Source organism: Coleofasciculus sp. FACHB-542 (genome assembly GCF_014695825.1).
Lineage (GTDB): Bacteria > Cyanobacteriota > Cyanobacteriia > Cyanobacteriales > FACHB-T130 > FACHB-T130.
The window spans coordinates 172463-230133 of record NZ_JACJPB010000036.1 but is presented as its reverse complement, the minus strand read 5'-3'; the positions used below and the strand labels follow the sequence as shown (position 1 = coordinate 230133).

Genomic DNA, 57671 nt, shown 5'->3' with positions numbered 1-57671 from the left:
ACAATTCGGATCAGCTTTGAGACTTTGGGGGGAAAGCCGATAGATATTTGGCAATACCACGCACCCGATACAGATTACACGATTGAAGAGTCGCTCAAACCAGCCAAAGAAGCTGTAGAACAAGGGATGATCCGGTTTGTCGGCGTCTCTAACTTTTCAGTAGAGCAAATTAAACGCGCCCGTGATGTGGTTGAGATTGTCTCTGTACAAAATCAGTACAATCCTTGGAATCGTCAGCCGGAAGAGGACGGAGTGCTGGAGTATTGCGAAAAGGAACAACTAACGTTTTTACCTTGGAGTCCGTTGGGTGGTAGCCGTCGCGTGGGCAAACTGGAAGATATTGATGCGATCGCGCAACTTGCCCAAGAAAAAAGCGTTTCTGTCTACAATATTGTCCTAGCATGGCTGCGGGCAAAATCTCCAGCCATTGTGCCTATTCCCGGCGCAAGTAAAGTTTCCAGCATTGAAGACTCTGTGCGTGCTGTCGATGTCAAGCTGTCAGATCGAGAAGTTGCCCAAATCGACCGCGCTACAGCATCCTGATGATTGTAGGGGCTTTCGCATTCCAGCGAAAAAACGCTTGCTGTAACAATAGTTGCTCTGAAGGCTTCGCCCTTCCCACGGCTAGATTGAGGGCGAAGCCTTCGGGTTCAAAATCAGGGTGTGTGACAGAAATGTTCGCCTAAATGCGAAAGCCCTATAGGAAATCAGCGAACGAGAAAATAGGTTAAGCTACCGCTAGTTCTGCTTCCTCAGACATTTCTGTGGGAACGCCATCCTGAACCAGAGAAGGCATCTGTCCGCTTTTCTGCATCAGATTTGTCACCATTGCCAACAAAGCATTCACCTTGCGAGTCCGCCACGCATCCACCATCTCTTCTACCGCTGCATCTGGGAGGCGACGCTTTAGCGCTTCTAAAAGATAAGCGGCGTGTCCGGTTTCGTCGTGGGCGATACTGAGGAGTCCCTTTTTCAAGCTAGCGCTGTTCGGTTCATCCTCTGGTAACACATTAGCCATGCGAACGAAGTCTTTGCTGGCATCCAGTTCTAGGATATACGTACTAGCCATGAACACCACCCAGTCAATATTCTGCGGTTTCAAGCTTTCTTGGGAGTATCCTTCAAAGTAAGCTTCAAAAAAGGGACTGCGGCGGCGTTCATCCGGCTTACCCTCTGGCTTGGCTTCAGCGGCTTTCTTGAAGTCAATGACTTCCTTATTCAGCCGCTTCAGCGCTTGGGCAAAAATTTGACCGTGACGCTTTTCATCAGAGGCGTGGCGGGCAAGTTTTTCAGCTAGCCACGTATCGCCTTCAGCAGCGGCGCGATCGCTCAAGGCTTGCAGAAATGGAACTGAACCAGATTCTGCCAGTTGGAACCCGGCGAGGACGTTTGGGCGCGTTAAAGGATCGCGGATTTGGCGGGCACCAATGTAAGCCCCAGCACCCGATCCGGCTAAGTGCAACAGGTAGGTAAAAAAGTTCATGCTGAAATTTTCTTGAGTGTTTAGAGCTAACGGATGATATTCTATCGCTGTTTTTTTAAATAGGGGGTTAGAGAGGATGCTTTTGTTGTTGCCAATGTGGGGTTTGCTTGCTGACTCTAAACTCCTAGCTTTATTAAGCAAAAATACTAAAAAGCATCCCTCCCAGGAAATATCTATTACAGTTGACTCTAAGGAATTTTAGGGTGCAGAAGCTTCTAGGCTGAGCGGGTAACAGTTTAGCAGGAACTGAGTGTTTCGCTAATTTAAAAGAAATTGTCAATCCTCAAGTAAAAATTTAAAATCAAATAATCTCTGCATTCAAAAGAATAAGATTGCCATGAAAAGTTTACCCGTAATTTCACTGAGTTTTGTTGCGCTTGCGACGATTTTCATATCTTCAGACGCACTCGCAGAAATTTTCAAAACCAGTCGTAGACTATCGGGTTTCTCAACCGATAGCCGTCACTATATTTATCTAGAAAGTTATCGAAACCCCATTACGGAAACGCCTAAAGCACAATTGCAAATCGTAAATTCACCTACAAATTCTTGCGTTGAATATGGCTGTATAGAAACAGAAAATACTCAGGAATCTTCAAACCCAACGACTCAAGCCGCTGAAACAGAATTACTCAAAAAAACTGCGGTAATTCGGTACAAACTAAAATTAAATCGTCCAGCGGCAGGAAGAAGACTGCCTGCTCTTTCTCGCGTCACCAACCCAGATGGAAGTGAAGTTTATACCTTTTTAGTGAAGAATAAGAAAGACCCTCTACAGGTATTAATGCGGCAAAAATATATCCCATCAGTTGCGTATGGAGGAAATGCGGATACAGATCGTGCTGCCCTCCAACTTGAGATTATTTACAACAATCGGAGACGTACCTTGAGCAGCCTGAATACATACCGCGATAATACGATGAAATATGCGCTCAGAGAAGTGCGCTTAGCCCCAAATGGACGCAGTGCGGTTATTCTAATGAATACGATCGAACCGGCTGAACAGGGGGCAGTACAGACGACTTTGGTACAGAGTTTCCCGCTTTAATCCAGCTATAAATTGCCCGGTTTAAAAATACAATGCCGCCAGAAAATTTAACCGATTATCCCTACTTTAGTGCCCGACGAGTGGTGATGGGGCAACGAGGTGCTGTGGCAACTAGCCAACCTCTGGCGGCTTTGGCTGGGATGGAAATGCTGATGGCTGGGGGAAATGCGGTGGATGCCGCGATCGCGATGGCGATCGCGCTGACTGTCGTAGAACCCACCTCCAACGGCATCGGTGCAGACGCTTTCGCTTTAGTTTGGGATGGGCAATTGCACGGATTGAATGCTTCGGGGAAAAGTCCCTACCATCTCAATCTAGACGCTTTTGCTGGGATGCAGCAATTTCCCGATTTGGGTTGGCTGACTGTCACCGTACCGGGTGCGGTGTCGGGATGGCAAAAATTATGGAAGCGTTGGGGAAAGCTACCGTTTGAGCAGCTATTTGTCCCGGCGATTCGATACGCTGAAGAAGGTTTTCCCGTGTCACCGGAGACGGCACGGGCGTGGAAGCGAGCCGAGGCAATCTATTTGCCGCTGATTGCACCAGAGTTTCAGCCATTTAAAGAAGTATTTTTTCCAGAAAATCGGGCACCCGCCGCCGGGGAAATTTGGCGGAGTCCGCTTCATGCCAAAACCCTAAGAGCGATCGCTCAAACTGAAGGGGAAAGCTTTTATCGAGGGGAAATTGCTGAAAAAATCGCTAACTTTGCCGCTAAAACCGGCGGTATTTTGACAGCATCTGACTTGGCAACCCACTCCTGCGACTGGGTGCAGCCGATTTTCACTAACTACCGGGACATTACCGTCTGGGAAATTCCTCCCAATACTCAAGGCATCGCAACGCTAATGGCTTTGAATATTCTCGAAGGTTATCCCCTACCCGATTACCCCCGCGAATCCGTTTCTAGCTACCATCTGCAAATTGAGGCGATGAAGCTGGCTTTTGCAGATTTACATCAATATATTGGCGATCCTCGGTTTATGGAGGTGCCCCTAGAACACCTGCTAAACAAAGCTTATGCTGACGAACGACGCTGTTTGATTGGAAAAGAAGCTGCGATCGCTCAGCCTGGGTTGCCCAAGGGAGGCACCGTCTATCTCGCAGCGGCTGACAGCGAACTGATGGTATCTTTCATCCAATCTAACTACAGTGGTTTTGGCAGCGGCATTCTGGTTCCCGATACGGGCATCGCTCTGCAAAACCGGGCATCGGGATTCACCCTAACTCCGGGACACCCAAATCAAGTGGGAGCCGCGAAACGCCCTTTTCACACGATTATTCCCGGCTTTCTGACGCAAGACAATCAACCCTTGGGGCCATTTGGCGTCATGGGGGCACCCATGCAACCCCAGGGACATCTGCAAGTCGTTGTCAACCTCCTAGACTATGGGATGAATCCCCAAACAGCGCTGGATGCACCGAGGTGGCGGTTTGTTGCTGGTAAGACAGTGCTTTTAGAACAGATGGTACCCCGGAATATCGCTTTAGCGCTCGCTGAACGGGGTCATGATATCCAAATCAGCGCAGAGCCGGGAATGTTTGGCAAAGGTCAGATCATCTTGCGGCAAGGCGGGGTACTGGTTGCCGCTTCCGAACCCCGCGCCGATGGGCTGGCATTAGCTTGGTAACACCTTTCCTTAGAGAGACGCGATCGCATCTCTAAATACCTCCATAGGCTGAGAAGCTCTTGACCAATTTATTATTAACTTTTGTGAATAGCTCTGTAATTTATCTTTACCAAAAGGCCATTCATGAAAAGTTTAGGAAAACTGTTGTTCAGCGTCATCGGTGTTGGTAGCCTGGTCGTTCTCTCTGCTTGCGGCGGTCAGCCTGGTGCAAACACAGCGAACCAAGCTCCGGCGAGCGATTCGACCGCAACAACCGAATCACCAGTTGCTGAAGCTCCTGCAACTACTACCTCACCCAGTGCTGAAGTTTCTCCTACTGCCTCCCCTGGTGCTGAAGCCAATGGTGCGGCAACCGAAGACAAAAACCTGGGAGAACTGGCACAAACAGCAGCCAGCAATGGTTCCTTCACCACTCTCACCAAAGCAGTGCAAGCAGCAGGCTTGACTGACCAATTAACTGGAGACAAGCCATACACGGTATTTGCACCGACTGATGCCGCTTTTGCCGCCTTACCAGCCGGTACTGTGGACAAACTCCTGCAACCAGCAAACAAACAAACTCTAGTCAAGCTTCTGAGCTACCATGTGGTGCCAGGTAAAATTTCTTCCACCGAACTAAAATCCGGCGAAGTGAAAACCGTTGAAGGTACCCCCGTTACCGTTAAGGTTGATAGTGCCAGCAGCGAAATCACCATAAACAACGCCAAGGTGATCCAGCCGAATATTCCAGCCAGCAACGGCGTCATCCACGTTGTTGACAAAGTAATTCTGCCTCCGGATATTCAAGCAAGTCTTGGTTCTAGTCAGACAGCACAGTAGGACTTGACACTCCCCTAACTGAAGCGGATTTTTCTAGATATCTATCAAAGCCTTGTTTCAATACAGATGTATCTACCTTAATTCCATCGTTTCAAGCTTTGGCATTCAAGCTTTTAAATGTGGGTGACGATGAGGCATCGATTAGCCTTTCAGGGCGGGGAAACCCGCCCTTTTTAGTGGGTTGATTTCCCTAATCTCCAGAAAATGAGAAATTATAAAATGTTTACGGAGAGCCTAGCGGCTGCTTTGTAGCGACGTTTTAGCCCGATCTAGAATTCCAAATCGTCGCTGCCTTGCTTCCCCGCGACTTAGCCTCAAGAGCTGCCGATGTTCAAAATTCTTAATGAAAATTCTCAGCAAATCAGTCTAATCTAACGTTTTAGCGGTTTTCAAGCCGTGGAAAAGATCGGTACGCTCCTCCGTAGACTTTAGGGATAAGAAATTTAGCATGAGCAGCAATTTAGCAACCAAATTGCGTGAGGGAACCAAAAAATCCCACACAATGGCGGAAAACGTTGGTTTTGTCAAGTGCTTTTTAAAAGGCGTTGTTGAGAAGAACTCTTACCGGAATTTGGTAAAGAACCTCTACTTCGTCTATTCCGCAATGGAAGAAGAGATGGAAGGGCACCGGCAACACCCCATTCTGTCTAAGATTTATTTTCCCCAGCTAAACCGGAAAAAGAGCCTAGAACAAGACCTCGCTTACTACTACGGCACCAACTGGCGCGAACAAATCTCTGCCTCGCCTGCTGCTGAAGAATACATCCAGCGCATCCGCGAAGTCTCGACTTCAGCCCCAGAAATGTTAGTTGCCCATTCCTATACCCGCTACCTTGGCGACTTGTCCGGCGGTCAAATCCTCAAGGGCATTGCTCAACGGGCGATGAACCTCACGGATGGGCAAGGGACAGCTTTCTACGAATTTCAAGAAATTGACGATGAAAAGGCGTTCAAGGCAACCTATCGCCAAGCCATGAACGATCTGCCCATTGATGATGCCACAGCAGACAAGATTGTGGATGAAGCCAATGATGCTTTTGCCATGAATATGAAGCTGTTCCAAGAATTAAATGGCAACTTGATCAAGGCAATTGGTCAGATGCTGTTCAACACGCTGACACGCAAACGCACTCGCGGCAGCACGGATCTCGCAACTGCCGAATAATAAGTTGACGCTCCCTCAAGACTCTTAGACTACAACACACGATTTTCTACAATCCTGGAGGCTAGGTGATGGTGAAGCCATTATCATCAAGCTTTCAGGATTGTCAGCTTTTATCGGGCATCGCGGTAAAAGGAAATGTCTCTTAGACGCGACTGCAAGAAGGCGATCGCGTAGCTGCACGCGCTTGGTCGATCCATTGTGCGATTTCTCCCCGCGTGGGACAGAGATCCCGGCGTTGTAGAGTGGCGACTTGGAGCCGCAAAATTTGTTGATGTATCCTTTCAACGGGCGTTTGCGCGAGTTGGGCGCAAGAAGCAATTCCGGCATGAAGCAACAGCCCACAATATTCGCAACCCACACCCGGAAGGCGAGACAAGTCCGCCAAAGCCACCCATTTATTGATGTGTTGAATATGAATCTGTAACTGGGTAGCTAAGGCTTGTCTTTGCACTGGGCTACTGGCTTGCTGGAGTAGTTGCAAAGTGGTTCTTATGCCACAGTCTATTAGTCCAGCTTGATTTTCAGCACTTAATCCAGGCAGTTGCTCGATTCGCCAATTGCTAGAAATGAAGCGATTTGGACGCGAGGGATGAACAGGTTTCATTTTCCGAATTACAAAGTGCATGGACTTTTAAGAAATCTACAAGATTGCAGCGGTTGTATCAGCGCTTCCACACACCGAGAAAGTCACATCCCGCTTGGGAGGTAATATTTTTTACTCTATCAAATGGCTAATAATACAGCAACTAACGATTTAATTGGCTGAAAATTCAGATAAAAGTTACGTAAAATCATTTACTTCTTCAGAGAGACGTAAGAACTAAATTCCTTTTATAAATTAACTAGAGTTTGAGTGTTCCCATTTTGAGAGCGCTTATTTAACCAAGTTTGATAATTTTAGGGTTTGCAGAGAATTATGGCATCACATCACGCATTTTTAGAGAAAGTCAAGGCAAAGGGGAACTTAAACGATCTGGATGAGGCAAAAAATGCGACTGAGGTAGTCTTCCGCACCATGCGCGACGTAATGACGAATGAAGCGGTGGAGCGAGTCGAAGAAGAACTGGACAAGTCAGCAACTGATGAAGTGGAAGATTTGTGGGAAGACACAAATCCAATTGTCAGTTTCTTAAGCAAGATAAGACCCCAGCTAAAAATCAAGCCGGAGAACTTTTTAGTTCGACTGAGGCAAGAGGGCAACTTACCCGGAAGAGACGCAGAAACAATTATTAAAGCCGTATTTTCTGCAACCAAAGAGGAGCTGTCTTCGGAACGAATTCAGGAAGTTGCTAGCTATCTCCCAGGTGAAATTCAAGAGATGTGGCAACAAGCTTAATCAAGTAGGATGGCACAAATCAACCTGATTTAATAAGACGGTTCATAGTTCATTGAGGGATAGAAAATTATTTGCGAACTATGAACCACGAAGCGCAAGCGTGAGTCATCTTTATCTTTAGCCAGTAGCTTATAACTCATCCAAAAAGTCCTTGGCTTAAGTGAATATCTGCGTTCATCTGTGGTTTATAGCGGTTCTCACTACTGGCATCCAATACAACTTAGAGTAGGCGCATAGCTTCACAACGCGCCTACGAGTGTATTTCGCTCAAATTGAGAACCGCTATAAACACTTTTTATCTTATTTTGCTTTTGCGGATAGGCTCTAATAACCGATCGCCTAGGGTGCGTTAGAATTACGTTGCGCCAAATTGCTACCGCTTGCGGGTGGTTTTTGGCTTTTTGGACAGTTGTAGCTTGTTGAATTAGCTGTTCAATAAGAGAAGCATTTGTGATTTGGGGAACTGTAAGCAAAGATAAACGGAGCAGCAGAGTCAAGAACTGGAGCCATCGCATCCTCTGCTGATTCCTCAACAAAGTAAACGCGATCGCATTTCGTAGGGTACATTGAGACGCACCCTACAAAATCAGCGATCGCACTATGCTATTGCTTAAATTGTTGTTCTGTGGAGGTGAGCGCTCGCAATATTTTCTGGAATTAAGTTGGGATGACGATAAAGACTTACCGGATGATGTGGAGTGAAGGCGATTAATCTTTTTTGGAGGAGTAGAGGAGTTGAGGCAAGGTCTTTTCTTGTCAAGAACACGGTTCATATTCTCAGAGTACCCAACTCCCTGGAGTTTAGACTAATGCCACAGTAGTGCTTTTTCAGGAAAATTGTCGCCTAAATTCCCTACATATAGCGTGGTTTTTGATTGAGTCTAAAATTCAGAACTCCGCTCAGCTACTTTTTTATATGACTCAATGACATTTTTCAAATTAGCAATACCCTCCTCGAAAACATTAGTTTTTCCAAAAACTTTGGCGTATTCTTTATGTTCCAGTACATTATTCACTATCTTTTCTATCTGCTCTATTAACTTATTCAAGGCATATATATCAGCTTCTAATTTTGCCGTTACTTCTAAGAGAATCTTACCAAAAGCTTTCAGTTTTTCAAGAGGAACTGAATCTATAGCATCAATACTGTTTACGATTGTGTCGAGGTATTTGTTGAGGAAATTGGTTCTCCTTTCGAGAGTAAATTCATTATTTATAATAAGTTGCTTAAAGCGGGCTACCTGCACGGGATACATCGCCTTACTTCTAATCCTTTCATGATTAATGACTGAAATTTCCTTTTCTGCCTCATTTAACAACTTGTCTGATACATTAGAGCCGTTAGTTGCCATAGGTGTAGCGATTTGTTCCCGAACCTTGCCTTTAATGCGTCTTGCTTTCCAGTTCTTGAGCTGACTAAATCTATGATTGCTACCTTCGATTTGCTCTGTATCTTTAATTTCTTGCGCTGATTTCAAAAGCTCATCTACCTCAATCTTTTCTAACGATTCAAATTTACTAGGTAGTTCATTAATTAGCTTTTGTAGAACCTTCAAATTTTTAGCTTGTTGCTGTTCTCGAACAATTTGTTGCCGTTCTTGAACAATTTTTTGGCGCTCTGGTCGAAGTTGGGTCGAGCGTTTCTTGATAGCTTCTATAAACTCTGGATTGTCCATGATACTTGGAGCATCGCCCTGTTTTTCACGTTCCTTCTTTAGCTCCTCCTGACGCTCTTTGTCACGTTCTCCCAAAATTTCGTGGACATTAATATAGTTTGTAAAAAGATCTGGTCGGTTTGTAGGGGAGTCAACACCTAAAATATTGTATAGCTGACTAGGTGCAACTTTTTCGTCTGAATCCTGTCTTGTTTGTTGCCTTATTTTTGACTTATATTTATCTTTTGTTGCTTGGCTGCTTTCAGGATCGAGAACCTCATCTTTATCTCTAGCATTGTATAAGTCAAATACTTCTCGGAGGGAGATTCCACCATATTGCTCTGCTTCCCTAATTAGAAACTGAATATCTTCTAAGTTACGTAAAGCTTTTGCTTCATCAAATACCTGTTGCTTTTGCTTATCTTTTGGTTTATTGTCAGATTTATCTTTGTACGTAGCTGCCTTAAGTACTTTTTTTAAGTGTTCCCCATCCATTTCCAAAATGCGTTTTTTAGTATCCTCAGTAAGAAGTTTATTGGCGTTAGGTAATCCAACGGGAAATGAGCTTGAATATACTCCAGTATTATTCCTATCTACTTTTCCTATCCCATAATCATCATTATCAATTTTTTGTAAATTACCCTGATTAAACATATATTGAGTATAAGAACCATCTTGATACTGAAACAGCATATCGAGGATGACTACATCCTGAATTTGCTGCTCATCTACATCCAGCTCCTGAGTTTTCTCGCTTGTAAATTTTTCATAAGCTTCAGATGCTTTTTGATTAAATCCAAATTCTTTTTTGAGTTGATTTTGTTTTTCCTCTGAAATATTGGCTATAGATTTCCCTGTCTTCTCTTTTACAAAATTTTCAAAAGCTGTATTTATTTCTTGAAAATCGGGAAAGCTTTCTGCTATTTCACGCATCTTTTTGCTGCCATCTTTTCCTGGTGCTAGATTAGAAAGGACATTATTCTGTTTGTTCTGTCTATTATTATCTATCTGGCTCTCTTGCGGCATTGATGTAGAAAGCGGCATATGCGTAAATCCCAACTCATGAGCAACTAAAGGGATATATATAGCTCGCTTACGTTCGGCTTTTCGTTCATCATAATCTCTTTCACCAAGGTTTTCTTTCTTAATTACATGAGTGGCAGGATCGCTATCTGAACTTCCTGATTTTTTATAGGGAACCACTGTCCCAAAAGTCCCTTTACCTACGGGCCAAATACTTGCTTGTTTGAGGATATCTTTCCCAGTTAATTGTTCAAGTTCTTGATATGCTTTAAGCGTTTCTGGATTTTGTAGAGTTTTTAGAAACTCATTCGTTCCTTCTGTTCGTCCCAGATTAGTCAAGGTTATGTCTTGTTCGGAATCGCTAGGTTGTTTTGCTCTTTTCTGCTTCCTGTTATAAGGCGTTAAACCTTCTGGTCTCGGATTTTTCTTCACCCATTCTGCTGCTTCTTCCTTCCCCTTTCCTTGCTCCACACGCTGAATTTTGGCATTTTGCGTATTCTGCTGCACCACATGAGTCAACTCATGAGCAAGCAACTCCTGCCCTCCCCGACTCCCCGGATCGTATGCCCCCTGGCGAAAGAAGACATCCTGCCCCGTTGTAAATGCCTTCGCCTGAATGGATTGATTCATCTGGTCAGACTGAGCATCTGTATGAACCTTGACGCCACTGAAGTCAGCCCCAAATGCCTGTTCCATCGGTTCTCGGATATTGTCCGAGAGTGATTGTCCCCCACCTTTAGCCTGTTGAATAGATGATTCTAAGTCAGGCGTAGCCGCCATTGGTTCACTATCTGATTTACGCTGCATCTGAAGTTCTTCATCTTCGGGCATTTCCTCGCGCTGGAGAGTGCTAGATGCGGGTTTCATCTGAAGTTCTTCATCTTCATTTTCAGGCATCTCCTCACGCTGGAGAGTACCGGATGCGGGTTTCATCTGAAGTTCTTCCTCTTCGGGCATCTCCTCGCGCTGGAGAGTACCGGATGCGGGTTTCATCTGAAGTTCTTCCTCTTCAGGCATCTCCTCGCGCTGGAGAGTTTCACCTTGAGATGATTGCTTGGAAACTGGTGCGTTAATCTGATTTACGACTCGCTGTGCCGTTTGGTCAGCTTCCTGCTCATATTGATCTCCGGGCTGACCAATGGTAAGCTTCGCTTGAATCGGTTCTAGCTCCTCTTTGCCCGACTCTTCCTGACGCTGGACTACTCCTGCCCCTGACAGACTCCGCATCAAGTTATTATTAGTCGCCCAATTAGCGGGTAGTGGAGTGTAACTTGGTAGTTCCTGCTCTTGTGGCGACGCAGAAACTGGTTTAGCTTGCACTGGCATCGCAGGGGTAGTCCAGCGAGAATCTTTTTTATGGATGTGAGAATTCCCAGAGGAGCGTTTGGAGACTCGTTCGTAAGCCATAAATTATTGACCTCTACGTGCCAGTGTCAGGAATTTTTTCAATAATATCTTTAGATAAATGGATTGAGTATTCATGTGCATGAATATTAATATTTTCTCATCAAAACAAGTAAAAATAATGACCTCAATATCTTTCTTTGAACTAAAAAAATAAGTAGCTATGTATACAAATTTTCAATATTTTTTCGTGTAAACAAGTAAAAATCATTGGCTTGAATGACGCTTCTGTACCAGCGGTGCAGGAGAAGTGGTGATGATGAAACATAGGCGGCAAGCGGCTAAAAGCGAGTATTTGGAATTGGAGCGATCGCTTACTGATGCTGAGGGAAAAAGCTGGAGCTAATATAGAGCCACCTGTATTCACCATCAACTATCTTTAAGCTTGTGAAGGGCTATCCATTCACATTGCACCGGCTGATGGCGATAACTGTATCTTATTTGTTGTTAATAGACTCGCATCGCCAAAAGAGCCAGCCGATTGCCTGTCAAGGTAGTACGGAAAACATCTCTTATTTTTGAAATAGCTGCTACACAAGGGGTTAAAGCATTTAGTTTTTATATTTATCTAATAATGAGATTCTTACAGGGAAAGACATCCAGAATTTAGATGCGATCGCTCTAGAGCGATCGCGCCATCCACCTAAATTTCAGCTTTCAGCCTAGAATAGTCAATCGTGTATACAAGGCACTTGTAAAGAAACAGAGATACACCCTAGCTGCCTTGGTACTGAATGATTAATTCAAAACTCAAAACTCAACACTTTTCAAACAATGGCTACCAAAATTCCCGTCACTGTTATCACCGGATTTTTAGGGAGTGGTAAAACAACTCTGATTCGCCACCTACTACAGAACAATCAAGGACGCCGCATCGCCGTTTTAGTCAACGAATTTGGCGAATTGGGGATTGATGGCGAATTGCTGCGTTCTTGTGGCTACTGTCCAGAAGAAGCCGACAGCACCAGCAACATTGTTGAATTAACCAATGGTTGCTTGTGCTGTACGGTTCAGGAAGAATTTTTGCCGACGATGCTAGAACTGCTGAAGCGCAGAGATAGCCTGGACTGCATTTTAGTGGAGACATCGGGATTGGCGTTACCGAAGCCGCTGGTGAAGGCGTTTCGCTGGCCCGAAATTCGCAACGCAGCAACGGTAGATGCTGTGATTACCGTCGTGGATTGCGAAGCAGTGGCAGCGGGAACGTTTGCCAGCGATCCCGAAGCAGTGGATGCCCAGCGCCAGGAAGATCCCAATCTGGAACACGAAACCCCATTGCAAGAACTTTTTGAAGATCAGCTGGCGTGTGCCGATTTGGTGGTGTTGAATAAAACTGATCTGGTGAATGCTACGCAGCAAGCTGAGGTCGTGAAGTTGGTTGAACGAGAACTGTCTCGTGCTGTCAAGATGGTACCGAGCGATCGCGGAAAATTAGATCCGGAGGTTCTCTTGGGCTTCCAGAGTGCCGTTGAAGACAACTTAGATAATCGTCCCAGTCATCACGACACTGAAGAAGACCACGATCACGACGAAGAAATTACCTCAACTCAGGTGATTTTAAACCGTACTTTCGATCCCCAGAAGCTGCAAGAACAGTTGGAAGCGTTGGTGCAACAACAGGAAATTTATCGAATCAAGGGATTTGTGGCAGTTCCCAACAAAGCGATGCGGCTGGTATTACAAGGAGTGGGAACGCGATTCGATCAATTTTATGACCGTCCTTGGCAACCACAGGAAACCCGGCAAACTCAGTTAGTCTTTATTGGTCAGAAGCTCAATCCCGATGAAATTGAGTCGCAGTTGGCAGCGTTACCTGGCTAAAATCTTTCATCTTGCAAGTGCAAGGCATCCTGGCGGGAGTTACTCAAGTCGCCTTTGGCCTTTTGCACTAGCCTTCCATCTTCCGGCGTTACAGTGACATCCTCTTCTAAAAACTAGCAAGTTTCCGGATCGTCGTAGGTTTAGGAAAATTCGGAAACTTCTTTCATCCAAATGGGTCTAGCGGAGACGCCCAACTGGGTGAGGTGCGATTGACTGAGTTGATGAACCTTTACTGTCATCTGGCGATCGCCAGAAAGCGTATGCTTGCCTTAGCACAATTTGCTCTAGCTTTTTCTAGATGTAGGACTGGATATCCACACCACATTGATCGACTAGATAACAAAGCGCCCGAAAACGCAATCCTACCAGTTGGTCATAAAACGGATTCAGTTTGCACAACGGAGGAATGTGTCCTACTTTGTGACCAAATAGCTTGATATCACGCTCAAAGGGGCACTGTGCCGGAATCGCCTTTGCGAGAAGCTCAGCCATCTGACGGTCAGAAATCGCAATTCCGTCCAGCCATTGACGGAGTGGGCGCAGGATATCGAATTGCTGCTTTTTAGGCGAGCGAACGACTTTAGCTGCTTGTACGCTTTCTGCTGAAGCGAGTGCAATACTTTCTAGGGTATTCGGCTGTTTGTCTGTGCAGATCATACTCATTAGGTTCACCCTTGTGTTTTCCAATTGCTTGAGTATTTGCTCATCCCTATTTCCAAGATACAAACCCTAAAGAAATGTTTCATAAAACTACGAACAAATTCTATCAGGATTTTTAAAGATTTGATGAAATAATCACCAATTAAACAAATGCCACGTCGAAATACCTAAGCTGGGATTGCTTAGAGACTGAATTTAGTTTATTTCTCGACTGGTTAAAATCATGAAATGCCAGCCCAAGCTAATTTTAGAAGAACAGAATTAGATAAGTTAAACAAATGTCCCGATAATTCTGATATAGGAGAATTACAGAGTTAGCTTGGCTGTACTGCATTCATTAATTACATTAAAACTAAGTATTCAGTCAAAGCGGAAGTACCCAACGAGGTAATTTTTTTGAGTGCAATTTGTTCATTATCTTTCCTGAGATTGATAGAGGATTGGTAGCAAAAATAACAAAAAATTTGCAGAGAGACAGGAAGAGGTTTTGACACTACCGATTTGCCCGATCTAATAGCAGACAAACTTAAAGACAAATTTCAACTCTTCGACCCTGCAAACCGAGCTGTCAGTACTGATATGTAAATTAGACGAGTGCCGGTTCTGGGAGTGCCCCTTGCATCTTACCCAACCAAGTAATCAGATGTTCCGTCTGCTGCTCGGCAGGCAAGACGCCCAAACCGCGAACGGTGACTTTACCGGAGGTGTAGACAAAGCGAGTTTTCAGGTGTTCTGGCAGATTATCTTTGAGCAGGTTCCAGGCGGGTTCCTCCATCGGTGTCTCTAGGATAACGTGTTGTTTGCTTTCTGGTTTAATCCGGCTGAAGCCGAGTTTTTTCGCCAGTTGTTTCAGTTCCATTACCCGCAGCAACTGAGTTGCTGATTTAGGGATACTCCCGTAGCGATCGCTCCATTCTGCGGCAATACTCACTAATTCTTCCTTAGAATTCGCCGCAGCCACTGCACGGTAAGCGCTCATCTTTTGATCCAAATCGGTGATGTAGTCTGCGGGGATAAACGCCGTCAGCTGCAAGTCAATCTGCGTATCGTCAACTTGGGGAATTTCCTGTCCGCGAATTTCGCGAATCGCTTCCTCCAACATTTCCATATAAAGGTCGAAACCAATGGCATCCATCTGTCCCGATTGTTCCGCACCCAATAAATTACCGACGCCCCGAATTTCCATATCGCGCGTGGCAAGTTGATAGCCAGAACCCAATTGGGTGAATTCCTGAATGGCTCGTAAGCGTTGCCGTGCGGCATCTGAGAGCGCCTTGTGCTTGGGATAAAATAGCCATGCGTGAGCTTGGATGCCAGCACGTCCGACCCGTCCGCGCAATTGGTATAGCTGGGATAGACCAAATTTATGGGCATCTTCAATCAGGATCGTGTTGACTCTGGGGATATCTAAGCCGGATTCAATAATCGTGGTACAGACGAGGATATCCGCTTCGCCAGCGCTGAAGGCAAGCATCGTCGCTTCTAACTCAGATTCGTCTAATTGACCGTGAGCGATCGCTAGCCTGGTTCCTGGCACCATTTCCCGCAACTTCGTGGCAGTTTCTTCAATTCCCTCGACTCGCGGGACGACATAAAACACCTGTCCCCCCCGGTCGAGTTCTTGACGAATCGCCGTGCGGATCGCTTCGGGATCGTAGGATGCCAGGTGAGTTTTAATCGGACGCCGAGAGGGTGGCGGCGTAGTAATCAAACTCATTTCCCGGATTCCCGACAGTGACATATAAAGGGTTCGGGGAATTGGGGTGGCGGAAAGAGTTAGCACATCCAACTGCGTTCTCAGAGATTTGATTTTTTCCTTCTGGTTAACGCCAAATCGCTGTTCTTCATCCACCACCAACAACCCTAAATCTCGGAAACGAATTTCCTTACTTAAGAGTTGGTGAGTGCCAACGACGACATCTAATTCTCCAGTCGCCAGCCGTTTGATAATATTGCGGCGTTCCTCAGCACTGCGGAAGCGGTTGAGTAAACCCACCTCAATTGGGTAGGGGGCGAAACGCTCTTTTAGGGTGTGGTAGTGCTGCTGAGTCAGAATCGTCGTTGGGGCGAGGAACGCAACTTGCTTCCCGGCGGTAATCGCTTTAAATATGGCGCGGATGGCGACTTCCGTCTTGCCGAAACCGACATCACCGCACACCAACCGATCCATCGGGCGATCGCTTTCCATTTCCCGCTTCACATCCTGCACCGCCTTCAACTGATCCGGCGTCGGTTGATAGGGGAAAGAATCTTCTAATTCTTCTTGCCACGGCGAATCCGGTGGATAAACGAAACCTTGTTGTTGCGATCGCTGAGCATACAACTTCAGCAAGTCCACCGCCAATTTCTTAATCGCCTTGCGGACTTTATTCTTCGTAGATTCCCACGCCTTCCCGGACATTCTATTGAGTTCCGGCGGTTTCCCCTCCGTGGCGCGAAACCGAGACATTGCACCGACCTGATCTGCCACTACTCGCAGCAAACCATCCGCGTACTGCACTACCAAATACTCGCGGGTTTCGTTATTAACAGTCAGACTTTCCAGCCTGAGAAACTTACCAACCCCGTGATTTCTGTGAACCACATAATCACCGGGGCGCAACTTGTTGGGATCGACTTGCTTAGACGCCGCCCGACGACGCTTGCGGATATAGCTGGGACTTGTCAGAGAATGCTGTCCGAAAAACTCCCTGTCTGTCACCACCACCAACCGGAAGGTGGGCAGGATAAATCCTTCCAGTTCCGCGATCCCCGAATATTTTACCGCCACCGGCGTCTTCTGGATTTGCAACTTGTCAATCGCCGGATAATCGTGGGGATTGGGGACAAATTGCGCCGGACAATCGTGTTCTTGGAGCAACGATACAGAACGGGAAGGTTGTGCAGAAACGATCCAGATCGAGAAACTGCGATCGCGCTCGTTCCGCAAAGTTTCCGCAATTTTAGCAAACTGATGCGGCGTTACCGGAACCGGACGACTAGCCAGATTGAGTGCGGAGGACTGAGGATTGAGGACTGAGGATTCAACCAATTCAGATAAATACAGCCGCTTAAAGCGTTCCACCGCCGCTAAAGATTCATCAAAATTGCGGTGAATTTTGGGTAATTCCTCCTTCCTATTCGCAATTGCCCATTGTTCTTCAGCGTGTTCCACCCAGCGATCGCTATGGGCGCGACATTGCTCCGGCTCATCAATCGCAATCAGCGTATTTTCCGGCAAATAATCCAACAAAGAAGCCGGTTTCTCAAAAGCCACCCCCAACAACCGCCGCGTACTCTTCTCTGGTTCTTCTTCCCTCTCTTCCCTCTCTTCCTTCGCGACCTTGGCGTTTTGGCGGTTCGTATCTTCTAACGCCGCCCGAACAATCGGACTAAAATCAGTCGGAGTCAACACCAGCCGCTCAATCTTATCAAGCGATCGCTGCGTCGCCGGATCGAACTCCCGCATCTGATCCAGTTCATCCCCGAACCATTCCAAACGCACCGGCAACTCAGCCGACACCGGGAACACATCGATAATATCCCCGCGCCGACTCCATTGCCCCTCCATTTCCACCAGAGGCACCCGTTCGTATCCCAGAGTCGCCACCTTCTTGCTAAAGGCATCTAAATCCCAACTCTGTCCGCGTTCCAGGGTGATGCAGAAAGGCTTAAAAGCTTCAGGAGGCGGCAAATGAAGTTGTAGCGCCCGTTCCGTCGCCACAACCGCCATCTTTGTGGAAGACTGAGGATTTCCTTTTACCTCAGTCCTGACTAAATCTGCCAAGACCTGCATCTGTCCCCAAGTCATCTCCGATTCCGGATCGAATGGCTCGTAGGGCGATGCTTCAGAAGTCGGATAAAAATGTACCGTCTGCCAACCCATTGCTTCCAGTTGAGCGCAACAGCGGCTGACTTCCTCCAGGGTGGCACACACCACGAACAAATTCTGTCCTTGGGCTTGCGCGAGGGCAGAAGCCACCAATCCCTTTGGCAAACGGGGAATACCGTTGAGCTGTAGATACCGTTGTTGGTCGAGCTTAGAAAGGAGTTCTGTCGTGAGAGGCGATCGCCCTAGGGCACGAATAATAGAAGAAAATGCCATCAGTTGGAGGAAATGCTTAATTCGTTCTGACAAAAAGGCAGGAGTATACCTCCCTACTTCCATCATTTTAGAAGGCAGTTCAAATCGAGACTGCTCTACCGATAGATTTCTGCTTTACACAAAATGCTACTTTCTCTATAGCTACTGCTTTTTTGGGGAACCCCAGCTTTTGATATCGGGGTGGGCACATTGGTTCTCTGGTTTTCTAACCATCCAACTTCGGGTATCGCCCCTACTTCCATCTAAGGCACCGTTCGCCGATATTACTGACACATTGACAAATGACCCCTACTACCGAATTTCTGATTGTTTTGCTACTGATCGTTGCCAATGGCATCTTTGTGATGTCAGAGTTAGCTATCGTCTCGGCTAGGAAGGTGAGGCTGCAACAGCTGGCTAACCAAGGGGATGTCAAAGCACGCGCTGCCTTGGAACTGGCGAATTCCCCGAATCAGTTTTTGGCGATTGTTCAGGTGGGGATAACCCTCCTAGCAATTATCTCCGGTGCTTTCGGCGAAAGAACTATCGCCAAAAGCCTTACCCCTCTATTAGGGTTGATTGCCTGGATCGCTCCGTATAAAAACGCGATCGCATCAGCGATCGCCATCCTGATCATCACCTATCTGACACTGATTATTGGCGAACTGGTGCCCAAGCGCCTGGCTTTAAACTATCCAGAACGGATTGCTTCATCTGTTGCTATCCCGATGCGGATGTTGGCTACTATTGCCGCCCCGGTTGTTTATCTATTGAGTACCTCCACCGATATGATGGTGCGGCTGTTGGGCATCAGACCGTCTACCGATGGTGAAATCACCGAACACGATATTACAGCCTTAATCGAGCAAGCCACGGAGGCGGGAACCTTTGAGGAAGCAGAACAAGACATGGTGGAACGAGTGTTTCGCCTGGGAGACCGACCCGTGAGTGCGTTAATGACACCCCGACCGGATATTGTCTGGCTTGACCTAGAAGACTCCCAGGAAGAAAATCAACGCAAGATTATAAACAGCGCCTATTCCCGATTTCCCGTTTGTCAGGGGGCACTGGATAATGTTTTGGGCATCATTCCCGTGACTGACCTATTAGGGCGCTGTCTGTCCGGACAACAGCTTGACCTGACGCTCTCGTTGAAACAGCCGGTATTTGTGCCTGAAAGTACCGGAGGGCTGAAAGTTCTAGAATTATTCAAGCAAACCGGCACTCACATGGCGCTGGTTGTAGATGAATACGGCGTCACTCAGGGAGTAGTTACGCTCAACGACATCTTAGTAGAAATCGTTGGTGATGTAGAAATCGATAGTACAACATCTCCTCCAGCCGTACAACGCGAAGATGGTTCCTGGTTGATTGATGGAATGTTGTCGGTGGAAGAGTTTTTTGAAATATTAGATATTGAGGAATTGCCGGGAACGCAAAAAGGAAACTATCACACAATGGGCGGTTTTATGATTACCCATTTAGGGAAAATTCCTACGGCTGCCGACCATTTTCATCTGGGTAGTTGGCGTTTTGAAGTGATGGATATGGATGGCAATCGCGTTGATAAGGTGCTGGTGATGCCCGTCTCTAGAGACGCCGCTGATTCCGAGTCTGGCGATTGAGATGCTGAAATTGCTGGGTTGAGCGTGTTTTAACGCTTTGCGTGTTATCGGCATTGCCTGCATCGTGCGTTGATGTTGACACAGAAAGCGATCGCTTCTCAATCCGATTGGCTTAGAGCTAAAAACACTAATTCCACCGAATTTCTATCCTGTCCACACCTATTTTAGGAGCCAAAAATGCAGCCAGAAGAAGCAATCCGAGAGCAATTTGACCGTGCAGCAAATGCATACAGTACATCACCCATTTTCGCACAAGGGCACGATCTGGAGCTGATGGTGCAGGCAGGTGAACCAACATCAAAGATGAGTGTACTTGATGTAGGGTGTGCGGCAGGACATACGGGGTTTGCTTTTGCCCCTCATGTCCGCGAAGTGATTGGCATCGACTTAAGCCAGAAAATGTTAGCGGAGGCATCGCGGCAAGCAGCGGCACGAAGCTTAAATAACGTGCATTTTCAGGAAGCCAATGCTACAGCACTCCCCTTTTCAAATGAGCAGTTTGATATTGTGACTTGCCGCTATGTCGCTCATCACTTCCCCAGCTTGGCACCCGCGCTGAGTGAGGTTTTTCGAGTGCTAAAACCGGGTGGAAAGTTTCTGGTTGTGGACATTATTTCGCCGGAAGATATTGCACTGGCAGAGTTTATCAATCAGGTGGAGAAACTACGCGATCCTTCTCATAGTTGGGATTGGATGATATCGGAGTGGCAAGCGGCTGGCGAAAGTATTGGGATGCCCTTCACCGCGATGCAACAGTGGCACCTACCGATTGATTTTGCAGATTGGACAGCACGACAGCAGACACCACCAGAAGCAGTTCAAGAACTGGAAATATTACTGGATAATGCTTCTTCACAAGCAAAATCGGTATTCTCCATTGTGGGTGCGCCGCAGCGTTCATTTTGCGAATACTCGGCTCTCCTGCGGGGCACAAAATCATAAACTAGGGAAAGAAATTTTGCCCTTCCCTACTGAAAATTGAAGGTGGAAACTAGAGGTGAAGAAACCACGTTGCAGTGTGCCCGTGCCGCCTCGATAAAGGCAGTAACATCCTCTTCTTTAGTGTTAAAAGCTGTTACTAATCGGACGGTTGATGAATATTCCCCCTCCCAGGGATAAAATTGGAAACCATCGGCAAGAAGCCCTTGGATAACTTCCTCCGGCATCTGAATAAAGATTTCATTTACTGCAACCAGATAGCACAGGTTCATTCCTGGTAGCGCTGTTAGCCCATGCGCTAATTTCTTAGCCATCTGATTAGCATGGGCAGCATTTTTCAGCCACAAATCATCTTTAATGTAAGCTTCCAACTGGGCAGATAAAAACCGCATCTTTGAAAAGAGATGCCCGCTGCGCTTGCGACGATAGGCGAAAGTTTTTGCCAAATCTTGATTAAAAAAGATGACGGCTTCTGCTGCCATTGCACCATTTTTAGTCGCTCCAAACGATAGTACATCAACCCCAGCCCGCCAAGTGATATCCGCTGGAGAACAACCCAAATTAACCACTGCATTCGCAAAACGGGCACCATCCATATGTAAACCCAAATTGTAGGAATGGGCAATTTCGGCAATCTGGGAAATTTCCTCTGGCTGATAGATAGTTCCAGCTTCCGTTGCCTGAGTCAAGCTTACAGCCGCAGGCTGTACGTGATGGACGACGCCAGCGCCCGATTTTGCCAGTACAGCAGCCAAGTCAGCGGCGCGAATCTTGCTATCTGCGCCATCCAGGGTTACTAGCTTTGCGCCGCCGGTATAGAATTCGGGTGCCCCGCATTCATCCAGATTGATATGAGATTGGCGATGGCAGTAAATCGCCCCAAAAGGGGGCGTAATAACAGACAGGGCGAGAGCATTGGCAGCAGAACCCGTGGCGACGGGGAAAACGGTCACATCTGTCTCAAACAATTCCTTGAACCGGGCTGACAATCGCTGGGTATATTCATCATCACCATAAGGCATGGTGGTACCCTGATTAGCGGCAGCGATCGCTGCCATAATTTCCGGCGAAATCCCGGTGACATTGTCGCTACAAAAGTTCATCTGTTCGTCTCGCGTTTCTCAATACTCAACTCTATGCTAATCGCCTCTGCCGACATAGATCCTCGACTTCTGGAATCATTTAGAGTTGCGATATCTTGTTCTGCGAAATCGGAATCTTAATGACGAACTCTGCCCCCTCTCCGGGTGCAGAAATACACTCCATACTGCCACTATGTTTTTCTACTACAATCTGATAACTAATCGATAGCCCTAAGCCGGTACCTTTCCCGACTGGTTTCGTTGTGAAAAAGGCATCGAATAGATGAGAACGGACTTCTTCTGTCATGCCTGGGCCGTTGTCGGCAATGCGAATCACCGCTAGCTTTTCGTCTTCAACAGCGGTGCTAATTTTAATACTGGGTAAAAGACAAAATATTTCCTCCTTAGCGACTGACTCTTCTAGTGCATCAATCGCGTTACTCAGCAGATTCATAAACACCTGATTCAACTGTCCCGCGTAACATTCAACTAATGGCAAATCGCTATATTCTTTGGTCACGGTGATCGTGGGACCGCCAGCGATCGCTTTCAGTCGATACTGCAAAATTAGCAAGGTGCTGTCAATGCCTTCTTGGATATCAACCGGCTTCATTTCCGCTTGATCGACGCGAGAAAACGAACGTAAGGACTGAACAATTTCTCGAATTCGCTCAATTCCTAAGTGCATTGATTTTAGTAACTTTGGCAAATCTTCAATAATAAAATCAAGGTCGCTTGCTTCAATTTCTTGGTCAATTTCAGGTGTAGGGGGGTATTGCTGTTGGTAAAGGTGTAACAAATAGAGCAAACTATTCGCATAGTCACAGGCATAATTGATATTGCCGTGAATAAAGTTAATTGGATTATTTATTTCGTGAGCAACTCCAGCCACTAATTGACCGAGGCTGGAGATTTTTTCAGTTTGAATCAATTGAGCTTGAGTTTTCTGGAGGTTAAGTAGAGTAATTTTTAGCTCTTGAGATTTTTCTCGATAGCGATTTTCACTTTGCTTGCGCTCAGAAACTTCAAGCAATAACAGATCGTTTGTCTGTCTAATTTCTGCTGTTCGCTCCTCAACTCTCCTTTCAAGCTCGACGTTGGAGCGGTGCAACGCCTCTTCTACTTGCTGACGCTCAGCGATTTGTTTTTGCAACTCAAGATTAATGAGTTCTAACTGCTTGGTTTTATCTAATAATATTTTTTGTGTGGCTTCTAATTTGTCAACGGTTAAAGCTTCTTCGCGAAGAGTATGAATATACTCCGAACTTAAGCCAATAAATGGGACGAGGTAAGCAATAATTTTAAGGAAATGGGCAATATTGAAATGGTTGTCGAATAATGCAGTTGAGCCAAAAGCCATGTGGAGTTGACTGGCAATTTGGGGAATCACGCTAATCGCTAGCGTTAAAGAAAAATGGCTGGGATAAGCATCATAAAAGCGAGGAAAAACAAAAATACCTGCAAAGATAAACAATAAGAGGGGCGGGACATCCCAAGGACGAGTAACAAGCGCGTTCGGGAAAATAGTTGCCGGTATGGCACTATGGGTACAGAAATAGACAATTGTATAAGAAGCAACAGCAAAAGATACACTAGCGAGCGCAACAAAACCCGCGCCTCCCTTCCACTTTCCTGGTTTCGTCGCCAGAAAAATTCCCGCGCCTCCTAGCAGAATCAAAGCATTAAAAAGTCGGCAGACTGCCCAAGTCAAAGGAATTAGGTTTTGGCTATCTGCTATCCCCTGGCTCAATCGGTCGGCGGCTAAAGCATGAAAGGTGTCCATGCACCCCGCACAAAACATTGCCACGCCAATTATGAGCGTGACAGCATCGCGCTTCAGGCTGAAGTGAATCAAAGACAAAATAACAATGGACAGGGCAATACAGAACGCACTCCACTCCAGAATGGTGTGCAGAAAGCTTCCGGAAAGCGTGTACTGCATCGCTTCGACAAATGCGCGGGGAGACATTCCCACAGCAGCTGGCACCTCGAAGGGATGCTTCGGTGAGGCAAAATCCACTCCCAACAAATTCAGCAAGCTAGGCAGCACACAGATCGCTACCACTACCCAAATCAATTGAAAAGGAATCCTCATTGTTTCCATAGCATTTTTCCCAATCCCCCTATTTCAAGATGCCACTAAAGCTTAGCCACAAGTACAGAGGCAGTCATTTCTGACTCTACTAGCGTGGCTTTTAGCCTTCTGCCATTGCCAGAGGTCAGTAAGCTGATATGCGCGATCGCTAATTGAGTAAATAAAAATACACCTTATGGCAGTTCTACGTAACTAAACGTAACTATATTCTGGGATACGTTAACGCGACTTCGCCATCAGGCGAAAAATACTCTTAACAGCGAGGCTAATTAAAGGTGAGAATTGGCGCTTGTTACTTGGGCAACGGAAATTGTGAATTTACCGTTTGGGCACCCACTCTTCATACAGTAGCCGTACAAATTGTTTCTCCTGAAGAACGCCTTCTCACAATGCAACAGGATGAAGAAGGTTACTGGAAAGTTAAAACTTCAGGCATTGAACCAGGAACGCTTTACTACTACAAACTCGAAGGAACAACTGATAGACCAGACCCAGCTTCAAAATACCAACCGAAGGGGGTACACGCCCCTTCTCAAGTCATCGATCCTAGCACTTTTGCCTGGAATGATACTAATTGGTCTGGCATTCCCTTAGATGAAACTATTATCTATGAATTACACGTTGGCACCTTCACTCCAGAAGGCACCTTTGAGGCAATAATTCCCCGACTTGCTGAATTAAGCGAGTTAGGGATTAATGCCATTGAAATTATGCCAGTTGCTCAATTTCCCGGTGAGAGAAACTGGGGATATGATGGGGTGTTTCCCTTTGCCGTGCAGAATTCCTATGGTGGCCCCGAAGGATTAAAAAAACTCGTTGATGCTTGTCACCAACACGGTATCTCAGTCATTCTCGATGTCGTCTACAATCACCTAGGTCCTGAAGGAAATTACTTCCGAGATTTTGCTCCCTACTTCACTACCAAATATCGCGGTGATTGGGGAGAGGCGATGAATTTTGATGACAAATACAGCGATGGCGTCCGTAATTTTTGTTTAGAAAACGCTCTTTACTGGCTCCAAGAATATCACATAGACGGTCTAAGATTAGATGCCATTCAGGGCATTTTTGAGATGGGTGCTAGACCCTTATTACAGGAAATGGCAGACCAAGTTGCTAATTTTTCCCAGCAACAAGGTAGAAAATTTTATCTGATAGCCGAAAGCGACTTGAACGATGTCCGAGTCATTCGACCCAAAGAAGTGGGCGGCTATGGAATAGATGCACAGTGGAATGACGATTTTCACCACGCATTGCATACCTTACTCACCGGAGAGAACGATAGGTATTACGAGGATTTTGGAAAGGTTGAACAACTCGAAAAATCTTTCAAAGAAGGCTTTATTTACTCCGGACAATACGCTTCTCATAGAAAGCGCCGTCATGGTAGTTCTTCCAAAGACGAACCAGGATATCGGTTCATTGTCTTTACCCAGACTCACGACCAAATTGGTAATCGCGTCCTGGCAGAAAGGTTATCTCAGCTTGTTTCCTTAGAAGGGTTGAAACTAGCTGCGGCTGCTATTTTTCTATCTCCTTTTGTCCCCTTCCTTTTCATGGGGGAAGAATATGGTGAGGAAGCGCCTTTCTTTTACTTTATCAGTCATTCAGATAAGGATTTGATTGAAGCAATTCGCAAGAGTAAACAAGAAGAATTCAAAGTATTTGTGGGGCGAGGCGAAATGCAAGATCCCCAAAGTCCTGAAACCTTCCAGAAGTGTCAGATTAACTGGGAAAAACGAAAAGAAGGAAAACACAAAGCTCTTTGGGAATTTTATCAGCAACTTATACATCTACGCCGAACAATTCCTGCTTTGAAGAAACCAGACAAAAACACTCTAGAAGCATCCAGCATTGAAGCCGATAAAATCTTATTCCTTCGGCGTTGGAGTGAAACTAGTCAGATATACTCCATTATGAACTTCAATCAAAAAGAGGTCACTTTTACAGCTAATCTACCAAGTGGCAACTGGCAAAAGATTTTAGACTCTTCCGATACTCAGTGGATGGGTTCTGGTTCCACTTTACCGGAAAAACTCACGCCAAACCAAGAATTGACCATCAAACCACAGAGTATTGTTCTCTACGAGATAGCAGGATAATAGACGAGGCAGAGCCTTCCAATCCTAATTATCAAACTGATGATAACGAGACGATTGAGGCTTTGCTTCGCCAGTCGTCACTGTAGAGCAAGCACTGTTCACCTGACAAAATTAGAAAAATCATTGAGGAATTAAAATTACATCATGCGGATTCCAGCAGCTACTTACCGAATTCAATTTAATGCAGATTTTCCCTTTGATTCAGCCAAGAAAATTATTGCTTATCTCGCTGAATTAGGAATTTCCGATCTTTACGCTTCGCCCATTTTTAAAGCAAGAGAAGGTAGCACTCATGGCTACGATGTTGTTGATCCCACACAACTGAATCCCGAACTAGGAACACCGGAAAATTTTGAAGCATTGGTGAATGAAATCAAGAATTACGATATGGGATGGGTACAGGATATTGTTCCCAACCACATGGCTTATGATAGCCAAAATCAGTTCTTGATGGACATCCTCGAAAACGGACCAAATTCCGAGTATTTCGATTACTTCGATATTGACTGGAATCATCCTTATGAAAACCTGAGAGAGCGCGTTCTTGCCCCAATGTTGGGTAATTTTTATGGAGATTGTTTGGAAAATGCCGAAATTCAACTCCAGTACGATCAAAGCGGGCTGAGTGTTAACTACTTTAGCTTAAAACTTCCTGTAAAAATAGAATCTTATGCCCCGTTTATTACTCATAACTTAGGAAAACTAGCTAAATCTCTGGGAAGAAATCATCCAGATTTTGTTAAATTACTAGGGATTCTTTACCTGCTCAAAAACACGCTAGTAGAACCAAAAGGTAAAGAACGATATGACCAGATAGCCTTTGTAAAAGGACTTTTGGGGGAACTTTATACCCAAAATCCAGAGGTTCAGGAGTTTATCGATAGCAACATAGAGTTTTTTAATGGGGAGAAGGGCAATCCAGAAAGTTTTAATTCTCTTGATAGGTTGCTTTCAGAACAGTTCTATCGCCTTTCGTTTTGGAAAGTGGGTGCTGAAGAACTGAATTATAGAAGATTTTTCACCGTCAACGAATTAATTTCTGTCAAAGTCGAAGAAATCAAGGTTTTTCATAAAACTCATAATTTTATAAGTCAGTTGGTTGAGTCTGGAACAATCACAGGACTCCGAATCGACCATATTGACGGACTCTACGATCCAAGTGAATATTTGCAACGGCTGAGAAACAAAGCTGGAGATGTCTATATTACGGTTGAAAAAATTCTGGAACATAAAGAAGATTTACCTGCTTACTGGCCTATAGAGGGAACCAGCGGCTATGACTTCTTAAACTATGTTAACGGTATTTTCTGCCGAACTGAGAGCGAGGAACGGTTTACTGAGATTTACTCTAGACTGACAGGTTTAAATACCCCCTACGAGCAGCTTTTTATGGATAAAAAAAGGCTGATTGTAGAGAAAAATATGGCGGGAGATGTAGATAATTTAGCCCATCTTTTGAAACGAGTATCGGGGCATTCTAGAGTAGGAATCGATTTTACTCAGCATGGTCTGCAAAGAGCATTGGCTGAGATTCTGATACTGTTTCCCGTTTATCGAACTTATATCAATCAAGAGGGATTAAGAGAATCGGATCGCTTCTATGTGAAGGAAGTCATTGAAAAAGCTAGAGAGCAAGTGCCGTTGCTTTTGAAGGAACTGAACTATATTGAAAAACTCTTGTTGCTAGAAGAGGAGGACTCTTTAAAGGCAGAACAAAGAGAAGTACAGCGTCACTTCGTGATGAGACTTCAGCAGTTGACGGGCCCATTGATGGCGAAAGGAATTGAGGATACGCTTTTATATGTTTACAACCGACTTTTATCCCTGAATGAAGTGGGTGGAAATCCGAGCCAATTTGGGGTTAGCGTTGCAGATTTTCACGAGTTCAACCAAAAGCAGCATGAGCGTTGGCCTCATAAAATGAATGCCACGGCAACCCATGATACCAAGCGTGGGGAAGATGTCAGAGCTAGAATAAATGTGCTTTCAGAAATTCCCGATGAGTGGGAAGAACAGGTAAAAACTTGGAGTAAAATTAACGACTCTAAAAAACGCCGCATGAAGGGTCGGGTTTTTCCTCAAAAGAATGATGAATATTTCTTTTACCAAACGCTGGTTGGTGCTTTTCCGTTTGCTGAAAGCGAGCGATCGCACTTTGTAGAACGCGTGAAAGAATATGTAGTGAAAGCGGTTCGAGAGGCTAAGGTTCACACCGCTTGGCTCAGACCGGATACTGATTATGAAGATGGCTTTGTTGCTTTTATCGAAGAAGTCCTGAAGCCTTCCACAGATAATCAATTTCTCCAGGAGTTTCTGCCCTTCCAACAATCGATAGCTTACTACGGAATTTTCAATTCTCTCTCTCAAACTTTGCTAAAAATTACCGCTTCTGGTGTACCTGATTTTTATCAAGGAACGGAGTTATGGGAGCTGAGTTTAGTAGACCCAGATAATCGGCGTCCAGTGGACTTTGAGCAGCGGCTAGCATTCCTTAAAAAGATTAAAGAGAAAGCTAAGGCAGATGTTCTGAAGCTGATCGATGAGCTATTTACGAGTAAGGAGGATGGAAGAATTAAGCTTTTCTTGATAGCTAGGGTTCTGGAGGCAAGAAAACAAAATTTGGCAGTTTTCCAAAAAGGAGATTACGTACCGCTAGAAGTGAATGGAAAGTTTCAGGATCGGATTGTTGCTTTTGCCAGAAGTTATGAAAATCGGGTGGCAATTACGATTGTCCCGCGATTGCTGACGAACGTTGTCCAAGAAGGAGAATATCCTTTGGGCGAAGTATGGGGTGACACCCGGTTGAAGCTACCGCAGAGAATGCCATCTGCAATGAAAGATGCAATTACTTCTCAGTCCCTGAGCGCGAATGGCACGGTGTTGATTGCGGACGCCTTAAAACACTTTCCGGTCGCTTTATTAATTAGCGAAAGCGATCGCTAATATCGATTCCCCTTTGTCATACTGGACATCAGATACTGTTGCCCCCCATCGATCGGGGGGCAACAGACAGATTTATTACAAATACTAAGGAAAAATCGTGATTAATCAATCCTTACCTCAAACCGAATTGTTTCCCTCCCTAGAACAAATTCAGGCAGTAAAAGCCTACATTAAAAAAACTTGGAAAACCCTCTATCGCTCTCACGAGCATATTTTGGATGCTGCCCGCGACCCAAAAATTGGTCATATTCCCGGTAAAGGTTGGCCTATCTATGTCTCGCAATCAGAAGATCGAGCGCTCATTGAGGCATCTTTGCGGGAAGTTTTGAGCAACGAAGAATTTAATCAAATTGAAATTCGCACGTTACCGGCAGAAGTTGATCAAATTGAAGATCACGGGTTGCTCTATTTACCTCATGCCTATGTGGTTCCGGGCGGTCGTTTTAATGAGATGTACGGCTGGGATAGCTATTTTATCCAGTTAGGATTGTTGCGAGATGGAGAAATAGAATTAGCCAAAAGCTTGGTGGAACAGCTAATTTATGAAATTGAGCATTACGGCACGATTTTGAATGCCAATCGTACCTATATGCTGACGCGATCGCAACCTCCCGTCCTTACGCCGATGATTTTGGCTCTCTTCCAGCACACGCAGGATCGGGACTGGCTGCAATCAGTACTGCCAACCGTTGAACGTTTTTACTACTATTGGACATTACCCCCCCACCTGAATCAAGCAACCGGACTTTCGCGCTATTTTGCATTAGGTGAAGGTCCAGCGCCGGAAGTGTTAATTTCCGAGCGGGATGAAGAAGGGAGAACTCATTATGATCGGGTACGGGAATATTATCGGACGTTTGCAGTTGAAGCTTACGATGTCAACTTGTATTATGACCGCCAGAGCGATCGCTTAACTGATTTATTTTACAAAGGCGATCGTTCCATGCGAGAATCTGGGTTTGACATCAGCAACCGTTTTGGCCCATTTAGTGTAGATATTATTCACTATGCGCCTGTTTGCTTGAATGTTTTGCTTTATAAAACAGAGCAAGATACCGCCCAGATAAACGATATTTTGGGATATGAAGAAATTGCTCATCAGTGGCGCGATCGCGCTCGCAACCGCCACAAATTAATTGACCGATTTCTTTGGGATGAAGAAGCTGGACTTTACTTTGATTACAACTTCCATACTGGCAAGCGTCGCCCCTACGAATTTGCCACCACATTCTATCCTTTGTGGGCTGGAATTGCATCTGAAGAACAAGCCAAAAGAGTGGTTGAAAATTTACCCGAATTTGAGGCACCGGGAGGATTACTCACTAGCACTCATGTAACCGGAAATCAATGGGATGCTCCCTTTGGTTGGGCACCTTTACAGTTAATTGCAGTTCAAGGACTTCATCGCTATGGTTATCACCAAGACGCCGATCGTTTAGCGAAAAAGTTTATATCTCTGCTAGTGCAAGAGTTTGAAAGATACGGAACGCTGGTAGAAAAATATGACGTTTGTAATTGCTCCGCCAATGTTTCCCATGAAATTCTCTTTGGCTACAGTTCCAACGAAATCGGCTTTGGTTGGACAAACGGAGTCTTCCTCGAACTGTTATCAACCTTAGAATAACTGAAAATTTATAACGCAGAGTTAGTAAAAGGAAATCACCAAGGTACACAAAGTTAAATATTCCTTTGCGTACCTTTGAGATTTCCTTAGCGTACCTTTGCGTTTAAATGCTTAAGATTCCCGTCCTGTTGCCCATCTATCGCGCCATTTTACTGTCCCTTCCGTGGCAATAACCCAGCGGCGACCGACAGTATTTTCGCGCAAGGGTGCCTGACCTTCACGCCACAGTGCATACTTGTAAGTAATTAACTTTCCAGCACTTTCATCAAAGGGAATTTCCCCAAACCAAGTATTAGTATTGATGAATTCTAGGGGATACGCCTTAGAGATATCCCAATTGCCTAACTCCGGACAATCTCCGATTACCACAACAGTTTCACCCGGCTGTGTCTGCACTCCATTAAGTTGCACCCGCACAATCGTTTGCCCCTTGATGCGTTCCCCAACATGACTGATGACAATTACATCCCGCGCGTCTAGTTCCAAGTCTTGCAACTTTCCGTCTGTAACTTCAAACTTGCGCCGCATTAAAATATCGGTATGTTCGCCGTCTGGTAACTCCGTATCAATTGCTTCCAACTTGACAGCTTCCCCTCGATTCATCGCTACAAACAAAACAGAATCGCGGTAACGACGTACATAACAATAAACATCAGGCGTTAGATATTTTTGCCACTGACTCCCCATCGATACGGCTGGATTTAATCGCCGCAAACCTGATAGCAACCGGATATCTCGATAGAGGCGTGACTCGGTATCCCAATTTTCCATCATCGGACGGTTGTAAGGATCGTTACCGTCGTTGGTATCGTCGTGGAGATACTGTTCTGTACCGTAGTAGATACAGGGAATCCCACGGGAGGTCATAATCACAGCGATCGCTACCCGCAGCATCTCTGGATCGGGATTCAATGACTGGAAGCGGGGCATATCGTGATTATCAATAAATGTAATCAACTCCGTCGCCCCGCAGTAACGATGATCCAGATCCAGAACATCTTGAATCAGGTGAAATCCTCCTTCAGCACCCTGCGCCAAAGCCGCTCGGATTGCCAAACAAAAACCAAAATCTAGCATTGTCATGCCAGATTCATTGGCGAATTCTACCGAAAGGTCGCTTCGAGGGTCGCTAAAAATCCACTCGCCAAAGATAAAAACATCTGGTTTGTGAGTGGTAATATCCGCGTTAAATTCTTGCCAAAACCAGATCGGCATATGCTTTACAGTATCAACCCGTAAAGCATCAACTCCCCGGTCTAGCCATTGTTTAATGGCTGATTTAATGTAGTTTCGGTACTCGACGTTATTTTCGTTAAAAGTTGCTAAACCAGACAATTCACAATTTTGCACCTGCCACTCATCTTCCCAATTGGTAACTTCACCATAGTGGTGATACCAGTTATCTTTATCGTCATTAAAATCAGCAATTTTTACTCCATCGTCGTAGAGTTCTCCCTTCTTCCCGCTGAAATCTGGATTGCTGTGATTACACACAATATCCAACACCAGTTTCATCTTGCGTTTGTGTAACTCAGCAACTAATCTGTCAAAAACTGTATCTTTTGTATCTTGAGTTTTATTGAGCGAAGGTTCTTCATCCTTGCCAATAAAGCGAGGATTAATCCGTTTAAAATCCTTCGTCCAATAGCCATGAATCGCAGCTTGCTCAACAAATAATGCTTCCACTTGCTCAAACAGGGGGGTAAGCCAAACTGCGGTAACTCCTAAGTCCTTTAAGTAATCTAATTTTTCAATAATTCCCTGTAAATCTCCACCCCAATATTTACCCCAATCTTTTCGCTCTGGATCGTAAAGTTCTGGGTTTGGCCCTTCGCTGTTGTCAGGATCGCCGTCATAGAAACGATCTACAACAATGAAGTAAATGGTTTCCTGGCGAAATTCAATATCTCTGGTGTATAGAAACTCTAAATCAATATCACTTTCTGGTTTAGCTTCGATAACCAAAGACTCGATTTCTGCTTCTGAATTAGTAACTTCGTATTGAGATGACGAAGCTTGAGATGGAGGAGTTGATACCATAAAGTTTAGTGCGGCTAGTGTTGATAGAGGTGCGCTTTTGGAAAGGTCTGTGCTGTCCGGCTAAAGAGTTTAAGCCTTCAGACTAACTTTTTATAAATCTAACGAATTGTTTCCTTTTTTGTATATATATCCGGAGATAGTAGACTAATGGGACAAAGCCGTGATAAATGGAATAATTTTGTGGAAATTTTTAAAGCAACGAAATCTGCGGTTGGTTTGAAGGATTAGGTCTTACCCAACCGAACAGAGTGTTGGCTTGAAGGAAGAAAGCCAACCTACAAAATACTTTACCCTCTTTTAAAGGCTACCGTGGACACACAAGTCTTCTTGAACTTGCAAGCGTCGTTTTATTCTCATAACCTCCCTTAAACAAGGGGAAAATCAAGTTAAAATCTCCCAATTTATTGGGGAGATGCCAGGGAAATCAACGTTTTGCAACTTAACTAAAGACGTGCGAACACCGTATCTTTTAGCCGAAAGAGAAATACAAGCAGATGTACACTCCCCCGATTAAATTTATTTTGTATGCTCCGCAGATTAAATTTAATTTTTAAAATAAAAAGAAATTTTCCTAGATAATTAGTTACCACTGAGGATCTGCTTCAATTAGTTCTGAAGCTAATTTACTTTCTACAGGTTTGGAAAACAAATATCCTTGACCAAAATCACAATTGAGCGCTCTTAGTTGGGCTAATTGACCGGAAGTTTCTATTCCTTCAGCAATCACACTTATCCCCATCGTATGAGCCATTCTCATAATTGCGGGAACCAGCCCTATATTTTCTTGACTACTTTCCATACGGTTAACGAAAGATTTGTCAATCTTCAGGGTATTAATTGGAAAGCAGTGCAAGTAACTTAAGGAAGAATAACCTGTTCCGAAGTCATCAAGGCTTAACTGAATTTGACGCTTCTTGAGTTCCTGAATAATTGCCATTGCTGATTGGCTATTATTTATAAGGACACTTTCTGTGATTTCTAGTTTTAAGCTTTGTGGACTTAGTTGAGTTTTTTTAAAAATTTCGTCTATTTGCTCAATTAAGTTTGATTGGGAAAACTGCCGACCTGAAAGATTCACGCTAATTGTTAGAGGTTCTTGCGTTAGTTTTTGTTGTTGCCAAATCTTTAATTGCTGGCAAGCTTCCCGCATCACCCAAGTATCAATCTGAGTAATCAAACCTGTTTCTTCTGCAATTGGAATGAAGTCCAATGGAGAAATAAATCCCCGATGGGGATGATTCCAGCGCACTAACGCTTCAAATCCAGCAAGTTTGCCCGTATTCAGTGCAACAATCGGCTGATAATAAACTTGAAATTCTTGTTGATTTATAGCCTTTCGCAGGTCGGTTTCTAGCTGTAAAAGCTGGATAGCTTCCTGGTGCATAGCTGGATCGAAAACATGATACCGAGCTTTGCCACATGTCTTTGCATGGTACATAGCAGTATCTGCATCCCGCAACAAATATTCAGGTTGTTCATAGTTACTATTCCCCAGAGCGATGCCAATACTGGCGCTCATGAATACTTCATGCCTGGATAGTTGAAAAGGATGCATGAGTTCTTGAAGAATCCGATCGGCAACTACGGTAGCAGTGCAGGCATCATTAATTTGTTCAACGATGATTGCAAACTCATCACCTCCTAATCGCGTTAGCGTATTGACGATGTTCAAACAGGGTTCAAGTCGTCTGGAAAGAGCCTTTTGGACACGCTTGGCAAATGCAATCAGCAGTTCGTCTCCCACCAGATGACCGAGAGAATCGTTGACGACTTTAAAGCGATCGCAATCGAGAAATAACACCGCAAACTGATAATCTGCCTCTTGCTTAGTCCGGCTGAGTGCGTTTTCGAGACGCTCCATGAAGACAGCCCGGTTGGGCAAGCCAGTTAACGGATCGTGCAACGCCATATCTAGCAGTTGGCTCTGGATTCGCTTGCGCTCAAGAATTTCTTCATTGAGTTCTTGATTCGTCCTTTCTAACTGACTGGTACGCTCCTTGACCCGATTTTCAAGCTCTGCGTTCAGTTCCAGAACTTTTACTTGTGCTTCTCTCAGAGCCAGTTGATTCTTGACGCGGACTAACACTTCTTCTACCTGAAACGGCTTGCTGATGTAATCGATTCCGCCAACCGTAAAAGCTTTTACCTTGTCAATCGCCTCATCGAGAGCGCTTAAAAAAATTACAGGAATCTCGCGGGTTTGCTCGTTCGCTTTCAGTTTTTCGCAGACCTCATAGCCATTCATTTGAGGCATATTGATGTCGAGCAAAATCAAATCGGGCGGTTTTGCCTGACACGCTTTTAGAGCAGTTTGTCCGTTCGTTACGCTGCGAACTTTATAGCCCTGATGACTTAACAAATCGGATAACAGCCGCAGATTGTTTGGCGTATCGTCAACAAGTAGAATATTTCCGTTTAGTGGAAATACGCGATCGCTATTCATTAGATAATTTGTTCGATTAAATCAGTGATCTGTTCAAACTGAAAGTTGTTGACACAATCCACCAGAGCATTGAATATTGGAGCCTTTGACTCCGCGATTTGCTCGGCGAGGCTCAAAATCAACTCCGCATCTGCCTCAATAGCGGCTTGATAGAGAGCTGCAATCCACTCAACAGGCATCTCTTGAAAGAACGAAGGACTTAGGAGAAACGATGAATTGGGTGCTGAAGTTTCCGTAGTCCCCCTAGGTCGAGGGAGGAAGCAACTTTCGCCTTCTAATGACTCTTCATAAAGATAACGTACCCCTAAATGTTGAGCCATTTTTTCAAAGATAATTTCATTCCGGAAAGGTTTGCCGATGAAATCATCGCAGCCTGTTGACAAAATCAGGTTTCGCTGATCTTCAAAGGCACTAGCCGTTATCGCAATAATGACTACCGCCTGACCATTCACATCCGCTTTAATGCGTCGGGTAGCTTCATACCCGTCCATCACTGGCATCCGCATATCCATCCAGATCAGGTGCGGCTGCCAAGTCTTCCACAGGGCAAATGCTTCTAGACCATTTTCGGCTTCGCGCACTTCAAATCCAACATCTGTTAAGAGTTTGACTAGCAGGATGCGATTTTCCAAGCGATCTTCCACAACCAGGATGCGATATTGAAGTTGGTTCGGGACTAAACCAATCACCCTGGGTTGCGGCTGTGTCGTTTGAATATCAGTCGCTTCAGCTTGACGAATCTGGATATCAAATGAAAATCGCGTTCCCCGATCTACTTGGCTGCTGACTGCAATATCTCCTCCCAGAAGTTGCACAAATTTGCGGCTAATTGGTAGGCCTAATCCAGTTCCTTGCTGAGATTGCCGACCTGTTTCTGTTTGGGAAAAAGCTTCAAATAGTTTGTCTACTTCTTGTGGGGAAATACCAGGGCCGGTATCTTCGACTTCAAACACCAAACGGTGATTGGGAATGGATAATGGGGAATGAGATTTCTGCGGATTATCGATTTGATGTCTAACTCGCAAGGTGACACCGCCGGATGAAGTAAATTTGATGGCATTTCCGAGGAGATTCATCAAGATTTGCCGCAATTTACTTTCATCTGTTTGCACGTATTGAGGAATATCTGGGGCATAGTCTAAGATAATCTGTAATCCCTTGGATTTCGCTTTTAATCGAAACATCTCTTCTAGGTTGTCCAAGAGGCGAATTAAGTCAAAGCAATTTTCATGAATAGTCGTTCTGCCTGCCTCAATCTTGGACATTTCTAGAATGTCGTTGATTAATTCCAAGAGATGTTCGCCACTTCGATTAATGATTCCCAGATATTCCTGATGAGCTTTGGATAGAGATGAGTCAAGGTTCATCACTTGGGTAAAGCCGAGGATGGCATTGAGTGGCGTTCTCAGTTCGTGGCTCATGTTGGCGAGAAATTGGCTCTTGGCGTGGTTGGCAACCTCGGCAGCTTCTTTCGCTCTGCGTAATTCTGCCTCAGCCTGAAAGCGATCGCTAATATCGATCATCAAACCATCCCAGAGAATATTCCCATCCGCTTGCTTTTCCGGTCGAGAATCCCCTTGAATCCATTTGATGTTCCCTTGCACAATAATTCGCCAGATGCCATGCCAATGTTTTAGCGTATTCGCTGAGACAGCGATCGATTCAATGACATTGGGTAAGTCATCTGGATGAACTACATCAAATATTAAAGATATATTCTGCTGAACCGCTTCTGGAGAAAGACCAAAGATTTCTTGGCAAACGGGACTGATATACGGAAAACTCATCATCCCATCCGGGCGCATCATAAATTGATAAATCATGCCCGGTATGTTTGTTGCCAAATTTTGATACCGACTGTTGCTCCGTTGCAATGCCTCCTCGACCCGTTTGCGCTCGATAATTTCAGTGGTGGCTTTTTCAAAGAGCGTGCATTGCTGGATAGCGATCGCCAATTGCACAGATAACTGTCTGAGACATTCGATTTCGGAGGAGTGCCACTCCCTTGCGCCTTCACAGTGCTGGGCAATCAGCAATCCCCACAAATTTTCTCCTTGCAAAATCGGAACCACCAAGTTCGCTTTCACCTCAAACTGGCTGAGTAAATCAATATGGCACTCATTTAGACCCGCGTTGTAAATATCCGCCATCGCTCGAATGCGACCTTGCTGGTAAAGGGGGACATAGGTTTCCACAAAGCAGCCATCTTGAATATTGCTTCCGACAATTGGCGTCCAATCCTCGCCCACGGACTCGACAGCCACAACCCCGCTCCAGTCTAGATTAAAGTGGTAAATAATTGTCCGATCGGTTGCCAAAAATTGTCGGACTTCATCCACGGCTGTTTTCAAGACTGCCTCTAGGTTAAGAGAGGAGCGAATGCGTTCTTGGATAGTCCCCACCAACCGTTCCCGCAAAAATTGCTGTTGCAAGGCAATTTCCGCTTGTTTGCGATCGCTAATGTCCCGGCAGATGCAAACCCGAAATCCTTCTTCGGTATAAGTCAGAGAAATTTCTAGGAAAAAGGTGCTTCCATCCTGCTTTTTACCGATTGCTTCTCCACACCATTCTCCCTCTCGTAACAGAATGGGAACAACTTCTTGAGCCAAGCGATTAATTTCATCTGGGTAAAAAAGTTTGTGCCAAGTCTTACCCAAAAGGTCATTGATGTTGTCGTATCCAAAAATCTTGATATGAGCATCGTTCAGATAGATGTACTCATCCTCGGCATTGAGAATCGCCATACCATCCAATGCCGACTCTACCGCGACTAACTGCCGCCGCAGTTCGCTTTGAGCATTGACAAGCTCTTCTTGTGCCTGTTGACGAACTCTAATTTCTTGCTGTAGCTGTTGATTTTGGCAGTCGAGATAGGCACGGTGTTGTTTTTCCTGCTCTAAGAGGGAAGCTTGAGCGATCGCAATCCCGACTTGAGCCGCAACAGACTCTAATAGTTCAATCTCGTCTGCTGTCCACTGACGGATGCGATCGCACTGATGCAAGCCAATTGCTCCGTTCGGTTCTCCCTGGTAAGAAGTCCGCACTGCTAGCATCGACTTTAGACCGATCTGGCGGCAAAATGGCTCAACCGCTTCTAAAAGAGGCTCAGCATAAACATCCGGTGAGGAAATGGCAGCATCTTGTGCGAGCATTAGCTGGACATGGGGATTGCCAACGACAGGGATATCCAAAGACAGTAGCGATTGATAACCAGGAGCCACAAACTCAGCGACTATCGGAATTCTGAGTTCCGGTTCCACCACGTAGGTATGAATGAGGCAGCGATCGATCCTGAGTAGCTGAGAAATTTGTTCGGCGGCGGTGGCAAAGATGTGCTGAGGTTCTAAACTAGAGCGGATTTCTTCGGCAATCTGCTTGAGCAGGACAGTCCGGCTAAATTGATTGGTCAGCGCTTCTACTGCGATTCGCTCCTCGGTGATATCCGCTTGAATCCCCACATAGTGAGTCAAGCACCCTAAAGCATCTCGCACCGGAGCAATAGAAAATTCATTCCAAAATAAGCTGCCGTCTTGGCGATAGTTCCGCAGCACAACGCGACACTCTCTTGCTTCGCGCAGTGCCAGCCGCAGCTCCTCAAGAGCGGGTTGGGTGGTGTCGGGTCCCTGTAAAAAGCGGCAATTTTTGCCCAGAGTTTCTGCTGCCGAGTAACCCGTGATGGACTCAAAAGCTGGATTGACGTAAATCACTGGCGTGTCGGGCAGTTGGGCATCGCTAATGACAATACCATTGCTAGAAGCGGCGATCGCTCGCTCCAGCAGTCGCAGCCGCTCTTCTGAGTGCTTGCGATCGCTGATGTTTAAGGAATACCCAACGCACTCGATGGGATTACCCGCTTCGTCTTTGACCAATTTCATCTGATCGTAGAGCCAGCGATAAGTTCCGTCCTTGTGCAAAAAGCGGTATTCGTAGGCGTAATCTCCTGTAACAAACAGTCGCGGTAATTCAGCAAAGACGCGACTAACATCTTCTGGATGGATGTGGCTTGCCCAAAAAGTTCCATCTTCGAGAAATTCTTGGGCTTCATAGCCTAAAACTGTCTTGATATTCTCACTGACAAAGGTGATGTCATAATTCCCCGATGCCTTGCAGCTATAAATAATTCCCGGACTAGAGGTGAGCAGATGTTGCAGGCGTTCGGTCGCCGAGCGCAGTGCCACCTCCGCTTGTTTACGAGCAGTGATTTCCATCACCACTCCCCCAACGCCAGAAAGCCGATTATCCTCGTCTGGTATGGGAAAGAAAGAAACCATCCAGTCTCGAACAATACCCGGTTGGCTCGGTACTTCACCGCTGATTTCTTGGTTGAGAATAGATTCACCTGTTGCGAACATTCGCCGATAGAGAGGTTCCAGCTTAGGGGCGATATCGGGGATGACTTCACAGAGGCTCTTGCCAATCATGTCACCCGCGGGGAAACCATTCACCTCTGCCAGGAGTTCGTTGATTTGCACAAATCGCAGTTGCTCGTCCATGATGCTCAATCCGACAGGAGCCGAGCTGAAAAAGGCATTCAGGCGAGCTTCCCGCAAGGCGAGTTCTCGTTCTAAGGCAATGCGAACGACTTCGTCGCGCTTCGCTCCGCTAACGTCTTTATGCGTCCCCGTCATCCGCAGCGCCACACCAGAGCGATCGCGCTCCATTACCTTACCATGACACAAAATCCACTTCCATTCGCCTGATTTTGAGCGCATCCGCAATTCAATTTCGGAAACGGGTGTTTTACCTTCCCGATGCAAGGTTAAAGAGTCTATCGCCCGAGAGGTATCCTCTGGATGTACTAGCCGCTCCCAGGACTGGTAACTGTTCTCAATCTCCTCTGGCTCATACCCCAGCATCTTCTTCCATTGCCGGTCGAAATACATCTCTCCGGTCGTTAAATTCCAATCCCATATCCCTAAAGCACTCCCATCTAACGCCATTTGCAGCCGTTCTTCGCTGCTTCTGAGAGCGGCTTCGGCAAGTTTGCGCTCAATCAGCCAACCTAACTGAGCCGCAACTGCACTTACTAGCTCAAACAAATGTCGATCTTCTGCACTTTTGCCACGCTTAAAGAAAACTAAAACTGCCAACACTCGCTGATTGGCGAGAATTGGCACGCCCAAACCCGTCTTTAATCCAACTTTTGCGGCGATTTGCGCTCGCACAAAGGTTTCCTGGGTGGCTTCGGAAACATCTTCGACCCATTCTGGTTGCTGCGATGACCAAACGCGCCCTGGCAGACCCACGTTGGCTCTAAATGTGACTGTTTCGCTATGGCGTCGGAATTCTTCAACCGAGCTATGTCGCAAGGCGACGACCGCTTCGCGATCGCACCCGTACCAACCCGGACTATTTTTTAAAACTGTACCATCATCAGACGGAACCCAAGTTTCTCCCAAATCCCAGCCGATTGTCGTACAAATTAACCGCAAAATAATTGCTAAAGCAGTATCAACGTCAACAGAACGATTGATGGCTTGGGTTGCTTCCAGCAACAGACGAATTTCAACTTCTGCTTGCTTTCTTTCAGTAATATCGCTTGTCGTGCCGAGAATCTGCTTTACCTTGCCCTCAGCGGTTCTCGCAAACAGAGTATCCCGATTGAGCAGAGTCCGCCATTCTCCATTTCGATGCCTCATCCGGTACTCATTCTCAAAGATTTCGCTGTCAGCGGCGTCCTCGAATTGTTGGAAATATTCCGGCAGTCTGGCGAAATCGTCAGGGTGCATCAGGTTTTGGAAACCTAACCCCATTTCTTGAATTTCTTGGGGCGTATACCCTAAAGTCGCGCCGATTTCACGATTAATATAAACATTGCGCTGCTCGCTCAGATCGTAGAGAAACAAAACATTGGGGCTTGCTTCGGCAATCCGCTCAATGAAATGCTGACTCTGGAGTAACTCCTGCTGTGTCTGTTTATGTTCGGCGATTTCAGATTCTAGATTATGCAGCGTTTTTAATAACTCGGCGGTGCGATCGCTAACCCGAATTTCTAACTCATCGTTGACGCGGCGTAATGCTTCTTCTGCCTGCACCCGGATTGCAATCTCGCTCTGGAGTTCCTGGTTGAGAATCTCTAGCTGTTCGGGCGTTTCCAAAGCCAGGAATTGCGGCAGCAGCGTTACCATTTGTAGAGCCGTGTAGCAGGAAACCAAGGCAGTCATCGCTTGCTCAATTCCTGTCAGCCAGTAAACTGGATGCCAAAGCGTCCAGATTTCCATCAGGTGCCCGGTACCGCAGAGAATAGTAAAGGCTCCAAATAAGGCAAATATCCCTTGAAAGGGAATATCTTTCCGCTTGTGGATGAAGTAGATGAGCATCGCCGGAATTGAGAAATAGGCGATCGCAATCAACAAGTCAGAAACCAGGTGAAGCCATACCAGTTTCGTTTGCCAAAGGTAGCAGTGACCGTGAGGGATAAATTGTCCTGAAGAAAACAATTCTTTTAAAAGCTTCCACATATTACGATCTTTGGCTATAATTCGGAGTTATTCCCGATGCATAAAGATACGGTTAGATAAGCTTCCTAGCTTTAGCTTTTGCCGCGACCCCTCAAGCGCATTCGACTCAGAGTTGAAGCTCAAACTGATGGATAGCTGAGTCTTGGGTTTCCATAACAGCGAGTAATATGCAGAAGAATCTGCTAGAGATTGAGCAAGTTGAGTCAGTACAACACTTGATTCAAGATTGATTCCCCATCTTTAGATAGATATTCTTCATTATTAAACATGACAATTCTATTTGGGTAAGTCAAGGGAAGAATTTAGTTTTATCTGTCTGTCTCGAACCCCTCTTCCCCCCAGATCAGCTAAATTTGCTTGTCCATACTTGGTGGGAGAGGCAGTTTAAGGTTTATGAATTTTGTTTGTATACGTGACAACAACTATCTAGCGATCGCCTACATAAAGCCTTTCTTCAAAACTGCTTTTATCAAACTAAAACGGTTGAGGCAGATTCTGGTGAATTTGCCAAGATTTAGGTGGAATCTCTAGATTGCCCTAAATTGGGCATTGCTAAATCAAAGTTTAATTCAGCAATGTCAGGTAAAGGATCGCGATCGCAAAACGGTTGTCACCTTGCAACCTCGCTTTGTAAATGTGGAAAAAGCGAAACTTGCCACTAGGTGACGAGCTATTAATTTAAAAAATTTTTCTTCAGTTGATGAGAGACATAAAAGCCCGATCCCTGACTCACTCCTCGCAGAAACTTAGTTAGCAAAGTCCATGTGAAGCCAAGCAATCTTCAACTGGCAGCAAAAAGATATAGAAATATTTAAGAATCTGCTCAAATACTGTTGAGAAATCAGGTTGAGGGTAGACTGATTGATGGCAGCGATCGCTCTACAACTCAGGAGTTGCCATTGGGGCAATTATACGCTGATCGTGATTGACTCTCCCAGCTGATGGGGCTGGGGTGTCGATTCATGAAGTGCGAAGGGAAATTAAGATTCAAGGCAGTGTGGAAGAGAAAGCGATCGCTGGTCAGCTCGCTCTAGAATCTCTTCCCGGTTCATCTGCATTTAAAGCTCAGCGAGAGGAGCCAGCGGCACCGACTCAGACCCATTAAGGCGCTCCAATTCACTGCTCGTTGCTATACCAATTCTCCATGATTCGTGAAGGAAAAATCGGGGAGCTAAATCCTCCCATCTCACTACTGAACTAGGATTCCTATATACCCATAATTGTGCAATTCATTAATCAATCAATTAACTATTAGCAATCTCAAGCAAAACAAACTCAATAAATCTTTTAGCCGTCTATCCTTGTCTCTGTCAAACTATTATTGCTGTTCAATTGAGAATTTGTGAGAATTGTCGGGTTTGAACTTTCCGTTGCATCGTTTCCGACATCAAAACTGACCGTATAAACAGATGCATCAGGCGCGTACACTTCAATTTTGTAATTGCCAGCAGAAGGCAGCAATGCTTGCCACTGTGCGCCATCGGTAATCGTCCCGACCGTTTGCCCTTCCGGATCGATTACGGTGATATTGACGTTGCCTTCTACGGCTGCCACTGTCAATAGCTGCCCCTCAGTGGCGGAAAGAGAGAAAGAGTGGCACTGATTAGGTTCTAAGTTGCCACCCATCGTTGTTTGTGTAGAACCTGAGTGGAAGCTGATTTCCTGAGTGAATAGTGTATCTGCTGGGATTGACTCCTCTGGGGGGCAGTTATCTATCGGTGCTGAAAGCGTCTCTTGGGGAGTTTTAGGTTGCTCTTGTTTTCTTCTTTTTGGAGCCAGCCGACAGACGATCGTGGAGCCGCCGCTACCTAGCAAACCCAGCGCTGGTGCTGCGACAGGTACCCAACCTGCCTGCATAAAGAAATAGAAGCCGGTAACGAACAAAATGCCCAGCGTTGCAGTTCCAACCACAATCAATCGCAGGGGATGACGGATTCGCCAAGCTAAAATGCCGCCAACGGCTGCCCATCCCACAATCCATAGCACCTCAACCCATTCCGACCAAGACCAAAACAAAGGTCGCTTGTCTAGAACAACGCTGAGGATTTGGCTGACGGTCTGTGCTTGCACCCTTACCCCAAACATCTTACGACTGCCCCCGTAGGGAGTATAAAAAACGTTATCAACTGTGGGTGAGGTGACACCGATCAGAACAATGCGATCTTTAACCCAGTCGGGGTTAATCTGACCTTTCAAAACTTCAGTGAGCGTTACCTGCTGGGCGATATTATGAGCGGAGCGATAATCGAGCAGGATCTGGTAGCCGCCTGAATCTGCCTGCTGGTATCCTCCAAAATTGGCTTCTAGGGGTTTGAAGACAATTGAATTGAGCTGGAGATAATTTTTTGGGTGCGGTTGTGCCTCGATTCCCAGTTGTTCCAGGTAGCGCAGTGCCAAACGCGCACCGAGGGAGTAGGGGGTCTTACAGGCACCGACATCGGAAGTCGCAAACAAGAGACTGCGGCGAACGGCGTTATCGGGATCGATCACCAAATCGTCGAAGCTAAGGCGGTCTTCCGGGACAATTTTTGGCGGTGCAACTCCAGGATTATCGATATCGCTGATTTTGCAGACGGTAATGATGCGATCGCTCTTTTGTAATTGCTTAGATAATTCTGCATGACCGGGTTCCATCGGGATGTCGCGATAGATATCCAAACCGATGACTCGTGGTTGATGCCGTTCTAGTTGCGCTAACAGCTGATGCAGAGTCTGGTCGGATAGCGGATATCTGTTTTGAGCTTTAATATCTGCTTCGGTGATTTCGACGACTAAAAGGCGAGGATCTGGCCCTTCCATTGGGGATGAACGATCTAAGTCTCCCAATACCCGTGTCGCAAACCGTAACCGCACCATCTGATCGAAGGTTGCCAGTTCCAAGGACTGCAAACCACCCAGTTGCCTCACCCCTAGCAACAAGCTGGTAGCGAGGATACTGGCGATCGCTAAACGGATCGGCGATGCCTTTTTCTCAAGGACACCCGCGCGATCGCTAATTTTTTCCCCGCTTTTGTCGGCAATATTTTCTGGATCAAATTTTTCTGCAACGGGCGTATTTTCAGATAACGATACCTCTGTCAATGAAGCGATCGCTTGGCTGACTTCTGTAGCGGACTGGTAGCGATCGCGGAAGTGGTATCGTACCATCTTGTCTAAAATTGCTGCTAGGCGATCGCTGACCTTTACTTTATCCCGCCAAATAATCTCAGAGGTTTCAGGATCTTCTGGTAGCTGGTTCGGTCTTAACCCAGTCAGCAGTTGGATGGCAGTGATCCCCAAGGCATAGATATCGCTGCTGTATTTTGGCTTACCCGCTAGTTGTTCGCTCGGCACATAACCTTGAGTGCCAATTCCGACTGTAATGCTGGTCTGATCGGTTCCACTCGTCAACTGGGTGCGGATTTCCTTGACCGCGCCAAAGTCAATTAAAACTAATTTGCCGTCCTGTCGCCGCCGGATCAAATTGCTCGGCTTGATGTCGCGGTGGATGACTTGATAAGCATGAACAAACTCCAGGATGCCCAGTACATCCTGCAAGAACTGAATAATTTCAGATTCGCTCAGTCGCGTACCTTGGTGCAATTCATCGCTCAGCGGCGAACCTTCAATGAACTCCTGCACCAGGTAAAATTGTTGATCTTGTTCAAAGTAAGCTAGCAGATGAGGGATTTGTTGGTGGTGGCCCAGTTTTTCAAGCGTTTTTGCCTCGGTTTTGAACATCCGTCGAGCCACCTGCAAAAAAGCAGGATCTTGACGAGCAGGTTTGAGGTGCTTTACAACACACTTAGGGTTTCTCGGTCGCTGCGTATCCTCGGCAATGTAAGTTTGACTAAATCCTCCAGCTCCTAAGACTTTGACAACTTTATAGCGCCCTCCCAGTTGTGTTCCCAGCATGGTCGCTCAGTATGCATCAATCCTGATTTTGGCATACAACTCAGTTTTGCTGAGCTTGGTTATGTATCTGTTGTCAGTTGTCGGTCGTTAATGATTTTTCTCATCCCCGTGACAAGTCGCTCTTAATTGCTTGTCAACAAGATTTCCGATAGCCGTATGGTAGTAAGAAGCGATGCTTGTTACCAACTTTTCCAAATGCAGATGATTCAAGGTACAACCAAACTTTTAGGGGTGATTGGTCATCCCATCGGGCATTCCCTATCGCCGGTGATGCACAATGCGGCGATCGCTCATTTAGGATTAGATTGCGTTTATGTACCTTTGTCGGTCGCGCCGGAAGATTTAGAGAAAGCGATCGCCGGTTTTGCCGCAATGGATAATTTTGTGGGCTTTAGCGTTACCATTCCCCACAAACAGGCAATTATCCCCCTGCTATCAGAAGTATCCGACATTGCCCAAGCGATAGGAGCTGTCAACACCGTTACGAAGACGGATAAGGGATGGATGGGCACGAATACGGATGTTGAAGGCTTCCTCGCCCCCCTGGAAGCTGACCAGGGCGATTGGAGCCAAAGTCTAGCGGTCATTTTAGGCAATGGTGGTGCGGCGCGGGCAGTGGTTGCCGGTTGTAAAAAGCTGGGTTGTGCCCAAATCCATGTTGTTGGGCGAAACCGGGAGAATTTAACCGCTTTTCAAAATAGCTGGCGCAATTCATCTTTACCAGTAGAAATCAGCACCCATTCTTGGGAAGAACTCCCGAATCTGATTTCTCAAGCATCTTTGTTAGTCAATACAACACCTGTTGGGATGTACCCGAAGGTTGACGAGTCTCCCTTAGACGCAGAAGCGATCGCCAATTTGCCAGAAGGCGCGATCGCTTACGATCTAATTTACAAACCCAACCCTACCCGGTTTCTGCAACAAGCACAAAGACAAGGCGCAATTATCGTTGATGGACTGGAAATGCTCGTCCAACAAGGAGCCGCCGCCCTGAAAATCTGGTTAAACCGCGAGCCGCCAGTGGACGTGATGCGCCAATCTCTACAAAAACAATTAAAGATCGAAAATTAAACCCAGCGTGCAATTTTTGGGATTTCTCCCCTAATGCAGCGGGGACTGGAGGATCTTGTCAAAATTTGCTTGACATTTCGATTCTCTATCGTCCTGAAAAAAGAGGCTAAGAAAAAGTTACCCATTAGTGTAACTTGAGAAAAGATGCAATCTTGAGCAAATTTACGGATATTCAAATCAAGTTATTGTGTCAGCAGACTTTTTTATGCGAATTTTTACTGACTTATATATTACAATTTATTAAAATCTCTTTTCTAAGTAAAAAGGTAATCTCTTGCGAGTCTTACTGAAGAAAATTGATTTGCTCTTTTACATCAATCTTGTAACATTTGCAGTAGCTTAGATATCATTTCACTCAATCTTTACAGGTTGACCTGTAAATCTACTTACTAATTTAAAGATTAAGTAAAGATACTGCCGTACGGATGTGGTATTAAGTACTTGTTGCGTAGTATAGAGCAGCCCTAAAACCGTAAGTTTGCGTACCTGACAGGAGCCGCTAATTTTTACGGATCTTTTTAAGGATCTCAAGATTAGAGGGTCAGATTTCTCTGAAGTCTGGACAGGCTGAATCTGAGAACATCGCTCAGGCTCTAAGTTTAGCTGCAAGTATTTGATTTTATTGACTTTAAAGAGGAATAAAGATATATGGTGGAAAGCCGCAAAGATATTAAAAACAATCCCACGCTTCCTGGATTGCCACCCCTATTGCGGGTTCCATCAGAATCATTGCAAATCGCTGAATTAGGTCTTCCCACGGCTTTAGCAGGCTCTAAGAATTTCGAGAAATTAGGGGAAGAGCGTGGGTACGCCCATACACGCCCACTCCGTTTTTCTTTAGTGGTTCCTACCTATAACGAAGGGGACAACATCCGGGAGATTGTCCGATTACTGACTCAGCTGTTGGATGGAGCTATCCCGAATGACTATGAACTGATTGTGGTCGATGATAATAGCCCCGACGGAACTTGGGAAATCGCTCAGGTTCTAATGTTGGAGTATCCGCATCTGCGAGTGATGCGGCGGATTGAAGAACGGGGACTTTCGACAGCGGTAATTCGCGGCTGGCAGGCAGCGCGGGGAGAGATATTAGGCGTAATTGATGCCGATCTCCAGCATCCACCAGAGTTGTTATTGCAGCTGTTAGCGAAAATGGATCGGGGCGCAGATTTGGCGGCGGCTAGTCGCCATGTGGAAGGTGGCGGCGTCAGCGACTGGAGTATTATACGTAGATTTTTATCTCGCGGTGCCCAGATGCTGGGGTTAATACTGCTGCCTGGAGTAGTGGGTCGTGTCTCCGATCCGATGAGTGGTTACTTTTTGGTACGCCGCGAGTGCTTGGTGGGCAAAACACTGAGTCCGGTGGGTTACAAAATTTTAATTGAGGTGCTGGGTCGGGGCGATATCCGTTGGATTGCTGAAGCAGGCTACGTGTTTCAAGAACGCCAAGCGGGGGAAAGTAAGGTCAGTGCGAAGCAATATGTAGATTATCTGCGGCATCTACTGAGGTTACGCCTTTCCCGCTGGCCCATTGGTCGATTTCTCCGATTTGGTGCAGTCGGTTTCAGCGGCGTATTTGTAGATATGGCAGTCTTTTATCTGCTGCGTACCCAAGTGGGATTGGGACTGACGAGCAGTGCAGCTTTGGCTTCGGAGTTGGCAATTATCAATAATTTCTTGTGGAATGACAGCTGGACTTTTGCTGACATTTCCAGTCGCCAACAGGGATGGAACAAGCGGTTCAAGCGGCTGTTGAAATTTAATCTGGTCTGTCTGAGTGGGCTGGTATTAAACCTTTTGATCCTGAATTTGCTGTTCAATGTCCTGGGTGTGAATCAATACGTTGCGAAGCTAATTGCGATCGCTGCGGTGACTTTGTGGAATTTCTGGATCAATCTAAAACTCAGCTGGCGGGTGACGGAAACTAAGTAATCTGAGTCTTTAATCATTAGTCCTGAGTTATTCGTCGTGAGTCTATCAATGGCTCTTGACCCATAACTCTTAACCCAAAGAAAAAAGGCGATCGCGTTTAACGCGATCGCCTTTTTTTTATTTCTCTCCTACTAAACTTTCCCTAACTGTAGAAAAAGTCTCTAGCATCCAGTCAAACAAGTACACTCATAACCGAGAGTTGTAGGGTTACTTCCTGTTTGGATGATACTCAAACTCCGATGAGAATTATCCCTCTTCTGTCACTTTCCGGGTATTCTGAATAAAAGAAGAAAAAAAGAAAACCCTGAAAGGTAAGTAGGGCAATGGATGTAGAATTACAAATCCTGAAACATTTGGCAAGAGATGCTCACCCAACAGTTGCCATTATAGATGAATATTGTGCCGAGTATAAAGACCTATTTAAAGAAGTAAGAAATTATGAGTGCTTCAAATATTTACATCTGGGAATAATGTCACCAATCAAAAGAAAATCATTACCAGAGATAGCAAAAGTCGTAAGGATAAACTCCGCCCAGTCATTACATCATTTTCTAGCCAACTCAGATTGGTCAGGAGATAAATTAAAACACCGAAGATTAAATAAACTCAAGAAAGCACTAAATGGGCAGGCGATTACGGTAGTAATAGATGAAACAGGAGATAGGAAGAAAGGGAAAAAGACCGATTATGTAGCAAGACAATATTTAGGAAGTGTGGGGAAAGTGGAGAATGGGATAGTTTCCGTCAATGCCTATGGAGTTGACTCTAATATAACTTTTCCATTAAGTGTAAAAGTATTCAAACCAAAAGGGACGCTAAAACCAAAGGATAAATATAAAACGAAAATAGAGTTGGCATTAGAAATCATTACTGAATTAATTGAATCAGGGTTTATTATTGAATTAGTACTAGCTGATAGCTAATATGGTGAAAGTAGTCAATTCATTAGAAAACTCGCTGAATACAAATTAGATTATGTCGTAGCAATAAGAAGTAATCATGGAGTTTGGCTACCAGTAGGTCAGGGGGTGAGGGCGAACAAGTGGTGTAGATTTGAAAGAACCTCTAGCGATCAAAAATCAGAAATTAGATATATTAGAGAAATAATCTATGGTAAAAAGAGAGCCATAACTCACTGGGAAATAACTACAGACCCAGAAACCATGCCGGAGAATTCTACTTCTTTCATAATGATAAATCTGCAAGGGAACCTGAAGAAAATTTTAGGTAACCTGTAGGGATTAAGAACTTGGGTGGAATATGGTTTTCGACAGTGTAAGCAGGAACTGGGCTGGACAGATTACCGTTTCACGAATTTCCAACATATTGAGAGATGGTGGGAACTAATTTTTTGTGTTTACACAATGATTAGTTTAAATTCTCCAGCCTTTTTAGGCTTAAATCAATCTTGTAAAATTGAGACTGAGGTAAAAGAAACTAGTTCTATTGATTTTTCAAATCATCAGCAATAGAACCATGAATGCGGATGGAAGAATACTATAAATAATTGGCGTCTAATTATTCAACTACTCTTACTATTTTGGATGATTTATCCCTGGCTAAACATTTTCCCTGATTCACATTTATTACTAGGATTTAATCATTTAATTGCTGCAATGAATCAATTTAAACCCTGCTATGCTTCTGGATAATTTTACTTATTTACTACTTGCTTACTTCGGAAAGTGACAGAAGAAGGTTAGGAAAGGATAATGTATAAATTTTAGGCGATCGCGATCTAAATAGCGCTGCTTAGTTTTACAATGAATTGGCGAAATCTGGTAGCTCAAAGTCAAAAAATCAATGGGACACTCTCTGAAGCTTCCTCAAAAAATCATGCTGCTTGGTTCAGGAGAACTCGGCAAAGAATTTGTCATCGCTGCTCAACGTCTAGGCAACCATATCATTGCAGTGGATCGCTATCATAATGCTCCAGCAATGCAAGTTGCTGATGAATTTGAAGTAGTTTCTATGCTTAGCGCTGATGACCTAGAAGCCGTTGTGCAAAAACATCAGCCAGATTTAATTATTCCAGAAATCGAAGCGATAAGGACAGAGAAACTAATTGAATTTGAAAAGAGAGGGTTTACAGTCATTCCGACTGCTACTGCTACCCATTACACGATGAATCGAGACCGGATTAGGGAACTTGCCCATCAACAGTTAGGAATTAGAACTGCTAAATATGCTTATGCAACAAAGCTAGAAGAATTTATTGATGCTTGCGACAAAATTGGGTTTCCTAATGTAGTGAAACCTGTGATGTCATCCTCTGGAAAAGGTCAATCGGTCGTCAATTCGAGCGATGAGGTTGAAGCGGCATGGAAGTATGCGATTGAAGGATCTAGAGGAGATACTCAAAAAGTTATTGTCGAAGAGTTCATTCCTTTTGAATTAGAAATAACCTTGCTAACCATTAAGCAGTGGAATGCTCCGACCATTTTCTGCCCTCCTATTGGTCATCGTCAAGAAAGAGGAGATTATCAAGAATCTTGGCAACCCGCAACAATGCCAGAAAACTTGCTTTTGGAAGCACAGGCGATCGCGCAAAAAGTTACTGATGCTTTGGGAGGCGCTGGAATCTTCGGGGTGGAGTTCTTTATTACCAAGGATTCTGTAATTTTTTCCGAACTTTCTCCCAGACCTCATGATACGGGAATGGTGACATTAATTTCTCAAAACTTGAATGAATTTGAATTGCATCTAAGAGCGGTTTTAGGCTTACCAATTCCTAAAATAGAACTATTAGGGGATTCAGCAAGTGCAGTCATTCTGGCAAGTAAACATTCAAATTCAATCGCTTTTATGGACGTGCAAGAGGCTTTATCTGAACCGAATGTAGACATTCGATTATTTGGAAAGCCCAATTCTCGCCCTAACCGCAGAATGGGAGTTGCTTTGGCGAAAGCAAGTAATGTCCAAGAGGCGCGAGATAAAGCGACTAAAGCCGCTAGCAAGATTAAAATTGTTAATCAAGACGATCATTATTGACGTTTGATTATTAGAGATTCCCCAACCCCCCTTTTTAAGGGGGGCTAGGATAAAATTTCAACTTTTTACAAAGAATATAGGGTGGAGCAAATATTTCGTCTTTAAATATGACAATTGTATTAATAGATAAATTAGAAGTCAGGAGTTATTCAGGTTGAACGATCCTATTTTTTCTGATATTCAAAACCATTGGGCGCAAGAGTGTATCAAACAACTGCAAGCGCGAAATCTGATTAGCGGCTATCCAGATGGTACCTTTCGTCCGAATGCACAGGTGACGCGGGCAGAGTTTGCGGCGCTGGTGCGAAAAGCGTTTCCCAATACTGTCCCGATTCGGAATGCGATTAACTTTGTGGATGTGCCTTCAAGTCATTGGGCTTATCAGGCGATTCAAGTTGTTTATCGGGCTGGTTTTTTGTCTGGCTATCCAGATCGCACATTTAAGCCCAGCCAGCCGATTCCGCGAGTGCAAGCTTTGGTGGCTTTGGTGTCGGGGTTGAAGTATGGCGCTCCCACAAATCCTAGCGAGATATTAAAGAAGTATTTTGAGGATGCGGCGCAGATTCCCAATTATGCAATTGGCGCGATCGCGTCTGCAACCGAAAAATATCTTGTCGTCAATTATCCGAATGTCCGACGCTTTAACCCCAATCAGAATGCCACGAGAGGCGAGATTGCGGCTTTGATTTGTCGCGCTTTGAGTATTCCTGGCGTGCCCTTGCAGTATATTCCAGGGATGGAATTTGTGGTGATTCAACCGCAATTTGATGAAGCTGAAGCTTTTTCGGAAGGATTGGCACGAGTCAAAATTGCTGACAAGTGGGGTTATATCGATAAAACAGGTAAACTCGTAATCTCGCCACAATTTGATGAAGCGGATGCTTTTTCTGAAGGAGTGGCACTGGTTAGACAATACGCGCCAAAGAGGCAGTAATGGAAACTCGCGGTGTCTGGATTACCACGACAGATAGCAAAGTCCTGAATTCTCGGCAAAACATGGCTGCGGCGATGGATTTCCTCGCTCAAACTGGGTTCAATGTGGTTTTTCCTGTTATTTGGAATAGTGCCTTTACGCTATATCCCAGTAAAGTGATGCGAGACAATTTTGGGGTCGAAATTGATCCGCGATTTGTTGGTCGCGATCCCTTAGCTGAAATGGTAACGGAGGCACGTCGAGTTGGACTTGCGGTGATTCCTTGGTTTGAATACGGATTCGCCTCTTCTTACAATCAAAATGGCGGACATATTCTAGCGAAAAAACCTGATTGGGCTGCCCGCGACAGCAGCGGCAATTTAGTTAAAAAGAACAGTTTCGAGTGGATGAATGCCCTTGATTCTGAAGTGCAGGAATTCTTACTAAATTTAGTGCTAGAAGTTGTTAAAAATTATGATATCAGCGGCATTCAAGGGGATGACCGAATGCCCGCGCTTCCGAGCATTGCCGGTTACGATCGACGAACAAGCGATCGCTACTTTCAGCAGTTCTTCCAAAATCCTCCACAAAACCCAAAAGATCCGCAATGGCTTCAGTGGCGTGCGGATATTCTCACGGATTTTTTAACTCGCCTCTACCAAGAAGTCATTAATATTAAGCCAGACTTGCTGATTTCACTGGCACCGAGTCCCCACGGTTGGGCACTTCAGGAATACTTGCAAGATCCCAAAGCTTGGAGCGATCGCGGGTTGGTTGATATGATGCATCCACAGTTGTATCGCCGCGATTTCTCTAGTTACAAACAACTGGTTGATAGTCTTGTCGCCCAGCAATTTACCCCTGAACAACTACCCACGCTGGTGCCCGGTATTCTCCTAAAAGTCGGTGGATATCGCATCAGCGCCGACTACTTGTTGCAAGCGATCGCTTACAATCGCTTTCGTGGCATCCAAGGCGAAGTTTTCTTCTTCTACGAAGGGCTGCGAGAAGACAACGACGCCTTAGCCAAAGCCTTGCGTTCTGGCCCCTACTCCCAGCCTGAACCCTTTAATCCCTCACAATTAAAACAGCTTGGTTTTACCAGTCGGAGAATTGGCGGCAAATATAGCTATATCGACACGACCGGAAAAAGTGTCAGCCAGCCGCAATTTGACTGGGTGGATTCTTTTCATAGCGGGTTGGCGCGAGTCAAAATGGGCTATAAATGGAGCTTTATTGATACTACCGGAAAATTGATTAGCCGATTCCAATTTGATAGCGCTGAGTATTTTAGAGAAGGGATGGCAGCGATAAAAATTGGTAGCAAATATGGTTATCTCGATAATACGGGGAAACTCGTCATTCCGCTGCAATTTGATGAAGCTAAGTCTTTTTCAGAAGGGTTGGCAGCAGTCAAGATAGAGAACAAGTGGGGCTACATCGATCGGAGGAACACTAAGGCGCTAGATGCTCCGCAGGGTTGGATCAACAACTTTCTGCTTCGCTTCCAAACTATTTTTAATCCAAACACCCTCACAATTCCTCCGCAATTTGATAGCGCTGATGCCTTTTCGGAAGGAATGGCACGCATTGGTGTTGGTGGAAAATATGGTTATATTGACACGACGGGAAAGCTGGTAATATTGCCACAATTTGAGGACGCTAAATCTTTTTCAGAAAAATTAGCAGCGGTAAAACTTGCTGGGAAATGGCAGTATATCGATAAAACTGGGAAGGTGGTAATTTTGCCGCAATTTGAGGATGCTGAGTCTTTTGTAGAAGGGCTAGCAGCAGTCAAAATTGCTGGCAAGTGGGGCTATATTAACAAGATAGGAAAGCTGGTCATTCCTACAGAATTTGACAACGCGCAATCCTTTTCCCAAGGATTGGCGCTGGTTAATATTGGTGGATCGTGGCGTTCCGGTGAGAATGGGGAATTGTCTTTCAGCGGCGGGAAGTGGGGCTACATTCGGAATGTGCTGTCTTGAAGGGCTGAGGGCTGTAAGGGTGAGTTTCCCGGTCGTTACTGAGTTGCGGGTGGCAAACGCGATCGCACAGACTGAGCAAAGTCCTCGCGTCCAATCTCCAACTGTGGTGGAACGCCATTGGGATAGGTTTGAGAGATCAAAGCCTGTAGTTTTTGAATTCGGTTTTCAGGGTTGGGGTGGGTGCTGAAAAACTCCGGGGATTGACCGCCACTCCTCGCACTCGCCAGAATCTGCATCACTTCGACACTGGCTTTAGGGTTATATCCAGCTTGCGCCATAAACTGAACGCCAAGACGATCGCTTTCTAGTTCGTCCTCCCGTCCGTAGCGCAGATTGACAATCTGGTTCACTGCTTGGGCAATCACTTGCGCCTGCCGACCCCCACCTTGGTCATCACTCGCCGCGACTCCAACTGCTGTCACTAGTGCCGTACCGAGTTGCTGTTTTGCCAAGCGTTCCGCCCCGTGTCGTCCCACAACGTGCCCGACCTCGTGCCCCAGCACAGACGCCAGTTGTGCTTCAGAAGAAAGACGACGCAGCAAACCCGCAGTAATGAAAATTTGTCCTCCCGGCAACGCGAAGGCATTAATCGTTTGAGGGTCGCGCAGCAGATGAAATTCAAAGGGATAGCCGGAAGTCTTCGCCTTGGACTCCTGCACCACCTCATTTCCTACTTTGTCAATATAGTTTTGTAGTGCCGGATCTGGGTACAGACCGCCAAATTTTGCTGCCATTTGCGATCGCGCTTGCAGTCCCAAGACGACTTCCTCCTTTGGCGAAAGTTGCACCCGCTGCTTTTCCCCAGTTACCGGGTTCTCCACTGTCGTAGTGCAGTAACTAACTAACCCAAATAGCATAAGTAACAGTGCAATTCCCAGCCGGATCAGCGCTCTCACTGCTTATTCCCCCGATTTATTCGTCCGGAGATTATCATACTGCTCGGCAATCTAACATCAGTCCGAAGGATGCTTTATTTAATTTTTTTGTAGGATAAAGGCAATTCTAGAGCTTGAACCTAAGCGTTTATCTTCTTTTACCCCAATGTTAAATATTATTAATTGACTGGAAAGTTCGGTGCAATCAATAGAGGAATTAGCGCTGTAGGAACCTGAACGTGAAAAGAATACCGTTTGCCTATCTTTTGGGGTAAAGACACTTATATCGTGTGGCAGATAGGATTGCTCTATTTGAACTGTTAATCTGTAAATGTAAAGAAGAGACTATTAAGGAATCAGAACCATGAACATTATTGCTTGGATCGTTTTAGGTCTGATTGCTGGTGCAATTGCTAAAGCTATTTATCCGGGTCATCAAGGCGGTGGTATTCTTGGAACCATCCTACTAGGTATCATTGGAGCTTTCGTAGGCGGTAGTATTGGTACTTTCCTGCAAACGGGGACTCTACAATTAGCAGCTTCTAGCTTGAGCATTCCTGGAATCATTGTTGCTGTTTTAGGCGCAATCGTTGCAGTCTTCCTGTGGAACTTACTCACTCGCCGCGCCGCTTAAGTAGCGCTACATCTGCCACTTCGTTCGGCAGAGTCAAAATGCTCAATCTGCGATCGCAGCTCTTGGGTAAGTCTTGGGCAACTGATTAATTTTCAAGGAAGTGAAAATTGCGTTGTAATAGACGACAGATAAGTAGTATACGCCTCGTCAGTAGGGGAGTATCAGAGACTCCCCTACACTTTCAAGGCAATGAGATCAAAGAACGCGATCGCTTGGCTCAAGATTGATATTTTTTGATTGAAGTATTAAACTTCGGAAATTCTCAATCTTGCCGTACAAAGTTGCTTTATAGCTTTGAAAATAGCTTTGAAATAACTGCCAGAGCCTGCATCTACCGTTCGTATAAAGTTCAAGAGAAAAATCAAGATAAAAATTGAAGTGTGAAACCGCAGGCTGCAACTATAGTCCTGCGAACCATTCATAACCTTTATCTTCCCAATAGCCTTTATAAGGTAACAAATCGCTAACTAGCGTAATGCTTGTCACCCATTTGCTTTGCTTGTAGCCGAGTTTAATCGGGGAAGCTAGACGTAGAGGGGCACCATTCTCAACCGATAAAGGTTGACCATTTTTTTGATACGCCATGAGAGTTTGGGGATGCAACGCAGAAGCAATATCCCAACTTTCGTAATAACCATCCGCCGACTTAAAGTAAGCATAGCGGACATTCGCTTTTGGTTGCGCCAGAGATACAATTTCCCGCAGTTGGATGCCCCCCCACTGTACAATTGCCGCCCAACCTTCGACACAGACATGGCGAATTGTCATTGAGGATAAAGGCATTTGCTGAAGATCCGCCATACTAAGACTCAAAGGATTATTAACCTCGCCATTTACATTTAGGCGAAACGCAACAGGGTCTATTTGTGGCGTAAAGTCAAATGTATTAATAATTAAAGCATCTGGCTCAATCTGGCTAGCAGGAAATTCAGGTACAGGTTTTTGCGGATTTAGCAGCAACTCTTCAACACTTTGGTTGAGGGGTTCAAAAGCTTTACCTGCAATCCCCTCAAACACGCTGAACGCACAACCCCCCAGAAGTAAGCTAATACTAGAAAGTCCTGATAATTGCAGAAATCTGCGACGGGGAACTTGAATCAAGTTCATAAAATATCTCTACTAAAATATTCAATAACTTAAATAGCAACCTCCTCCTTTAAGAGTTACAGTAAGAAATCCAGTGAACTCATTTTGAAGAAGGAAACTAGATTGATAATGAGCTTTAGGATTGTTGTAACCCAACCTACAGCTCATTATAAAATACCGTTACCAGAACATAGAATCAATTAACCGAGAACCTCCTACTTTAAGAGCTAGCCAAGAGTGAACCATTGCAAAGAGTATGACAGTTGGCACACTCATAAAGTGAACAATTCGCAATGCTTGCCAATCGCCAAATAAATCAACAATCCAGTAAAATTGAGCTGGTTTATACATTCCCAGTCCGCTTAGCAAAGCGAGCAGTAAAATCGGAATAATCGCGGTGTAAGCAATTCGATGCCAAGCATAAGCAATGCGCTTGGGGTTGTGGCTCAATTGCAGTGCCTTCACATCCTTCTCACCTACAAATCGATGCTTCCAGCGCCGAGTTATCAAAATATAAATCCCGTACCAAACTAAATTTAGAGCAAATAGCCACATGGCAGCAAAATGCCAGTGTCTACCTCCAGCAAGCCAGCCGCCTAGCAAAAACAAGGGTGGAAAATGCCAACCACCGCGTCCGCCAAAAACCGGATTGGCGTTGTAAATCTGTAGTCCGCTGGTAATCATTAAAAGCAAGCTAATAATGTTGATCCAGTGAAATGATTTTACCGCCAAAGCTTGTGTCGGTAGCAGTGGGGGGCGAGGTGTTTGGGAGGAAATAGACGAACTCATAGATTTATAAGTATAAATTTATCTTTTTTTGATTTCATC

33 protein-coding genes and 1 pseudogene (1 of these 34 cut by a window edge) are annotated in these 57671 nt (G+C 45.3%); 20 read left to right on the top strand and 14 right to left on the bottom strand.

All coding sequences use genetic code 11. The features are described from left to right. On the top strand, positions 1-543 hold the 3' portion of the coding sequence (locus H6F52_RS12940) for an aldo/keto reductase (protein WP_190535214.1). 327 nt of this gene lie to the left of the window's left edge; 543 of the gene's 870 nt are visible here — the last part of the coding sequence; its start codon lies beyond the left edge, outside the window; the stop codon is at positions 541-543. Positions 544-727: 184 nt separating this feature from the next. Here H6F52_RS12940 and H6F52_RS12935 read toward each other — a convergent pair whose 3' ends face one another. Further along, positions 728-1483, bottom strand: a complete 756-nt coding sequence (locus tag H6F52_RS12935) for a ferritin-like domain-containing protein (protein ID WP_190535211.1) — start codon at positions 1481-1483, stop codon at positions 728-730. A 337-nt stretch (positions 1484-1820) separates the two neighbouring features. Here H6F52_RS12935 and H6F52_RS12930 point away from each other — a divergent pair, with 337 nt between their 5' ends. From H6F52_RS12930 to H6F52_RS12915, 4 genes are all read left to right on the top strand, one after another. Further along, complete coding sequence (locus tag H6F52_RS12930) at positions 1821-2531, top strand: DUF2259 domain-containing protein (RefSeq protein WP_190535208.1); 711 nt, start codon at positions 1821-1823, stop codon at positions 2529-2531. Positions 2532-2563: 32 nt separating this feature from the next. Continuing rightward, positions 2564-4159, top strand: coding sequence for a gamma-glutamyltransferase family protein (locus tag H6F52_RS12925; protein ID WP_190535205.1), 1596 nt, complete (start codon positions 2564-2566; stop codon positions 4157-4159). A gap of 123 nt (positions 4160-4282) precedes the next feature. Then, positions 4283-4978 (top strand): fasciclin domain-containing protein, encoded by a 696-nt coding sequence (locus H6F52_RS12920; RefSeq protein WP_190535202.1) that lies wholly within the window; start codon positions 4283-4285, stop codon positions 4976-4978. 448 nt (positions 4979-5426) lie between these two features. After that, positions 5427-6143: a heme oxygenase (biliverdin-producing) gene (locus H6F52_RS12915; RefSeq protein WP_190429697.1), complete on the top strand. Its 717-nt coding sequence runs from the start codon at positions 5427-5429 to the stop codon at positions 6141-6143. Between the two features lie 142 nt (positions 6144-6285). Here H6F52_RS12915 and H6F52_RS12910 read toward each other — a convergent pair whose 3' ends face one another. Continuing rightward, positions 6286-6747 carry a DUF4332 domain-containing protein gene (locus H6F52_RS12910; protein ID WP_190535198.1) on the bottom strand — a complete coding sequence of 154 codons (462 nt, stop codon included), beginning with the start codon at positions 6745-6747 and terminating at the stop codon, positions 6286-6288. Between the two features lie 312 nt (positions 6748-7059). On the opposite strand from H6F52_RS12910, the gene H6F52_RS12905 reads away from it, so the two are divergent. After that, positions 7060-7479, top strand: coding sequence for a DUF2267 domain-containing protein (locus H6F52_RS12905; RefSeq protein WP_190429698.1), 420 nt, complete (start codon positions 7060-7062; stop codon positions 7477-7479). An 881-nt stretch (positions 7480-8360) separates the two neighbouring features. Here H6F52_RS12905 and H6F52_RS12900 read toward each other — a convergent pair. After that, positions 8361-11564, bottom strand: coding sequence for a DUF4157 domain-containing protein (locus H6F52_RS12900; protein WP_199300535.1), 3204 nt, complete (start codon positions 11562-11564; stop codon positions 8361-8363). 771 nt (positions 11565-12335) lie between these two features. On the opposite strand from H6F52_RS12900, the gene cobW reads away from it, so the two are divergent. After that, positions 12336-13382, top strand: coding sequence for a cobalamin biosynthesis protein CobW (gene cobW / locus H6F52_RS12895; protein WP_190535195.1), 1047 nt, complete (start codon positions 12336-12338; stop codon positions 13380-13382). Positions 13383-13676: 294 nt separating this feature from the next. Here cobW and H6F52_RS12885 read toward each other — a convergent pair whose 3' ends face one another. Together H6F52_RS12885 and mfd are read right to left on the bottom strand one after the other, a co-directional pair. Continuing rightward, positions 13677-14039, bottom strand: coding sequence for a Mo-dependent nitrogenase C-terminal domain-containing protein (locus H6F52_RS12885; protein WP_190410141.1), 363 nt, complete (start codon positions 14037-14039; stop codon positions 13677-13679). A 589-nt stretch (positions 14040-14628) separates the two neighbouring features. Next, positions 14629-18126 carry a transcription-repair coupling factor gene (gene mfd, locus H6F52_RS12880; protein WP_190535193.1) on the bottom strand — a complete coding sequence of 1166 codons (3498 nt, stop codon included), beginning with the start codon at positions 18124-18126 and terminating at the stop codon, positions 14629-14631. A 281-nt stretch (positions 18127-18407) separates the two neighbouring features. Between mfd and H6F52_RS12875 the strand changes: the two genes are divergently transcribed. Both H6F52_RS12875 and H6F52_RS12870 read left to right on the top strand, forming a co-directional pair. Continuing rightward, the gene (locus tag H6F52_RS12875) at positions 18408-19730 is read left to right on the top strand and encodes a hemolysin family protein (protein WP_190410123.1); all 1323 of its coding nucleotides are present in this window, start codon (positions 18408-18410) and stop codon (positions 19728-19730) included. Positions 19731-19907: 177 nt separating this feature from the next. Continuing rightward, positions 19908-20672, top strand: a complete 765-nt coding sequence (locus H6F52_RS12870; RefSeq protein ID WP_190535191.1) for a class I SAM-dependent methyltransferase — start codon at positions 19908-19910, stop codon at positions 20670-20672. A gap of 26 nt (positions 20673-20698) precedes the next feature. Here the strand turns inward: H6F52_RS12870 and H6F52_RS12865 are convergent, their stop codons facing one another. Together H6F52_RS12865 and H6F52_RS25765 are read right to left on the bottom strand one after the other, a co-directional pair. Next, positions 20699-21772 (bottom strand): low specificity L-threonine aldolase, encoded by a 1074-nt coding sequence (locus H6F52_RS12865; protein WP_190535188.1) that lies wholly within the window; start codon positions 21770-21772, stop codon positions 20699-20701. A gap of 79 nt (positions 21773-21851) precedes the next feature. Beyond that, positions 21852-23846 carry an ATP-binding protein gene (locus H6F52_RS25765; protein WP_242033935.1) on the bottom strand — a complete coding sequence of 665 codons (1995 nt, stop codon included), beginning with the start codon at positions 23844-23846 and terminating at the stop codon, positions 21852-21854. 275 nt (positions 23847-24121) lie between these two features. On the opposite strand from H6F52_RS25765, the gene treZ reads away from it, so the two are divergent. The 3 genes from treZ (at position 24122) to H6F52_RS12845 (ending at position 30515) form a co-directional block, all read left to right on the top strand. Further along, positions 24122-25948 (top strand): malto-oligosyltrehalose trehalohydrolase, encoded by a 1827-nt coding sequence (gene treZ, locus H6F52_RS12855; RefSeq protein ID WP_190535183.1) that lies wholly within the window; start codon positions 24122-24124, stop codon positions 25946-25948. 144 nt (positions 25949-26092) lie between these two features. Next, entirely contained in the window at positions 26093-28891 is a 2799-nt protein-coding gene (gene treY, locus H6F52_RS12850) for a malto-oligosyltrehalose synthase (protein WP_190535180.1), read from the top strand. 100 nt (positions 28892-28991) lie between these two features. Further along, positions 28992-30515, top strand: coding sequence for a trehalase family glycosidase (locus H6F52_RS12845; protein WP_190428832.1), 1524 nt, complete (start codon positions 28992-28994; stop codon positions 30513-30515). A gap of 111 nt (positions 30516-30626) precedes the next feature. On the opposite strand, the gene H6F52_RS12840 is transcribed toward H6F52_RS12845, so the two are convergent. The 3 genes from H6F52_RS12840 to H6F52_RS12830 all read right to left on the bottom strand — a co-directional run bounded on the left by H6F52_RS12840 (position 30627) and on the right by H6F52_RS12830 (position 41459). Continuing rightward, complete coding sequence (locus tag H6F52_RS12840) at positions 30627-32555, bottom strand: alpha-amylase family glycosyl hydrolase (RefSeq protein ID WP_190438964.1); 1929 nt, start codon at positions 32553-32555, stop codon at positions 30627-30629. A 583-nt stretch (positions 32556-33138) separates the two neighbouring features. Next, positions 33139-34998 (bottom strand): GGDEF domain-containing response regulator, encoded by a 1860-nt coding sequence (locus tag H6F52_RS12835; protein WP_190535177.1) that lies wholly within the window; start codon positions 34996-34998, stop codon positions 33139-33141. Beyond that, positions 34998-41459 (bottom strand): PAS domain-containing protein, encoded by a 6462-nt coding sequence (locus tag H6F52_RS12830; RefSeq protein WP_190535173.1) that lies wholly within the window; start codon positions 41457-41459, stop codon positions 34998-35000. The genes H6F52_RS12835 and H6F52_RS12830 overlap by 1 nt, the downstream gene beginning before the upstream one ends. Before the next feature lie 925 nt (positions 41460-42384). Between H6F52_RS12830 and H6F52_RS12825 the strand changes: the two genes are divergently transcribed. Next, the gene (locus H6F52_RS12825; RefSeq protein WP_190535170.1) at positions 42385-42564 is read left to right on the top strand and encodes a hypothetical protein; all 180 of its coding nucleotides are present in this window, start codon (positions 42385-42387) and stop codon (positions 42562-42564) included. A 182-nt stretch (positions 42565-42746) separates the two neighbouring features. Here the strand turns inward: H6F52_RS12825 and H6F52_RS12820 are convergent, their stop codons facing one another. Further along, positions 42747-45353: a CHASE2 domain-containing protein gene (locus H6F52_RS12820; protein ID WP_190535167.1), complete on the bottom strand. Its 2607-nt coding sequence runs from the start codon at positions 45351-45353 to the stop codon at positions 42747-42749. A gap of 201 nt (positions 45354-45554) precedes the next feature. Here H6F52_RS12820 and H6F52_RS12815 point away from each other — a divergent pair, with 201 nt between their 5' ends. The 6 genes and pseudogenes from H6F52_RS12815 (at position 45555) to H6F52_RS12790 (ending at position 54248) form a co-directional block, all read left to right on the top strand. Beyond that, entirely contained in the window at positions 45555-46424 is an 870-nt protein-coding gene (locus H6F52_RS12815; protein WP_190535333.1) for a shikimate dehydrogenase, read from the top strand. A 648-nt stretch (positions 46425-47072) separates the two neighbouring features. Beyond that, positions 47073-48356, top strand: a complete 1284-nt coding sequence (locus tag H6F52_RS12810; RefSeq protein WP_190535164.1) for a glycosyltransferase — start codon at positions 47073-47075, stop codon at positions 48354-48356. A 323-nt stretch (positions 48357-48679) separates the two neighbouring features. After that, a pseudogene (locus tag H6F52_RS12805) lies at positions 48680-50008 on the top strand (IS701 family transposase). A gap of 151 nt (positions 50009-50159) precedes the next feature. Next, positions 50160-51347 carry a formate-dependent phosphoribosylglycinamide formyltransferase gene (purT, locus tag H6F52_RS12800; RefSeq protein ID WP_190535161.1) on the top strand — a complete coding sequence of 396 codons (1188 nt, stop codon included), beginning with the start codon at positions 50160-50162 and terminating at the stop codon, positions 51345-51347. Positions 51348-51501: 154 nt separating this feature from the next. Then, the gene (locus tag H6F52_RS12795) at positions 51502-52281 is read left to right on the top strand and encodes an S-layer homology domain-containing protein (protein ID WP_190535158.1); all 780 of its coding nucleotides are present in this window, start codon (positions 51502-51504) and stop codon (positions 52279-52281) included. Beyond that, positions 52281-54248, top strand: coding sequence for a WG repeat-containing protein (locus H6F52_RS12790; RefSeq protein ID WP_190535154.1), 1968 nt, complete (start codon positions 52281-52283; stop codon positions 54246-54248). The genes H6F52_RS12795 and H6F52_RS12790 overlap by 1 nt, the downstream gene beginning before the upstream one ends. Positions 54249-54283: 35 nt before the next feature. Here the strand turns inward: H6F52_RS12790 and H6F52_RS12785 are convergent, their stop codons facing one another. Further along, on the bottom strand, positions 54284-55105 hold the full coding sequence (locus H6F52_RS12785; RefSeq protein ID WP_190428607.1) for a M48 family metallopeptidase: 822 nt from the start codon (positions 55103-55105) through the stop codon (positions 54284-54286). 382 nt (positions 55106-55487) lie between these two features. On the opposite strand from H6F52_RS12785, the gene H6F52_RS12780 reads away from it, so the two are divergent. Continuing rightward, a complete protein-coding gene (locus H6F52_RS12780; protein ID WP_190535150.1) occupies positions 55488-55757 on the top strand; it encodes a GlsB/YeaQ/YmgE family stress response membrane protein in 270 nt (89 codons plus the stop codon). Positions 55758-56156: 399 nt separating this feature from the next. On the opposite strand, the gene H6F52_RS12775 is transcribed toward H6F52_RS12780, so the two are convergent. Both H6F52_RS12775 and H6F52_RS12770 read right to left on the bottom strand, forming a co-directional pair. After that, on the bottom strand, positions 56157-56864 hold the full coding sequence (locus H6F52_RS12775; protein WP_190535147.1) for a molybdopterin-dependent oxidoreductase: 708 nt from the start codon (positions 56862-56864) through the stop codon (positions 56157-56159). A 159-nt stretch (positions 56865-57023) separates the two neighbouring features. Further along, on the bottom strand, positions 57024-57632 hold the full coding sequence (locus tag H6F52_RS12770; RefSeq protein ID WP_190535144.1) for a cytochrome b/b6 domain-containing protein: 609 nt from the start codon (positions 57630-57632) through the stop codon (positions 57024-57026). Positions 57633-57671: the final 39 nt, after the last annotated feature.

Excerpts from the sequence above, each read along its gene's own strand:
- H6F52_RS12830 (WP_190535173.1), bottom strand. The coding sequence starts at position 41,459 with ATGTGGAAGCTTTTAAAAGAATTGTTTTCTTCAGGACAATTTATCCCT.
- H6F52_RS12885 (WP_190410141.1), bottom strand. The coding sequence starts at position 14,039 with ATGATCTGCACAGACAAACAGCCGAATACCCTAGAAAGTATTGCACTC.
- H6F52_RS12835 (WP_190535177.1), bottom strand. The coding sequence starts at position 34,998 with ATGAATAGCGATCGCGTATTTCCACTAAACGGAAATATTCTACTTGTT.
- cobW (WP_190535195.1), top strand. The coding sequence starts at position 12,336 with ATGGCTACCAAAATTCCCGTCACTGTTATCACCGGATTTTTAGGGAGT.
- H6F52_RS12930 (WP_190535208.1), top strand. The coding sequence starts at position 1,821 with ATGAAAAGTTTACCCGTAATTTCACTGAGTTTTGTTGCGCTTGCGACG.
- treY (WP_190535180.1), top strand. The coding sequence starts at position 26,093 with ATGCGGATTCCAGCAGCTACTTACCGAATTCAATTTAATGCAGATTTT.
- purT (WP_190535161.1), top strand. The coding sequence starts at position 50,160 with ATGGGACACTCTCTGAAGCTTCCTCAAAAAATCATGCTGCTTGGTTCA.
- H6F52_RS12810 (WP_190535164.1), top strand. The coding sequence starts at position 47,073 with ATGGTGGAAAGCCGCAAAGATATTAAAAACAATCCCACGCTTCCTGGA.
- H6F52_RS12915 (WP_190429697.1), top strand. The coding sequence starts at position 5,427 with ATGAGCAGCAATTTAGCAACCAAATTGCGTGAGGGAACCAAAAAATCC.
- H6F52_RS12790 (WP_190535154.1), top strand. The coding sequence starts at position 52,281 with ATGGAAACTCGCGGTGTCTGGATTACCACGACAGATAGCAAAGTCCTG.
- H6F52_RS12770 (WP_190535144.1), bottom strand. The coding sequence starts at position 57,632 with ATGAGTTCGTCTATTTCCTCCCAAACACCTCGCCCCCCACTGCTACCG.
- H6F52_RS12775 (WP_190535147.1), bottom strand. The coding sequence starts at position 56,864 with ATGAACTTGATTCAAGTTCCCCGTCGCAGATTTCTGCAATTATCAGGA.
- mfd (WP_190535193.1), bottom strand. The coding sequence starts at position 18,126 with ATGGCATTTTCTTCTATTATTCGTGCCCTAGGGCGATCGCCTCTCACG.
- H6F52_RS12935 (WP_190535211.1), bottom strand. The coding sequence starts at position 1,483 with ATGAACTTTTTTACCTACCTGTTGCACTTAGCCGGATCGGGTGCTGGG.
- H6F52_RS12900 (WP_199300535.1), bottom strand. The coding sequence starts at position 11,564 with ATGGCTTACGAACGAGTCTCCAAACGCTCCTCTGGGAATTCTCACATC.
- H6F52_RS12820 (WP_190535167.1), bottom strand. The coding sequence starts at position 45,353 with ATGCTGGGAACACAACTGGGAGGGCGCTATAAAGTTGTCAAAGTCTTA.
- H6F52_RS12865 (WP_190535188.1), bottom strand. The coding sequence starts at position 21,772 with ATGAACTTTTGTAGCGACAATGTCACCGGGATTTCGCCGGAAATTATG.
- H6F52_RS12925 (WP_190535205.1), top strand. The coding sequence starts at position 2,564 with ATGCCGCCAGAAAATTTAACCGATTATCCCTACTTTAGTGCCCGACGA.
- H6F52_RS12910 (WP_190535198.1), bottom strand. The coding sequence starts at position 6,747 with ATGAAACCTGTTCATCCCTCGCGTCCAAATCGCTTCATTTCTAGCAAT.
- H6F52_RS12920 (WP_190535202.1), top strand. The coding sequence starts at position 4,283 with ATGAAAAGTTTAGGAAAACTGTTGTTCAGCGTCATCGGTGTTGGTAGC.
- H6F52_RS12780 (WP_190535150.1), top strand. The coding sequence starts at position 55,488 with ATGAACATTATTGCTTGGATCGTTTTAGGTCTGATTGCTGGTGCAATT.
- H6F52_RS12840 (WP_190438964.1), bottom strand. The coding sequence starts at position 32,555 with ATGGTATCAACTCCTCCATCTCAAGCTTCGTCATCTCAATACGAAGTT.
- H6F52_RS12785 (WP_190428607.1), bottom strand. The coding sequence starts at position 55,105 with ATGCTATTTGGGTTAGTTAGTTACTGCACTACGACAGTGGAGAACCCG.
- H6F52_RS12905 (WP_190429698.1), top strand. The coding sequence starts at position 7,060 with ATGGCATCACATCACGCATTTTTAGAGAAAGTCAAGGCAAAGGGGAAC.
- H6F52_RS12815 (WP_190535333.1), top strand. The coding sequence starts at position 45,555 with ATGATTCAAGGTACAACCAAACTTTTAGGGGTGATTGGTCATCCCATC.
- H6F52_RS12875 (WP_190410123.1), top strand. The coding sequence starts at position 18,408 with ATGACCCCTACTACCGAATTTCTGATTGTTTTGCTACTGATCGTTGCC.
- H6F52_RS25765 (WP_242033935.1), bottom strand. The coding sequence starts at position 23,846 with ATGAGGATTCCTTTTCAATTGATTTGGGTAGTGGTAGCGATCTGTGTG.
- H6F52_RS12870 (WP_190535191.1), top strand. The coding sequence starts at position 19,908 with ATGCAGCCAGAAGAAGCAATCCGAGAGCAATTTGACCGTGCAGCAAAT.